Annotated in this window: 46 protein-coding genes and 1 pseudogene; 31 read left to right on the top strand and 16 right to left on the bottom strand. The window is 64.1% G+C overall.

From position 1 onward, the window contains the following. The first annotated feature begins 67 nt into the window (after nt 1-67). Complete coding sequence (locus PSEMO_RS05355; protein ID WP_075802101.1) at nt 68-1,150, top strand: M14 family metallopeptidase; 1,083 nt, start codon at nt 68-70, stop codon at nt 1,148-1,150. On the opposite strand, the gene PSEMO_RS05350 is transcribed toward PSEMO_RS05355, so the two are convergent. The 4 genes from PSEMO_RS05350 to PSEMO_RS05335 form a co-directional block, all read right to left on the bottom strand. Then, the gene (locus PSEMO_RS05350; protein WP_075802100.1) at nt 1,143-2,702 is read right to left on the bottom strand and encodes a sensor domain-containing diguanylate cyclase; all 1,560 of its coding nucleotides are present in this window, start codon (nt 2,700-2,702) and stop codon (nt 1,143-1,145) included. The two genes, PSEMO_RS05355 and PSEMO_RS05350, sit on opposite strands and share 8 nt — an antisense overlap. 169 nt (nt 2,703-2,871) lie before the next feature. Then, a complete protein-coding gene (choV, locus tag PSEMO_RS05345) occupies nt 2,872-4,047 on the bottom strand; it encodes a choline ABC transporter ATP-binding protein (protein WP_075802099.1) in 1,176 nt (391 codons plus the stop codon). Continuing rightward, nucleotides 4,044-4,892 (bottom strand): choline ABC transporter permease subunit, encoded by an 849-nt coding sequence (gene choW / locus PSEMO_RS05340; RefSeq protein WP_178391965.1) that lies wholly within the window; start codon nt 4,890-4,892, stop codon nt 4,044-4,046. Before choW ends, choV begins: the two co-directional genes overlap by 4 nt. A 66-nt stretch (nt 4,893-4,958) precedes the next feature. Continuing rightward, nucleotides 4,959-5,906 carry a choline ABC transporter substrate-binding protein gene (locus PSEMO_RS05335; RefSeq protein WP_075802097.1) on the bottom strand — a complete coding sequence of 316 codons (948 nt, stop codon included), beginning with the start codon at nt 5,904-5,906 and terminating at the stop codon, nt 4,959-4,961. 446 nt (nt 5,907-6,352) lie between these two features. Between PSEMO_RS05335 and PSEMO_RS05330 the strand changes: the two are divergent. Together PSEMO_RS05330 and PSEMO_RS05325 are read left to right on the top strand one after the other, a co-directional pair. Beyond that, nucleotides 6,353-7,728 (top strand): annotated as a pseudogene (locus tag PSEMO_RS05330) (L-serine ammonia-lyase). A 400-nt stretch (nt 7,729-8,128) separates the two neighbouring features. After that, the gene (locus tag PSEMO_RS05325; RefSeq protein WP_075802096.1) at nt 8,129-9,232 is read left to right on the top strand and encodes a choline metabolism transcriptional regulator GbdR; all 1,104 of its coding nucleotides are present in this window, start codon (nt 8,129-8,131) and stop codon (nt 9,230-9,232) included. Between the two features lie 105 nt (nt 9,233-9,337). Here the strand turns inward: PSEMO_RS05325 and PSEMO_RS05320 are convergent, their stop codons facing one another. The 5 genes from PSEMO_RS05320 to choX form a co-directional block, all read right to left on the bottom strand. Next, on the bottom strand, nt 9,338-9,598 hold the full coding sequence (locus tag PSEMO_RS05320; RefSeq protein ID WP_075802095.1) for a hypothetical protein: 261 nt from the start codon (nt 9,596-9,598) through the stop codon (nt 9,338-9,340). Between the two features lie 259 nt (nt 9,599-9,857). After that, on the bottom strand, nt 9,858-10,328 hold the full coding sequence (locus PSEMO_RS05315) for a thioesterase family protein (RefSeq protein ID WP_075802094.1): 471 nt from the start codon (nt 10,326-10,328) through the stop codon (nt 9,858-9,860). A gap of 13 nt (nt 10,329-10,341) precedes the next feature. Further along, complete coding sequence (locus tag PSEMO_RS05310; protein ID WP_075802093.1) at nt 10,342-11,307, bottom strand: L-carnitine dehydrogenase; 966 nt, start codon at nt 11,305-11,307, stop codon at nt 10,342-10,344. Between the two features lie 19 nt (nt 11,308-11,326). After that, a complete protein-coding gene (locus PSEMO_RS05305; RefSeq protein ID WP_075802092.1) occupies nt 11,327-12,211 on the bottom strand; it encodes a BKACE family enzyme in 885 nt (294 codons plus the stop codon). 169 nt (nt 12,212-12,380) lie between these two features. Beyond that, nucleotides 12,381-13,322, bottom strand: a complete 942-nt coding sequence (choX, locus tag PSEMO_RS05300) for a choline ABC transporter substrate-binding protein (RefSeq protein WP_075802091.1) — start codon at nt 13,320-13,322, stop codon at nt 12,381-12,383. Nucleotides 13,323-13,492: 170 nt separating this feature from the next. Here choX and PSEMO_RS05295 point away from each other — a divergent pair, with 170 nt between their 5' ends. Continuing rightward, complete coding sequence (locus tag PSEMO_RS05295; protein ID WP_075802090.1) at nt 13,493-14,440, top strand: GlxA family transcriptional regulator; 948 nt, start codon at nt 13,493-13,495, stop codon at nt 14,438-14,440. 6 nt (nt 14,441-14,446) lie between these two features. Here PSEMO_RS05295 and tssM read toward each other — a convergent pair whose 3' ends face one another. From tssM to tssH, 4 genes are read right to left on the bottom strand one after another with little or no spacing between them, the layout of a single operon-like run. Next, nucleotides 14,447-18,055 (bottom strand): type VI secretion system membrane subunit TssM, encoded by a 3,609-nt coding sequence (gene tssM / locus PSEMO_RS05290; RefSeq protein ID WP_075802089.1) that lies wholly within the window; start codon nt 18,053-18,055, stop codon nt 14,447-14,449. Nucleotides 18,056-18,068: 13 nt separating this feature from the next. Further along, the gene (gene tssA, locus PSEMO_RS05285; protein ID WP_081430204.1) at nt 18,069-19,493 is read right to left on the bottom strand and encodes a type VI secretion system protein TssA; all 1,425 of its coding nucleotides are present in this window, start codon (nt 19,491-19,493) and stop codon (nt 18,069-18,071) included. Beyond that, nucleotides 19,490-20,161, bottom strand: a complete 672-nt coding sequence (gene vasI, locus PSEMO_RS05280) for a type VI secretion system-associated protein VasI (RefSeq protein WP_081430203.1) — start codon at nt 20,159-20,161, stop codon at nt 19,490-19,492. The genes tssA and vasI overlap by 4 nt, the downstream gene beginning before the upstream one ends. Nucleotides 20,162-20,174: 13 nt before the next feature. Further along, nucleotides 20,175-22,739 carry a type VI secretion system ATPase TssH gene (gene tssH / locus PSEMO_RS05275; RefSeq protein WP_075802087.1) on the bottom strand — a complete coding sequence of 855 codons (2,565 nt, stop codon included), beginning with the start codon at nt 22,737-22,739 and terminating at the stop codon, nt 20,175-20,177. A gap of 494 nt (nt 22,740-23,233) precedes the next feature. Between tssH and tssB the strand changes: the two genes are divergently transcribed. The 17 genes from tssB to PSEMO_RS05190 all read left to right on the top strand — a co-directional run bounded on the left by tssB (nt 23,234) and on the right by PSEMO_RS05190 (nt 42,481). After that, nucleotides 23,234-23,737 carry a type VI secretion system contractile sheath small subunit gene (gene tssB / locus PSEMO_RS05270; protein WP_075802086.1) on the top strand — a complete coding sequence of 168 codons (504 nt, stop codon included), beginning with the start codon at nt 23,234-23,236 and terminating at the stop codon, nt 23,735-23,737. 57 nt (nt 23,738-23,794) lie between these two features. After that, nucleotides 23,795-25,276 (top strand): type VI secretion system contractile sheath large subunit, encoded by a 1,482-nt coding sequence (tssC, locus tag PSEMO_RS05265; RefSeq protein ID WP_086937204.1) that lies wholly within the window; start codon nt 23,795-23,797, stop codon nt 25,274-25,276. A gap of 2 nt (nt 25,277-25,278) precedes the next feature. Further along, complete coding sequence (gene tssE / locus PSEMO_RS05260) at nt 25,279-25,719, top strand: type VI secretion system baseplate subunit TssE (protein ID WP_081430202.1); 441 nt, start codon at nt 25,279-25,281, stop codon at nt 25,717-25,719. 25 nt (nt 25,720-25,744) lie between these two features. Continuing rightward, nucleotides 25,745-27,511, top strand: coding sequence for a type VI secretion system baseplate subunit TssF (gene tssF, locus PSEMO_RS05255; protein ID WP_075802083.1), 1,767 nt, complete (start codon nt 25,745-25,747; stop codon nt 27,509-27,511). Further along, the gene (gene tssG / locus PSEMO_RS05250) at nt 27,475-28,494 is read left to right on the top strand and encodes a type VI secretion system baseplate subunit TssG (RefSeq protein WP_075802082.1); all 1,020 of its coding nucleotides are present in this window, start codon (nt 27,475-27,477) and stop codon (nt 28,492-28,494) included. The genes tssF and tssG overlap by 37 nt, the downstream gene beginning before the upstream one ends. Next, nucleotides 28,491-29,822 (top strand): type VI secretion system-associated FHA domain protein TagH, encoded by a 1,332-nt coding sequence (gene tagH / locus PSEMO_RS05245; RefSeq protein WP_075802081.1) that lies wholly within the window; start codon nt 28,491-28,493, stop codon nt 29,820-29,822. Before tssG ends, tagH begins: the two co-directional genes overlap by 4 nt. After that, nucleotides 29,822-30,829, top strand: a complete 1,008-nt coding sequence (gene tssJ / locus PSEMO_RS05240; protein WP_075802080.1) for a type VI secretion system lipoprotein TssJ — start codon at nt 29,822-29,824, stop codon at nt 30,827-30,829. Before tagH ends, tssJ begins: the two co-directional genes overlap by 1 nt. Next, complete coding sequence (gene tssK, locus PSEMO_RS05235) at nt 30,826-32,163, top strand: type VI secretion system baseplate subunit TssK (protein ID WP_075802079.1); 1,338 nt, start codon at nt 30,826-30,828, stop codon at nt 32,161-32,163. The genes tssJ and tssK overlap by 4 nt, the downstream gene beginning before the upstream one ends. Before the next feature lies 1 nt (nt 32,164). Then, nucleotides 32,165-32,938, top strand: a complete 774-nt coding sequence (gene icmH, locus PSEMO_RS05230; protein ID WP_075802078.1) for a type IVB secretion system protein IcmH/DotU — start codon at nt 32,165-32,167, stop codon at nt 32,936-32,938. Nucleotides 32,939-33,041: 103 nt separating this feature from the next. Then, on the top strand, nt 33,042-33,560 hold the full coding sequence (locus tag PSEMO_RS05225) for an Hcp family type VI secretion system effector (protein WP_075802077.1): 519 nt from the start codon (nt 33,042-33,044) through the stop codon (nt 33,558-33,560). Nucleotides 33,561-33,654: 94 nt separating this feature from the next. Continuing rightward, on the top strand, nt 33,655-35,727 hold the full coding sequence (locus PSEMO_RS05220; RefSeq protein WP_075802076.1) for a type VI secretion system Vgr family protein: 2,073 nt from the start codon (nt 33,655-33,657) through the stop codon (nt 35,725-35,727). Then, entirely contained in the window at nt 35,706-36,665 is a 960-nt protein-coding gene (locus tag PSEMO_RS05215; RefSeq protein WP_256720992.1) for a hypothetical protein, read from the top strand. The genes PSEMO_RS05220 and PSEMO_RS05215 overlap by 22 nt, the downstream gene beginning before the upstream one ends. Beyond that, nucleotides 36,662-39,817 (top strand): T6SS effector BTH_I2691 family protein, encoded by a 3,156-nt coding sequence (locus tag PSEMO_RS05210; protein WP_075802074.1) that lies wholly within the window; start codon nt 36,662-36,664, stop codon nt 39,815-39,817. The genes PSEMO_RS05215 and PSEMO_RS05210 overlap by 4 nt, the downstream gene beginning before the upstream one ends. Before the next feature lie 5 nt (nt 39,818-39,822). Next, on the top strand, nt 39,823-40,593 hold the full coding sequence (locus tag PSEMO_RS33745) for a DUF6708 domain-containing protein (protein WP_256720990.1): 771 nt from the start codon (nt 39,823-39,825) through the stop codon (nt 40,591-40,593). Further along, complete coding sequence (locus PSEMO_RS34165; RefSeq protein WP_372239098.1) at nt 40,551-41,378, top strand: DUF6708 domain-containing protein; 828 nt, start codon at nt 40,551-40,553, stop codon at nt 41,376-41,378. The genes PSEMO_RS33745 and PSEMO_RS34165 overlap by 43 nt, the downstream gene beginning before the upstream one ends. A gap of 28 nt (nt 41,379-41,406) precedes the next feature. After that, the gene (locus PSEMO_RS33740) at nt 41,407-42,174 is read left to right on the top strand and encodes a DUF6708 domain-containing protein (RefSeq protein WP_256720989.1); all 768 of its coding nucleotides are present in this window, start codon (nt 41,407-41,409) and stop codon (nt 42,172-42,174) included. A 49-nt stretch (nt 42,175-42,223) separates the two neighbouring features. Next, entirely contained in the window at nt 42,224-42,481 is a 258-nt protein-coding gene (locus PSEMO_RS05190; protein ID WP_075802073.1) for a PAAR domain-containing protein, read from the top strand. Nucleotides 42,482-42,488: 7 nt separating this feature from the next. Here PSEMO_RS05190 and PSEMO_RS05185 read toward each other — a convergent pair whose 3' ends face one another. Both PSEMO_RS05185 and PSEMO_RS05180 read right to left on the bottom strand, forming a co-directional pair. After that, nucleotides 42,489-42,908, bottom strand: coding sequence for a DUF3010 family protein (locus tag PSEMO_RS05185; RefSeq protein ID WP_075802072.1), 420 nt, complete (start codon nt 42,906-42,908; stop codon nt 42,489-42,491). Between the two features lie 7 nt (nt 42,909-42,915). Further along, nucleotides 42,916-43,323 carry a lysozyme inhibitor LprI family protein gene (locus tag PSEMO_RS05180; RefSeq protein WP_075802071.1) on the bottom strand — a complete coding sequence of 136 codons (408 nt, stop codon included), beginning with the start codon at nt 43,321-43,323 and terminating at the stop codon, nt 42,916-42,918. Nucleotides 43,324-43,505: 182 nt separating this feature from the next. Between PSEMO_RS05180 and PSEMO_RS05175 the strand changes: the two genes are divergently transcribed. The 7 genes from PSEMO_RS05175 (at nt 43,506) to PSEMO_RS05155 (ending at nt 52,662) form a co-directional block, all read left to right on the top strand. Beyond that, a complete protein-coding gene (locus PSEMO_RS05175; protein ID WP_075802070.1) occupies nt 43,506-44,009 on the top strand; it encodes a sigma-70 family RNA polymerase sigma factor in 504 nt (167 codons plus the stop codon). A gap of 109 nt (nt 44,010-44,118) precedes the next feature. Then, complete coding sequence (locus PSEMO_RS05170; RefSeq protein ID WP_075802069.1) at nt 44,119-45,084, top strand: FecR family protein; 966 nt, start codon at nt 44,119-44,121, stop codon at nt 45,082-45,084. Nucleotides 45,085-45,340: 256 nt separating this feature from the next. Then, entirely contained in the window at nt 45,341-47,617 is a 2,277-nt protein-coding gene (locus tag PSEMO_RS05165; RefSeq protein WP_256720988.1) for a TonB-dependent receptor plug domain-containing protein, read from the top strand. 56 nt (nt 47,618-47,673) lie between these two features. Continuing rightward, nucleotides 47,674-48,168: a hypothetical protein gene (locus tag PSEMO_RS33735; RefSeq protein WP_372239097.1), complete on the top strand. Its 495-nt coding sequence runs from the start codon at nt 47,674-47,676 to the stop codon at nt 48,166-48,168. A 25-nt stretch (nt 48,169-48,193) separates the two neighbouring features. Beyond that, nucleotides 48,194-50,512, top strand: a complete 2,319-nt coding sequence (locus PSEMO_RS05160) for a M16 family metallopeptidase (protein WP_256720987.1) — start codon at nt 48,194-48,196, stop codon at nt 50,510-50,512. A 21-nt stretch (nt 50,513-50,533) separates the two neighbouring features. Further along, complete coding sequence (locus PSEMO_RS33730) at nt 50,534-50,998, top strand: hypothetical protein (RefSeq protein WP_256720986.1); 465 nt, start codon at nt 50,534-50,536, stop codon at nt 50,996-50,998. Beyond that, nucleotides 50,995-52,662, top strand: coding sequence for an ABC transporter ATP-binding protein/permease (locus tag PSEMO_RS05155; protein ID WP_075802068.1), 1,668 nt, complete (start codon nt 50,995-50,997; stop codon nt 52,660-52,662). Before PSEMO_RS33730 ends, PSEMO_RS05155 begins: the two co-directional genes overlap by 4 nt. Nucleotides 52,663-52,770: 108 nt before the next feature. Here the strand turns inward: PSEMO_RS05155 and PSEMO_RS33425 are convergent, their stop codons facing one another. Further along, entirely contained in the window at nt 52,771-53,526 is a 756-nt protein-coding gene (locus PSEMO_RS33425; RefSeq protein WP_075802067.1) for a hypothetical protein, read from the bottom strand. Nucleotides 53,527-53,754: 228 nt separating this feature from the next. On the opposite strand from PSEMO_RS33425, the gene PSEMO_RS05145 reads away from it, so the two are divergent. From PSEMO_RS05145 to dgcA, 3 genes are all read left to right on the top strand, one after another. Next, complete coding sequence (locus PSEMO_RS05145) at nt 53,755-54,732, top strand: dipeptidase (protein WP_016497618.1); 978 nt, start codon at nt 53,755-53,757, stop codon at nt 54,730-54,732. Nucleotides 54,733-54,807: 75 nt separating this feature from the next. Then, on the top strand, nt 54,808-55,338 hold the full coding sequence (locus PSEMO_RS05140) for a DUF5943 domain-containing protein (protein ID WP_075802066.1): 531 nt from the start codon (nt 54,808-54,810) through the stop codon (nt 55,336-55,338). 17 nt (nt 55,339-55,355) lie between these two features. Then, entirely contained in the window at nt 55,356-57,416 is a 2,061-nt protein-coding gene (gene dgcA / locus PSEMO_RS05135) for a dimethylglycine demethylation protein DgcA (protein ID WP_075802065.1), read from the top strand. Nucleotides 57,417-57,671: the final 255 nt, after the last annotated feature.

Raw genomic sequence — 57,671 nt, 5'->3', positions numbered from 1 at the left:
TGCGGGCCGGCCTTCCTGTGCCGGCCTGCGGGCCAGACTCATCCCGCGAAAAGTACCAGGAGCCGCGATGACCTCCGCTGACTGTTTCTCCCAAAGCTACGCCCAGGCCCGGCAGACCTTTCTCGAGGCCTGTGCCGCCCTCGACTTGCCGGTGGAATCCCACCTGCATCCGCTGCCGGGCAGTGCCGGCGAGCAACTGGCGATCGATGTGGCCCGCAGCGGCCCGGCCGATGCCGAACATGTGCTGTTGATCACCAGCGGTTGCCACGGGGTCGAGGGTTTCTGTGGTTCCGCCGTGCAGATCGACCTGCTGCGCGACCGTGACTTCCTGCGCCAGGCCCGCGAGGCGCGCTGCGCCGTGGTCTGTGTGCATGCGGCCAACCCCTGGGGCTTTTCCTGGTTGCGCCGCTGGACCCACGAGAATGTCGACCTGAACCGCAACTTCCGCGATTTCAGCCAGCCTCGCGAGGCCAACCCGGACTACGCAGCGCTGCACCCGGTGATGATTCCCAAGCGCTGGCCGCCGTCGCTGGGCAACCGCCTGCGCCTGGTGGCCGGGCTGGCGCGGCGCGGTCGCAAGCATCTGCAAAAGGCCATTTCCGGCGGGCAGTTCAGCCACCCGGACGGGCTGTTCTACACCGGCACCGCGCCGACCTGGAGCAACCTCATGGTGCGGGAGATCCTTCGCGGACATGGCCGTGAGTGCAAGCACCTGGTCTGGCTCGATATCCACACCGGGCTGGGGCCCAAGGGCCATGGCGAGCGGATCTACTCCGGCCCGGGGAATTCACCGATGCTGGCCCGGGCCCGGCGCTGGTGGGGGGAGGCGGTGCGCTCGTCGCAGGATGGCCAGTCGGTCTCGGTGCCGTTGACCGGGCTGATGGTCTACAGCGCTATCGAAGAGTGCGCGCCCGCCGAGTTCACCGGCCTGACCCTGGAATACGGCACGCTGCCCGGTGAACAGGTGCTCGATGCCCTGCGCGCCGAGCAGTGGCTGCACAACAATCCCCAGGCCGGTGCGGCGCAGCGGCGCAAGATCAAGCAGCAATTGCGCGATGCCTTCTACGTCGATGAGCCGCAGTGGAAGGAGGATGTACTGCGCCAGGGCCGTGAGGTGGCACGGCAGGCCCTGGCGGGGCTGGCTAGCTGACTACCCGGTTACGCCCGCTTTCCTTGGCTCGGTAGAGGTTGTCGTCGGCGTGCTTGAGCACATCGGAGGCATTGTCCCGTTGCGCGCTGCGACAGGCGACGCCAATCGACAGGGTGATAGACCCGACACCAGGCACGACGCTGGCTTCCAGTTGCGCCCGAATACGCTCGGCGATGATCCCCGCCTCGGCAAGGCTGGTATCCGGCAGCAACAGCACGAACTCCTCACCGCCCGCACGACAGGCCAAATCGCCGGAACGCGACTGTCCTGCAATGATCGCCGCCACCTGCTTCAGCGCTACATCGCCGGCATCATGGCCGTAGGTGTCGTTGACCCGCTTGAAGAAATCGATATCCAGGGCCAGTGCCGAATACGGTCGCTGGGTCTGGTCGAGCAGTTCCAGGGCCGCGGTCATCGCCCGGCGGTTGGCCAGGCCGGTCATCGGGTCGCTCTGGGCTTCCTCGCTGAGCCGGCCGATCTTGCGGTGCAGCAACTGCACGCTAGCGATCAGCGCCTGGCGAATGGCCGCCGGCTCCTTGTACCAGGCCTTGATCCGCCCCAGCTCATCGATGGTCTGTGGTTGCGACAGATGGGTGGCGTTGTCCGCCAGTTGCTGCAGCGGCCGGGTGATCCAGCGCGCGCCGATCCACAGGAGCAGCAAGCCGACGATGCTGGCGGGCAGCAGGTCGAGGAACATCGACTGCATCAGCTTGCCCAGGGTGGCCAGGGCGATGGCCCGGGGCTGCTGGGCGACAACGGCCCAATCGGCGTTTTCCACCGGGGCATAGCCGGCCAGCATCGGCACGCCCTTGTAGTTGTCCACCGCCATGCTGCCGGTTTCGCCGCGCAGGGCGGCGTCCACCGTGGCGCTGGTGTTGAGCACTTCACCGATACGCGTGTTGTCGGGGTGGTGGAGCAGGCGGCGATTCCTGTCGGCGACGAAGGCAAAGGTGCCGTCGTGGTGGAAGTGATTCGAGACCACCGTGCTCAAGGCGCTGTCCTTGCGGATATACACGGCGCCGCCGACCACCCCCAGAAAGCTGCCGTCGGCGGCGAATACCGGTTGCGAAACGAATACCATCAGGTTGCCGGTGGCGGAGGTGTAGGCGTGGCTGATCAGCGGGCGGCGCTGCTCCACGGCGCGCTGCATTTCTTCGGAGTCAAGGTTGCTGCCGAGGGTCAGCAGGTCGTCCGGATGGCTATGCAGGACCTTGCCGCCGGCATCGGTGATGACCACGGTGTTGAAGTCTTCGTCCTGGGCTTGCAGGCGCTTGGCTTCGGTGTGGAGCAGGCGCGGGTTGTCGAAGTCTTCGGCCAGTTGCAGGGCGCTGTAGCCGAGGTGGGCATGGGCCGACTTGATAAAGGCGCCGATGCTGGAGGCGACCTTGGCCGCGTAGGCGTGGTTGGCTTCCAGGGTGGCGTGGATCAGGGCGTCCCGTTGCACACCGTAGGCCACCGCCAGGCTGTTGGCCAGGGTGGCCAGGGCCGAGAAGATGGCGAAGGCCAGCATCAGGAAGCGCAGGTCGAGGCGCCGGGAGGTGGGTGTGTTCATCGCGTGCGGGTTGTCCTGGGTGGGGGCACGCGATTGAGGATAGGCTAAATCCTGTGTTGTTCTTCAGGGCCTCATCGCTGGCAAGCCAGCTCCCACAGGTACTGCATACACCGGACCTGTGGGAGCTGGCTTGTCGGACCGCCGCACCGCAGCGATGAGGCCAGAACGGTCAACCGTGGTTCTTGCCCAGCAGCGCGTGGTACAGCTCGCTGTCCCCAAGAATCCCGACCACCTTGTTGTCATCCTGCAGCACCAGCTTGTTGCCGGTCTGGTAACGGATCTGCAACGCCTCGCGCATGCCGATGTTGGCGTGCACCAGGGTCGGCTTGCGGCCCAGGGCATCCACCGAGTCACCCGGCGCCCAGTTCTGCAGGTCCAGGCCATTGGCGCCCTGGCGCGCGCCCTTGATCACGCCGTCGTTCAGGTCGAGCCAGGAGTCGCCGCCCGGGTCGATGCACACCGAGCCGTTGACCCGCTTGCACTGGTCCAGGGTGCGCATCAGGCTGCGACCACAGAGGACATTGAGCGGGTTGGTGTGGGCCACGAAGGTCCGCACATAGTCGTCCGCCGGGTTGAGCACGATCTCTTCCGGCTTGCTGTACTGGATGATCTTGCCGTCCTTCATGATGGCGATGCGGCTACCCAGCTTCAGCGCTTCATCGAGGTCGTGGCTGACGAAGACGATGGTCTTGCTCAGCTTGCGTTGCAGTTCCAGCAACTCGTCCTGCAGACCCTGGCGAATCAGCGGGTCGAGGGCCGAGAAAGGTTCGTCCATCAGCAGGATATCGGCGTCCATGGCCAGGGCGCGGGCCAGGCCGACGCGCTGCTGCATGCCGCCGGAGAGTTCGTCCGGCTTCTTGTTGCGCCACTGGGTCAGGCCCACCAGCTCCAGCTTCTCGTCCACCAGCTTGCGCCGTTCCTTTTCCGGACGGCCCTGCATTTCCAGGCCGAAGCTGATGTTCTCGCGCACCGTCAGCCAGGGCATCAGGGCGAATTTCTGGAACACCATGGCGATGCGCTGGGTGCGCATCATCTTCAGTTCCGCCGGGGTGCAGTGGGCGATATCGATATGCGCGCCGTCATGCTCGACGAACAGCTTGCCGCGGCTCACGGTGTTGAGGCCGTTGATGCAGCGCAGCAGGCTCGACTTGCCCGAGCCGGACAGGCCCATCAGCACGCAGATCTCGCCCTTGTTGATATCCAGGTTGGCCTTTTCCACGCCGACCACCAGCCCGGTTTTCTTCAGGATCTGCTCCCGCGAAAGGCCCTGGTCAAGCAGGCTGAGGGCCTCACGCGGTCGATTGGAGAAGATGACGTCTACGTCTTCGAAGCGAATGATGCTCATGCCTCACCCCTTACCTTTACATCGGGTTGTTTGCAGATACGGTCGAGCATGATTGCCAGGAGGACGATCGCCAGCCCGGCTTCGAAGCCCAGGGCGATATCGGCAGTGTTCAGTGCGTTGACCACGGGTTTGCCCAGGCCATCGGCACCCACCAGTGCGGCGATCACCACCATCGACAACGACAGCATGATGCACTGGGTGACACCGGCCGCGATGCTTGGCATCGCATGGGGCAGTTCGATACGGAACAGCAGTTGCCGGCGCGAGCAGCCAAAGGCCTTGCCGGCGTCGAGCAGTTCCTGGGGTACGTCGCAGATGCCCAGGTAGGTGAGGCGGATCGGCGCGGCGATGGCGAACACCACCGTGGAGATCAGCCCGGGGACCACGCCCAGCCCGAACAGGGTCAGGGTCGGGATCAGGTAGACGAAGGTGGGGACCGTCTGCATCAGGTCGAGGACCGGGCGCATGGCGGTGTAGAACATCGGCTTGTGCGCGGCGACGATGCCCAGCGGCACGCCGATGGCCACGCAGACCAGGGTGGCGAACAGCACCTGGGCCAGGGTTTCCATGGTTTCCTGCCAGTACCCCAGGTTGAGGATCAGCAGGAACGAGGCCACGCAGAAGGCGGTCAGCGCCCACTTGCGCTGGATCAGGTGCGCGCCTACCGCGATCAGCCCGATGAGGACGAAGGGGTTGAACCAGGTCAGGGCCCCGGTCACACCGTGGATCATCCATTCCAGCGCTGCGGCAAAGGCATCGAAGTAATTGGCCCCGTGTTGCGTCAGCCATTCAACGAAGGCCGCGATGTGCTGGCCCAAGGGTATTTTTTGATCGATCAGCATGATAGCGAGCGTCCACCTGCAAGGATTCGGAAACTCCCCGCGACGGTCATGGCCGTCGCGGGGACGTGCTTACTGCGTGAGTTTGGCCTTGGCGGCTTCCAGGCCGGGCTTGCCGTCCACGGTGGTGACACCGGCCAGCCAGGTGTCGAGCACCTGCGGGTTGTTCTTCAGCCAGGCTTTCGCCGCGGCGTCGGGTTTCATCTTGTCGTCGAGCACGTTGCCCATCAGGCTGCTTTCCATGTCCAGGGTGAAGGACAGGTTTTTCAGCAGTTGGCCAACGTTGGCGCATTCCTGCACATACCCCTTGCGTGTATTGGTCAGTACGGTGGCCTTGCCGTAATCGGGGCCGAAGAAGTCGTCGCCGCCGCTCAGGTACTTCATCTTGAAGCGCTTGTTCATCGGATGCGGTTCCCAGCCCAGGAACACCACATCGGTGCCGCGCCGCGCCGCGCGGTCGACCTGCGACAGCATGCCGGCCTCGCTCGACTCGACCACCTTGAAGCCGGCATCCTTCAGGCCGAAGGCGTTCTTGTCGATCATGCTCTGGATGGTGCGGTTGCCGTCGTTGCCGGGCTCGATACCGTAGATCTTGCCGTCAAGCTCCTTCTTGAATTTGGCGATATCGGCGAAGTCCTTCAGGCCCTTGTCATACAGGGCCTGGGGGACGGCGAGGGTGTACTTGGCGTTTTCCAGGTTGGCGCGCACGGTTTCCACGGTGCCGGCATCGCGGTACTGCTTGATGTCGTTCTCCATGGTCGGCATCCAGTTGCCGAGGAACACGTCCATGTTCTTGCCGTCGGCCAGCGACTTGTAGGTCACCGGGACGGAGATCATGGTGGTGCGGGTCTTGTAGCCGAGGGATTCGAGGACTGCGCTGGTCACCGCGGTGGTGACGGTGATGTCGGTCCAGCCGACATCGGAAAAGTTGACCGTGTGACATTGTTCAGGCTCTGCGGCCTGGGCCAGCGCCGGAATGCTCAGTAACGCGGCCAATAACAGCGAGGGTGAACCTTTCATTTACGGACTCCTGAGTGTTTTTGTCGGGTGTCCCACGGGACCGCCGTGCTTTATTAGTGCATCGGTCGGGCCGGCTGCCTGGCGACAGCGGGACGAGTGCCGTGCAATCGAGTCGATAACGATCATCTACCAGCAAAAAACAAACGCCTACAGGGTTGGTCGTAACCAGTACAGGCAGGGTCGCATCCAGTGCGAGTGAGGTCGTTTATGGATTATTCGGCCCGGTGAAACCTCCGTTCAGCCCCGCCGCGACGTGAAAAACGGCGCTTTTCGGCCGCCGCCCGGGGGCGGCGTTGCTGGACAAGAGTGGGTCGGTTGCAGACGTCAGGGGCGCAGCCAAAAGCCGGATGATGCGCGGAATCGGCGGATTGCCGCCCAGTCAGCGTAGCAGCTGTGGCTCCCGTAACCGGGGGGCGCGCACCTGCCCAACCAGGAGGTTCGTGGCCATGGCCATCAGTGTGTTCGACCTGTTCAAGATCGGCGTCGGCCCGTCCAGTTCCCATACCGTCGGGCCCATGCGCGCCGCGGCCTTGTTCGTCCAGGGCCTGCGTGATCGCGGCGAGCTGGAGCGGTGAAACGCGTCGAAGTGCGCCTGTATGGCTCGCTGTCCGCCACCGGCGTCGGCCACGGCAGCGACAACGCAGTGATCATGGGCCTGATGGGCGAATGGCCGGATTCGATCGACCCGTCCACCATCGGTCAGCGCATTGCTGAACTGCGCGAAACAGACACCTTGAAGCTGGATAACAAGCTGCCTGTCGAGTTCGTCTGGAGCCGCGACATGCGCCTGCTGGACGAGAACCTGCCCTACCATCCCAACGCCATGACCCTGGTCGCCGAGCATGCCGAAGGCGAGCTGCACAGCGACACCTATTACTCGGTCGGCGGCGGCTTTGTTGTCGATGCGGCCCAGGCCGCCAGCGGTGTCCTGGACAGCGACAAGACCGTGTTGCCCTACGATTTCAACAGCGCCGCCGAGCTGTTGCAGCTGTGCAAACAAAACGACATGCGCGTGTCGCAATTGATGCTGGCGAACGAGAAGGTCTGGCGCAGCGAAGCCGAGATTCGCGCCGGCCTGATGAAGCTCTGGCGGGCCATGCAGGATTGCGTGGAGAACGGCCTGAAATATGAAGGCACGCTGCCCGGCGGACTCAATGTCAAGCGCCGGGCGGCCAAGCTGCACCGCAGCCTGCAGGAGCTGGGCAAGCCCAATGTGATCGGCTCGACCCTGAGCGCCATGGAATGGGTCAACCTCTACGCCCTGGCGGTCAACGAGGAAAACGCCGCCGGCGGGCGCATGGTCACCGCGCCTACCAACGGTGCGGCGGGGATCATCCCGGCGGTGCTGCACTACTACATGCGCTTCAGCGACGAGGTCAGCGAAGCCTGCGTGGTCGACTTCTTCCTCGGCGCGGCGGCGGTGGGCATCCTGTGCAAGAAGAACGCATCCATCTCCGGCGCCGAGGTGGGCTGCCAGGGCGAGGTCGGTTCGGCCTGCGCCATGGCGGCGGCAGGGCTGGCGGAAGTGCTCGGGGCCACGCCGGAACAACTGGAGAACGCCGCGGAAATCGGCCTGGAGCACAACCTCGGGCTGACTTGCGACCCGGTTGGCGGCCTGGTCCAGGTGCCGTGCATCGAGCGCAACGCCATCGCTGCGGTCAAGGCGATCAACGCCGCGCAGATGGCCCTGCGCGGTGACGGCGAGCACTTCATCTCCCTGGACCGGGTGATCCGCACCATGCGCGATACCGGGGCCGACATGCACGACAAGTACAAGGAAACCTCCCGCGGCGGCCTGGCCGTCAGCGCCATCGAGTGCTGATTGCGCTGCGCCTTTTTCGCTCATCTTCTCGAGCCCACGCCGCCTTTTGGCGCGTGGGTTCAGACGCTTCTTACGACCCCTGTCACCATTTCCCACACAACTAGCGGTGACACTCTGGGGTGTCGTTTCTGGGCATCCCGTAACCGGGTGCTACCGAACTGCCCACGAAACATTCCGACACGCTTTGGCCCGCGCCTTTGCGCGCAGATTTCATGTCAATAAAAGCCGCTTTTTAGACATGTCGCGAGGTCGCTTTCAGGATTTATTGAATAGCCATTCAATTTCAGGCACGGCATTTGCGAGAGGAACAGCCATGCCCTGCAATCGAGTCGACAGGGACCATAACAACAACGAGCCCACCGCCTGGGGCGCAACCTGCTTTGTGTGAGGAGAGATCGCGATGACGTCGTACAACTCCGGGACCCCGTCCCAGACCCGCACACCTCAAACCATCGGCTTCCTGCTGCTGGACAACTTTACCCTTATCTCCCTCGCCTCTGCGGTAGAACCCCTGCGCATGGCCAACCAGCTGTCCGGCCGCGAGCTGTACCGCTGGCACACCCTCAGCGTGGATGGCGGGCAGGTCTGGGCCAGTGACGGGCTGCAGATCACCCCGGATGCGGCGATGCACAAGGCGCCACCGATGGACACCGTGATCGTCTGCGGTGGCGTCGGTATCCAGCGTACCGTGACCCGTGAACATGTGACCTGGCTGCAGAGCCAGGCCCGTCAATCGCGCCGCCTTGGCGCGGTGTGCACCGGCAGTTGGGCGCTGGCTTGCGCCGGGCTGCTCGACGGCTTCGATTGCAGCGTCCACTGGGAATGCCTGGCGGCGATGCAGGAAGCCTTCCCGCGGGTGAGCATGAGCACCCGCCTGTTCACCCTCGACCGTAACCGCTTCACCAGCTCCGGTGGCACTGCGCCGCTGGACATGATGCTGCACCTGATCAGCCGTGATCATGGCCGCGAGCTGTCGGCGGCGATCTCGGAAATGTTCGTCTACGAGCGTATCCGCAACGAGCAGGATCACCAGCGCGTGCCGCTCAAGCACATGCTCGGTACCAACCAGCCGAAGCTGCAGGAAATCGTCGCGCTGATGGAGGCCAACCTGGAAGAGCCGATCGACCTGGACGAGCTGGCGGTGTATGTCTCGGTGTCGCGTCGACAGCTGGAGCGGCTGTTCCAGAAGTACCTGCATTGTTCGCCGTCGCGCTACTACCTGAAGCTGCGCCTGATCCGGGCGCGGCAGTTGCTCAAGCAGACGCCGATGTCGATCATTGAAGTGGCGTCGGTGTGTGGTTTCGTCTCCACGCCGCACTTCTCCAAGTGCTACCGCGAGTACTTCGGCATTCCGCCGCGGGATGAGCGTGTGGGTTCGAATACCGCGCAGCAGGTGGCGATGATGCCGATTCCGCAGGCGCTGGTGCTGTCGCCGATGGCGGGGCCGATGACGGCGTTGAGCCAGGCGCGCAATGAGTCGACGTTTGCCAGTGTGAGGCTGTGATCACAGCTTTGTAGTGAATGTGAGGGCCTCATCGCTGGCAAGCCAGCTCCCACAGGGATCGCGTAACCTGTGGGAGCTGGCTTGCCAGCGATGAGGCCCTTGAGGTCACTGATGAGTGGCTTTGAACTCGGCCAGTGCCGGCAACAACTGCTTCTCGATCGCCTGCCGCACCGCCGGCAGGATGGTCGCTCGCCCGGTATACATCTGCTCCACCATGCCCTTCAGCGCCTTCGCCTGCGGCGCGCTCAAGCCGCGTACCGCATGCTCGCAGGCCTGCTCCGCGCTGACCCCCGAGGGCGTCTCGAAGCCCAGGGCGCGCAGGTGGCCTACCAGGTCTTCCTGATCAATCAAGTCCGCATGCATCATGGCTGTAGTCCTTGTGGCATTTAGAAGTGGTGGTCCGATTCTGGAAGCGCCCGGCAGAGCGGGCAAGGACAGATTGTCGCGATGGCCGCTTTACCTATGAACAGGTCGTTTTCGGCAAAATCGAGCGGGACGGGAGTGTGCACACTGGAGCCATGCACAGGTCGAGGGCGGTTTGGTCACCACCCTTCTGGCACAGGTAGGTTGCTCGCTCTTTGCTCCGGCTGCTTCACGGCTTGCCGGGGCAGTTTTTTGTCTGCGATCAGTTGGGCAGACGGATGACGCGCCCGACGAACTCCGGCACCGGCAGATCCCTTTGCTCCGCCACGATCCCCTGCAACCGTTCCAGCACCTGCCCCTCGAACGGCGCCGACTTCGGCCCTGCCAGGTCCACATGCAACAGCATTTGCTCACTTGCCGCCAGGGCCTCGCCGAATCCCTCTCGATACAGGCTGTGATACAGGTGCACGCGCTTGCGGTCATGCCCGATCACCTGGGTGTGTACCGTCACCTCGGTCCCCAGCTTCACCTCATGCAGGTAGTTCAGATGACACTCCAGGGTAAACAGCGAATGCCCGGTGGCCTCGCGGTTGTCGCCGTCCAGCCCGATGCATTCCATGAACGCGTCGGTGGCGTAGCTGAAGATCAGCAGGTAGAAGGCATCGCGCAGATGCCCGTTGTAGTCGACCCAGTCCGGCAGCACCGGGGTCCGGTAGGTGGTCAGCGCAGGCATCGCGGTTCTCCGTTCAGTCGCTGAAGTTCAGGCCATGGCGGGCCTTGGTGGTTTTCACCGCGTCCAGCACCGCCAGCAGGCAGTCATCACGATAGCGCTCCAGCGAGGCGATGCTGCGTTCGCCACGTTGCTCGCTGGTACCGTCGACCACCGCGTCGATCAGTTCCTCGGTCAGCTCCGGTGCCGGCAGGTAGGTCCAGGGCAGTTGCAGGGCCGGGCCGAACTGGGCCATGAAGTGGCGCATGCCGGCATCGCCACCGGCCAGGGTGTAGGTGAGGAAGGTGCCCATGAACGACCAGCGCAGACCAGCGCCAAAGCGGATCGCGTCGTCGATCTCGCCCGTGGTCGCCACGCCGTCGTTGACCAGGTGCAGGGCCTCGCGCCACAGCGCTTCGAGCAGGCGGTCGGCGATGAATCCGGGGACTTCCTTGCGCACATGCAGCGGCTGCATGCCCAGGGACGAGTAGACCTGTTTCGCCGCCTCGATGGCCTCCGGCGCGGTGTTGCGCCCGCCGACGATTTCCACCAGCGGCAGCAGGTACACCGGGTTGAACGGATGACCGACGATGCAGCGCTCCGGATGCTTCGACGACTCATAGAACTCGCTCGGCAACAGCCCCGAGGTGCTTGAGCCGATCAGCGCATTCGGCTTGGCCGCCGCACTGATCTTGCCGTGCAGATCAAGCTTCAGCTCCAGCCGCTCCGGTGCGCTTTCCTGGATAAAATCGGCATCCCGTACGCATTCCTCGATAGTGGCGACGAAGCGCAGGCGCGATTGCGACGCGCCGGGCTTGAGGCCCTGTTTCTCCAGGGCCGACCAGGCATTGGCGATGCGCTTGCGCAGGGCTTCCTCGGCGCCGGGCGCCGGGTCCCAGGCCACCACGTCGAGGCCGTTGGCCAGGGCGCGGGCGACCCAGCCGCTGCCGATCACACCGCTGCCCAGGGCGGCGAAGGTCTTGATATCGGTAATGAAGCTCATGAAGGACTCCTGGAAAAGATCAGCGACGGGTCAGGTTCATTTTTGCGCGGCCTTCGGCAGGGCTCAGGACCCGGGCGCCAAGGCGATGGAGGATTTCGGCGGCGCGTTCCACCAGTTGGCCATTGCTCGCCAGCACGCCTTTTTCCAGCCACAGGTTGTCTTCCAGGCCGACCCGCACGTTGCCGCCGAGCAACACCGCTTGCGCCGCCATCGGCATCTGCATGCGGCCGATGCCGAAGCCGGCCCAGGTCACGTTGGCCGGCAGGTTGTCGACCATGGCCTTCATGGTCGCGGTGTCCGCCGGGGCGCCCCACGGGATGCCCAGACAAAGCTGGAACAGCGGGTCGTCGAGCAGGCCTTCCTTGATCATCTGCTTGGCGAACCACAGGTGGCCGGTGTCGAAGATCTCCAGCTCGGCCTTCACCCCCAGCTCGGTGATGCGCTTGGCGCCGGCGCGCAACTGGGTCGGGGTGGAGACGTAAATGCTGTTGCCGTCGCCGAAGTTGAGGGTGCCGCAGTCCAGGGTGCAGATTTCCGGAAGCAGGGCCTCGACATGGGCCAGGCGTTCCAGCGGGCCGATCAGGTCGGTGCCGGCGCCGAACTCCATGGGCATCTCGCCGGGGCCGATCTCCAGGTCGCCGCCCATGCCGGCGGTGAGGTTGACGATCACGTCGGTGTCGGACTCGCGGATGCGCTCCATCACTTCGCGGTACAGGTTGACGTCGCGGCTGAAGCGGCCGGTTTCCGGGTCACGGACATGGCAGTGGACCACGGTGGCGCCGGCCTTGGCCGCTTCCACGGCGGCGGCGGCGATCTGCTTCGGGGTGACCGGGACGAAGTGGCTCTTGCTGGCGGTGTCGCCGGCGCCGGTGAGGGCGCAGGTGATGATGACGTCGTGGTTCATTGCGGTTTCCTTCAGGCGTGTCGGGGCTGCGCGGCACGGGGTGTCCGCGAGTTCTTTGGTTGTCTGGGAGGGCCTCATCGCTGGCAAGCCAGCTCCCACAGGTCCGGTGCACACAGTCCCCTGTGGGAGCTGGCTTGTCGGATCGCCGCACCGCAGCGATAGCGGTGGATCAGTTGGCGGTGAGCTTGAGGTTGTCCGCTGCCGGTTTGCCATCGAAGGTGGTCACGCCTTCGAGCCAGCGCGCCTTGTCCTCGGGATGGTCCTTGAGCCACTGGCGCGCCGATTCCGCCGCGTCCTTGTGATCCAGCAGCGGTTGCATCATGCGGCTCTCGTCCTCGGCGCTGAAGGTCAGGTTGGTCAGCAGCCGGCTGACGTTCGGGCAACGGCTGGCGTAGTCCGGCGCGGTCACCGTCCATACCGTGGCACGGCCTTCGTCCGGGCCGAGGGCGTCCTCGCTGCCGCTGAGGTATTCCATATCGACATTGACGTTCATCGGGTGCGGCGCCCAGCCGAAGAACACCACCGCTTCCTTGCGCCGTACGGCGCGATCGACGGCGGCAAGCATGCCGGCCTCGCTGGACTCCACCAGCTGGAACTTGCCCAGGCCGAACTGGTTCTTGGCGATCATCGCCTTGATCTGGGTATTGGCCCCGGAGCCCGGCTCGATGCCGTAGATCTTGCCGCCCAGTTCCTTCTCGAACTTGTGGATATCGGCGAAGGTCTTCAGGCCCTTGTCAGCCAGGTACTTGGGCACGGCGAGGGTCGCACGGGCGTCGTTCAGGCTCGGGGCGTCGAGGACCTTGACCTGGCCGGCATCGACGAAGGGGGTGATGGTCTGGGTCATGATCGGGTTCCAGTAGCCGAGGAACATGTCCAGGCGCTGGTCACGGATGCCGGCGAAGATGATCTGCTGCGAGGCGCTGGTCTGTTTGGTCTGGTAGCCGAGGCCGTCGAGCAGGACCTGGGTCATGGCGCTGGTGGCCATCACATCGGTCCAGTTGACGACGCCCAGGCGCACGTTCTTGCAGGCGGCCGGTTCCGCGGCCATCACGTTGGTGCTGAGGATTGCGGTACCGACAAGCATCAAGAGCGAACGACTGATCGATTGCATGGTGGCTCCTCCAACGGCAGTTCTAATTGTTATGGGGGGCGGCTTCTGCGAGCCGTGGTGCTCAAGTTACGCGGGGCTGGCCCGGTGAAATCGCACTCTGGCGACCAGCTCTTGCACAGTGGCGACCTGCGGAGTATTAACCCTGATTCCCCGTTCAGCGAGACGGCGCCATGCCCCAGGAATTCCACTTTCTGCTGTTGCCCGGTTTCTCCGCCCTCGGCTTCATCTCGGCGCTGGAACCCCTGCGGGTGGCCAACCGCTTTCGCCCCGGGCTGTACCGCTGGCGGGTGCTGAGCCTGGATGGCGGGGCGGTGCTGGCGAGCAATGGCATGTCGGTCAACGCCGATGGCCCGTTGGAGCCGCTGGGCAAGGGCGCGACGTTGCTGGTGGTGGCAGGGTTCGAGCCGCTGCACAGTTACAGCCAAGGGCTGGCGCACTGGCTGCGCAAGCTGGATCACGAAGGGGTGGTATTGGGCGGGATCGATACCGGCACGCTGCTGCTGGCTGAAGCGGGATTGCTCGAGGGGCACCGGGTGACTTTGCACTGGGAGGCGCTGGAGGCATTCAAGGAGCGCTATCCGCGGCTGGACGCAACCCAGGAACTGTTCGAAGTGGACCGTCGCCGCATCACCTCGGCGGGCGGTACCGCATCCATCGACCTGATGCTCGACCTTATCGGCCAGGCCCATGGTCCCGAGCTGGCGATCCAGGTTTCCGAGCAATTCGTGCTCGGCCGCATCCGCCCGCGCCAGGACCACCAGCGCATGCAGATCGCCTCGCGCTACGGCATCAGCAACGGCAAGCTGGTGCAGGTGATCGGCGCCATGGAGCGTAATACGGAAACGCCGCTGAACACCCTCGATCTGGCTGAGTCGGTGCAGGTCAGCCGGCGGCAGCTGGAGCGTCTGTTCCGGCTCTACCTCAACGACACTCCCAGCAGCTTCTACCTGCGCCTGCGCCTGGACAAGGCGCGGCAACTGCTGCGCCAGACCGAGATGAGTGTGCTGGAGGTGAGCATCGCCTGTGGCTTTGACTCACCTTCGTATTTCACCCGGAGTTATCGGGCGCGGTTTCAGCGGTGTCCGCGGGAGGATCGTAGGGCGGTCAGTGGTGGGTGAACACTTCTACAACCCCTCCTGCAACAGCGTCCGCGGCAAGACAAAGCCCTTGAACAGCGGCTGGGTGAACGGGTTGTCGGCCTTGTCGGTACTGATGCGATAGCGCATGCCGCCGTCCGGCGCGGCGAAGCTGAGGTCCACGCTGGTGCTGGTGGTGCCGTTGAGCTTGGCCTGGCTCAGCAGACGATAGAGCGACCAGGGCCCGCGATGGACCAGGCCACTGCTGCTGCCGGCCGCGTTGACCAGGCTCATGCGGCTTTCGTTGTTCGGCGCCAGGGTGTTGGGCCAGATCAGCGCCGTGCTGGTGGTCGGGCCGTGGTTGTAGGTAACCAGTTGTCCTTCGATGCTGATCGAGCTGCTGCGCTTGTTCGGCGCCAGGCCCAGGGGCTCGATGTAGAACTGCACCCCGAGCAGCCCGCGGCTGTTGAAGAAGGCGTCGCGGATACGCTCGGCAGACTGCAGGCGTTCCTGCACATCCGCCCGCACCAGGTAGCCACCCAGTCGCTCGGAGTAGAGCGCTTCGAGGTTGTCTTCGAGGAACAGGTCGAGGTACTGCTCGCGGAAGCGCTGCAACCGGCCCTGCGGACCGAAGAACGCGGTGAAATCCTCCAGCGAGGTTTCTTCCCGGCTGGCCGGATTGAAGGGGTAGCGCCCGGCCAGGCGCTCGCGGTAGAAGCGATGGACATCGTGGTCCCAGCGCCGCTCCAGTTCGCGCAGTGCTTCCACCAGGATCACCCGGGACGACTCGTCGGCCAGCTTGGCGACCTGGCGGTTGACCGGCTCGGGCAGCCCGGCGGCGATCCTCTGCAGGTTGGCGATCGGGTCGGGGCCCTTCAGGGAGAAGCGCTCCACCATCATGGCCAGCGCGGCCTTGCTGCGGTCTGGGCTGTCGTGCACGACGCGGACCTTATCCTGCACACTGCCGATCGCCAGCATGGTTTCCTCCAGGTAGGACGCCCGCTCGCCGCGGTCTTCCAGCAGTTGGTTCAGCGGTGCGAAGGCACGGGCGATCTCCAGGGTCAGCGGGGTCTGGGGAGTGTCCTGGCCCGGCTCGGCGGCCTTGTCCAGCAGATCGACCCCGGCGGCTTCCAGATTGACGGGCGTGGCCCGGACGGCAAGCTCACTGTTGTCGCGCACCGTTTCCAGGAGTCGACGCAGTGGTGCGGCTGGCCCGGTGACGCTGCCCAGCAGGCCGACGGCATCGCTGATGTCGTTGAAGTCCCGCACTTCGAGCTGGCTGAGGCTGCGTTGCCAGGTGTCCACGTAGGCGCGGCTGTAGATCGCCTGGATCCGGGTGGCGAGGATGGCCTTGTCGGCGGGCGAATAGTCGATGCCGTTGCGCTCGCCCAGCGCCCATTGGTCGATCATGGCCAGCTCGGTGAGGTCGTCGCCATGGCGGGCGAAGTAGCTGCGGTAGCCGTTGGCGGTCAGCAAGGTGTCGATACGCCCGCTGGCGGCCTGGGGCTCTTCGCGCTGGTAGACGATGTCGAACGCCGGGCCGATTTCATTGCGCAGGTCCAGCGGCGCCCGCTGCGCCGTGCCCGCCTCCTGGCGCAGGGTCATGTACACCCGTTCCGGCAGGGGAATCTGCTGCAGTTGGCGCTGGACCACGGCGACCCGCTCCTGGTACTGCGGCAACTGCGTGTCGACGTATTTCATGGCGTAGTCCAGATGGCGCATCAAGGCGCGCTGGGTGCTGTCCTCGCCCGGGAACGCCCTTTGCCAATACGCCGCCATCCATTCCTCGACCACCGGTGCACGGCGGTTGGGGCGGTCTTCGATCATCCGGTAGACCCGTAGCGCCGCCAACTGGGCATCGCCGTCCAGGTCGGAACCGTCCAGCGACTCCATCACCCCGCTGGCCAGGGCCGGCAGGAAGCGTTGCGACAGCAGGGACAGATAGGCTTCGTCGACCTTGGGACCGATCGCCCGGCCTTGATACAGGCCCATGTTGGCCAGCACCGGCCAGGCGTTGCGGTAGTTGCCATAGACGGCGACGGCATTGCTGATCTGGTCCAGCGGTTGCAGCAGGTTGCCGGCGCTGGGGTCGAGCGTGCCGTCGATGGCGCTGGCGCTGAAGTCGCGGCTGCGCTCCATGACGCTCAAGGCCTTGTCGCGATTGACGGTGTAGTAGTGATACCAACCGCCGATGATCAGCGCGCTGCCGAGGGAGGCAACGCCGAAATGCAGGGCCAGGGCGTGTTTCTTCTGTTTCAGGACCCGCGGGTTGTCGCCGGCCAGGCCGGCCTCGGGGTAGATGACGCGCTGGAACAGTTGCTGGGCAAAATAGACGACGGACCGCCCGCTGGGGTGCATCTTGTTGGTCGGCTCGCGCAGGCCGTAGCCCTGCGCCGCCGAGGCCACGAAGGCGTTGTTGAGCACGCCTTGCTGGTACACCGAGGAGAAGAACACGCCGCGTGGCAGGGAAGGGGTGACGAAGCGGTCGCTGCCCATCACATCGGTGAGGAAGTCCAGCAGCACCGGACGCAGGCCGGAGAGTTGCCGTGCCAGCGAGTACAGGGCTTCCCGCTGCGCGGTGTCGCCGACCTCGGCCATGGCGTCGAAGACGTGCTCGTTCAGGCGGGCGAGGAATGCGTCGTAGCGTGCGCCCAGCTCATCGAGCCAGGCGTCGTAGTCGCGCAGCGAGTCCAGGGTGAAGTTGAAGCCGAGGATGTCCTCCCGCGCCGACCTGGGCAGCCGGGCGAACAGGGGTTCGAAGCCTTCGAGCAGATCGAACTTGCTGAGCACCACATAGAGCGGTGGCCGCGTGCCCAGTTCGCGGCTGAGTTCGATCAGCCGTGCCCGCAGCAGCACGGCCAGGGTCTTGCGGTCACTGGGCTTCTGGTTCAGCAGGGTGACCAGGCTGACCATCAGGACCACGCCGTTCAGCGGTCGGCGGCTGCGATTGCGACCCAGCCAGCTGACGAAGCTGGCCCACAGGCGCGGGTGCAGGTCGTGCGGCAAGCCGGCCGTGACCGGGCCTTGGCCGTCAGACTGCGGTGCCCTGCGCGATGCACTCGGCTGACTGATGATTTCACCAGGAGGGTCGATAAGTACCGCCTGGTCGCCGATGCACCAGTCGATCGGGTAGAGCCGGTGCGGATCGTCGTTGTGGCGCGCGTTGCCGGCCTTCATCTCGCCGGTCAGGGAAAAGCTCTGGTTGGAGCGGTTGACGAAGCTGGTCTTGCCGGAGTTTTCCTGTCCCAGCACCAGGTACCAGGGGATCTGGTACAGGGCATTGCGGCCCTTGAGGTTGGCCTGGAGCAGGGCCAGGTTGCGGTCAAGGTCGCGCTCCTGGGCTTCGATGTAGCGCAGGCAGCGATCTTCCCGCACTTCCTCGGCGTGCGCGCGCTCCGCCTCCAGCTGCCGGGTGCGTCGCCGCAGTCGAAGCGCCCAGCCCAGCAGCGGAATGACCAGCACTACCAGCGTCGCCAGGACCCGTGCAGCCAGGCTTGCAAGCGGTCGATAGTCGGCCAGGGTCCATTTGGGACCGAGCCACCAGATGGCGATCATGGCTAGCGTCAGCGCCGCCAGAAACATGAGGGGGGCGCCGGGTTTGAGCCAGCGCAGGACGGGCTGGCCATATCGTTGCAGGTGGGACCAGAGGTTCTCCATGCGATGCTCCTGTTCAATGCTTGTGTGGTTCGCCAGCTGCGGTGTGTCGCATCAGCAACTCGTAGAGCTCTGGCTCCCAGGCGGGAAGGGTCGTGCTGTCCATGACGCTGCGGGCCCGCGCGTACAGGCCCTCGGCCAGCCAGCTCAGCCCGCGGGAGGCGAGCAGTTCGGCGGCGATGGCCATGACATGGCAGGCGTGTCGCGGGTCGTTGTTGTGCTGCTGGCTTGATTCGAGGTTGCGCAGCATCGATTCCACGCCTGCGCTGTCGAGCAGCAGGCTCAGCTCGTCGCGCAAGGCCGGGTATTCCAGTGCGCTACCGGTCCCGGTGCTTTGTGTCGCCCCGCTCAGCCAGGCCTGGGTATCGTCATCGACGAAGGGACGGCCATCGGCGAAGGCCAGTGTGGTCAGGGCCGGCAGCCGGGTCACGAAGCGTTCGCTGGCCTGGCGTATGGCTTCGGCAACCCGTGGCATGTCCAGCCTGCGAGCGACGTCCGCCGACAGGAAGCTGCCGCGCAGCCAGTACGGGGAGGCGCCCACGCTGCGCTCGATCCGCTGCAGCAGCGTCGGGCTGATGTTGTTGCTGGCCAGGGCCTTGTCATAGCCGTCGACGAGGTCCACGGGGGCGGCCATCAGTTCCGTGCGGTTGTCGCTTCGCGCCGAGGGGGCCTGGAGCAGGTGGGTCCACAGGGCGAAGCGGCGCAGCAGGTAGCCGGTCGGGTCGTACAGGTCTTGCTGGTTGATGAGTTCTGCGGCCGTGAGCAGCGAGCGACGGTTTTCCCGTTCATTGCCTGGCTGGGGTTGCGGGGGCGCGAAGAAGGTCTCGGCCAGCGCGTCGTTGCCCGTGGGCAGGCTGGCGCTGTGCCCGGCCACCTCCGGTCCGTTACCGGCTTCGCTGTACTGGCGCAGCTTGCCTTCCAGCCGGCTCAGGTCCGCCACGTTCAGCCCGGCCAGCGCGGCACTGGCCTGGAGGCTATCGAGTGCCTGTTGGGCCGCCTTGTAGAAGTCCTCGGCGTACCCCTTGCGTTCCAGTCCGGGCAGCGCGTCGCCCAGTCGCTCCAGGTAATTCCCGACCAGGCGGCGTTTGCCCATGTAGCCGGTGGGCCCCGGCTTGGGGTGACCGGTTTCCCAGTACTTTTCCACCATGCCGGCGAGGATGCCCGCGACATCGGCCCAGCCGCGCCAGCTGTGGGTGCGCAGGTGGGCCGTCATCAGATGGCCGGCGATGCGGAAGTGCTTGCAGTGTTCGTTCAGGTAGCGTCGTGCGCTGAGATCGACGAACTCCCAGTCGATGGTGCGCTCCTGCAGGCCACCCAGTTTGACCATCTCGTGGTCGATGTCCTGGAACAGCGGGTTTTCAGCATCGAAGGCGCCTGCGGGCTGGCTTTCGTGCAGCGGCGTCAGCAGCGCCTTGAGGTCCAGTGGGGGAAGTTGCTTCACCAGTGACAGGCCTCCCGTTGCCTGAACATCTGCCCGGCCAGGGCCCGGGCATCGAAGGTGACGCCATCGAACCCGGGGTGATCGCTTTCGATCTGCAGTCGTTCGCCTGGACGGGTCAGCTGGCGCAACTGCTCGATGGCCACCAGGCCACGGCCCGCATCGCTGACCGTGCCGTCTTCCAGTACCTGCCAGGTGCGGTTGGGTGTTACCGGGCGGCCGTCCAGCAGCAGCCGGATGTCGACGTGGTTCACCGGCAAGGGCTCGGCGCTCAGTAGTTGCAGCCGGGAAATGTTCGACAGGCAGCTGATTGCCAGGTAGGTGTCAGGCGCGGTACCGGCCAGCGCCGGGACGGTAATCACGACCTTGTCCTGCCCCGGCAGGACGTCCGCGCTGCGGGTAATCCTCGAGCCGGTTTCCTCGGGCTGGCGTCCTGCTTCGTTGGCTTCGACCAGAAGCCTGATGGCAGGCACCCTGACCTCGGGCTCGGTTGCTGGCGCAGGGGTGGAGGGCGCGCTGGGTGGGGTTCCGGCCGCAGCATCGAAGCAGGCAAGACGCTCGAGTGCGGAGGTGATCCGGGTGCAGTCGTAGGTCGCCGCGGTGGCGGATTCCTTGCTGTCGCAGCCAGCCAGCAAGACGGCCGTCAGCAGTGTCAGTCGCAGTAGTGTCATGCGTCCTCCGGGCTCAGGCCAATGTCGCCGTGAAGGCGCCATCGTCGTTCCAGTCCAGTTCGGCACGCTGGAACCGTTCACCGCGAGACTGGCTTTGCAACACGGCCAGCGACAGCGGCGGGAGGAAGTCGCCGTCGATGATTGCATCGAGCATGCGTGCGCCATTGCGATGCCGTGCGCAACGCGCCTGCAGCTCGTTGCGGGCACTGTCGGTGATGGTCAGGGTGGCCTGGTGGCGCTGTTCGAGCTGCTCCTGCAAGCGCTGCAGGCGGGTGTCGATGATTTCGTCGAGCACCTCCTCGTTCAGGTAGCGATACGGCACGATCTGCATGCGTGCCAGCAGCGCCGGCTTGAAAAACGCCGCGAGGCGCTGGCGCAGCGCATCGCCATCCAGGTCCCGTAGCGCCTCGTCATCCTGGTCGAAGCCCAGGTTGGAGGTGAGGAAGAACAGTACGTTGCGGCAGTCGATGCGGCGGCCCTCGCCATCGTTCAGCTCGCCTTTGTCGAACGCCTGGTAGAACAGGTCGAGCACATCCGGGTGGGCTTTCTCCACCTCGTCGAGCAGTACCACCGAATACGGCTGCTTGCGGATGGCTTCGGTGAGCACGCCGCCCTCGCCGTAGCCCACATAGCCGGGTGGCGCGCCCAGCAGGCGGGAGACGGTGAACTTCTCCTGGTACTCGGACATGTTGATGGTGGTGAGGAAGCGTTCGCCGCCGAACAGCGAGTCGGCCACCGCCAGGGCCGTCTCGGTCTTGCCGACCCCGCTGGGGCCTGCCAGCAGGAAGGCGCCCATGGGCGTACCTGGACGGCGCAGGTCCGCCAGTGCGGTGAGCAGGCGCCGGTAGAGGATGTCCAGGGCGGCGTCCTGGCCTTTGATCCGCTGCTTCAGGTCAGTCGGCAAGCGCTCTACGCGGGCCATCTGGTCGCTGTTGATGGTGGTGGCGGGAATCCCCGTCCAGTCGGCGATGACCTGGGCGATCTGCTGCGCGCCGACATCGGCGTGGATCAGGGCGCCTTCGCGCTGGAGCGCGGCCAGCTGTCCGACCTTGTCTGCCAGCAGCCAGGGTGAGTCCTCGCTGCTGGCACGCAGTGCGACGATGTCGTCCACCAGGGCTTTCTGTTGTGACCATTTCTGACCGAGTTGCTCGATCTCGAATTCGAGGGTCTTGCGCTTCGCGGCCAGTGCGTCCAGTTGCCCCGGTACGACCTGCCGACCTGCGCGTTCGTCGCGTATCAATTGCGCGGACTCGGCGTCGATCTGGCGCAACTGGTTCTCCAGCGCGCCAAGCCGGCGCGGCGGTTCGTCCAGGGCCGAGGCGACCCGGGCGCAGGCGGTATCGAGTACGTCGATGGCCTTGTCCGGCAGTTGGCGTCCGCACAGGTAGCGGTCCGACAGGGTGGCGGCAGCCTGCAGCGCATCGTCGCCGATGAACACCTGGTGCGTCGCCTCGTAGACCGGACACAGGCCGCGCAGGATGTGCACGGCCTGCTCGGGAGATGGCTCCTCCAGCCTGACCAGCTGGAAGCGGCGGGCCAGGGCGGGATCCTTTTCGAAGTATTTCTTGTACTCCGACCAGGTGGTGGCCGCGATGGTGCGCAGTTCGCCCCGGGCCAGCGCCGGTTTCAGCAGGTTGGCCGCATCGCTGCCGCCGGCGCTGTTGCCGGCACCGATCAGGGTATGGGCTTCGTCGATGAACAGGATGATCGGACGGGTAGCGCCCTTGATCTCGTCGATGACCGCCTTCAGGCGCTTCTCGAACTCGCCCTTCACCGAGGCGCCGGCCTGCAGGGCGCCGAGGTCCAGGCCCCAGAGTTCGACCTTAAGCAGCGCCTTGGGCACGCGGCCCTGCACGATACGCAGGGCCAGGCCCTCGACCACCGCGCTTTTGCCGACCCCGGCATCGCCCACCACGATAGGGTTGTTCTTACGCCGACGGGCGAGGATATCGACCATCAGGTCCATCTCGGCATCGCGACACAGCACAGGGTCCAGGCGGCCTGCCCGGGCCTGGGCGGTGAAGTCGTGGCCGAACCGGGCCAGCGCGCTGTCTTCGCTGGACAGGCCTGGCAGGGGGGCCGCTTCAGGTGCCGCTTGCAGGGCTTCCGACGACGCCGCCAGCAGCGCCGCGAAGCGTTTGCGCAAGGCCTCGCGGTTGACCTCATCGAGCAGGCGGATCGCTGCCAGCGGCAGGTAGCGTGCCGGATTGAGCAAGGTGGCAAGGAAAACCGCGCCGCTGCGGATCTGCGCCTGTTCCAGTTCGACCGAACTGAGCAGCCAGGCGTCCTGCAAGGCCTCGATGAGCAGCGGTGAGAAAGCGGGGTACTGGCTGTGACCGGCATAGCGGTCTTCGAACCCGCTGGACAGGGCCTGCCGCACGGCCTCGACGGCAATGCCAGCATTGCCGAGCGTGACGCGGACGTCGCAAGCGGGCTGTTCGAGGAACGCCGTCAGCAGATGCACGACGGTCACCTCTGCGCCACCCTGGCTGATACACAGGTTGCCTGCCTCCTCCAGTGCCTGTCGGCAACAGGGACTCAGACGTTCTACTAACGCAGCCGGATCGACCGTGATCATTGTTGGAATTCACCTTTTATAAGCAGGAATTACTTCCCTGTTGCGCGCAAGTCCATTATCGAGGGACTGTCTGGTGCCTCTTGCGGCGCCCGGTTTAGTTGAGGTTGTGCTGCCGAAAACTCGGTGCACAACAGGCTCTGAAGAAAGCATAAAAAGCGGCTGCTCGTATATAGGAAACTTCTGATGGTTTTCTGGAAAATTCCCTCAATTCAAACTTCGAGAGATTAAGGAATCTTCCTTCAAGCTCTTAGGAAAATTCCTATTTTTCTGCATTCGGTCCGCGTTTTAGTCTTGGCGGCGCCAGTGGGCTGGTGCGCCAGCCCCGGCAAATTTCTTGCGGTGTCAGTTCGAAAGTGGACGGCCGAGTCAGTTGTTTTTGAAACTTTATGTAACTGGATGAGTTCGCTGATCCTGTGGATTTAATTGCGCCTTTAATAGGGCTGCTGCTGCGAACCAGGAACAAGTAAAGCGGACTTCCAAAGGAGAAGTGCCTGATGGCGAATAAAAGAGGTTCTGTTGCTCCGAAGGAACGCATCAATATCACTTACGTTCCTGCCACCAACGGCGAGCAGGAGGAGGTCGAACTGCCCCTGCGGTTGCTGGTAGCGGGGGACTTCATCGGGCGTGAGGAAGACATTGCGCTCGAAGACCGCATCCCCGTCCGCATCGACAAGGACAATTTCAACGATGTCATGGCCGAGCGCGGTATCGGCTTCAAGGAAAGCCTCCCCAACACCCTGTCAGGGGGCGCGGACGACACCCTGGATGTCGATCTGAGGTTCCGCTCCATCGATGACTTCGGTCCCGATGCCATCGCTCGCCAGATCCCCGAACTCAACAAGCTGCTCGAACTGCGCGAGGCGCTGGTCGCCCTCAAGGGTCCCTTGGGCAATGTCCCGGAATTCCGCAAGCAACTGCAGGCGATGCTCGGTGACGAGGCGGCGCGCGGCCAGCTCGCCAGGGAGCTGGAGGCCGTGCTGGGCGAAAGCGTCGGCTGACCGGCTGCGCCTGCCAAGGCGAGACATTCATCCATTCAGGTTTCAAAGGACATGAGCATGACAAACGCGCACTCCGCGGCCGTAGAACAACAAGACGCCCTTCCGGAAGGTGGCCTGCTGGCCCAGATCCTTGCCCGCACGCGAATCGAGCCCAGCCAGGAGGGCTATGCCATTGCCGAGCGCGGCGTGGCGGCCTTCATCGCCGAGATGCTCAAGTCTTCCGACCGGCAGCAGCCCATCAACAAGCAACTGGTCGACCAGATGCTGGCGCAGATCGATGCGCGGATCGGCAAGCAGATGGACGTCGTCCTGCACAACCCGGGATTCCAGGCGCTGGAATCGAGCTGGCGGGGGCTCAAGTTCCTCGTCGATCGCACCGACTTCCGTGAAAACACCCAGATCGACCTGCTGCATGTAACCAAGACCGAGCTGCTGGACGACTTCGAAAGCGCCAGCGACATCACCCGCAGCGGCCTCTACCGTCACGTCTACACCGCAGGCTACGGCCAGTTCGGTGGTTCGCCGGTGGGCTGCATGGTCAGCAACTACACCTTCGGCCCGTCGGCTCCCGACATCAAGCTGCTCGGCTACGTGGCCTCCGTCGGCGCCATGGCGCACGCGCCATTCCTCGGTGCTGCGGGTCCGGAAATGCTCAACCTGGAATCGTTCCAGGAGCTGGCCAACCTCAAGGAAGTGAAGGACATCTTCGACGGTCCGCGCTTCACCAAATGGCGCGCCCTGCGCGATTCCGAGGATTCTCGCTACCTCGGCCTGAGCATGCCGCGCTTCCTGTTGCGCGAGCCCTTCGATCCGCTGGAAAACCCGGTGCGCAGCTTCGACTACCGCGAGACCATCGACGGCGATCACGACAACTATCTCTGGGGCAACACCTCGTTCGCCCTGGCGAGCCGCATCGTCGACAGCTTCGCCCGCTACCGCTGGTGCCCGAACATCATCGGCCCGCAGTCGGGTGGCACCGTCGATGACCTGCCCGTGCACCTGTACGAGTCCCTTGGCCAGCTCCAGGCCAAGATCCCCACCGAAGTCCTGGTCTCTGACCGGCGTGAGTTCGAACTGTCGAGCGAAGGCTTCATCCCGCTGACCATGCGCAAGGGCAGCGACAACGCGGCGTTCTTCTCGGCCAACTCGGTGCAGCGCCCCAAGGTCTTCGCCAAGACCCCTGAAGGCCAGGCCGCGCAGACCAACTACATGCTGGGCACGCAACTGCCCTACATGATGATCATCAACCGCCTGGCCCATTACCTGAAGGTTCTCCAGCGCGAGCAGATCGGCAGTTGGAAGGAGCGTCCGGACCTGGAGCGCGAGCTCAACAACTGGATCCGCCAGTACGTTGCCGACCAGGAAAGCCCTTCCTCCGATGTCCGCAGCCGCCGGCCCCTGCGTGCGGCGCAGATCGTGGTCAGCGATGTCGAGGGCAATCCCGGTTGGTACCAGGTGTCGCTGTCGGTCCGCCCGCACTTCAAGTACATGGGCGCCAACTTCGAGCTGTCGCTGGTCGGCCGGCTCGACAAGGAATGACGGTGAACCCCAAGGGATCGTCCGCCTCGGCTCCGGCCAGCCTGTTCCAGCGGCTGGAACCGGACCGGCCTCCGCGGCGCCTGTACAACCGCCAGGCGCAGGCCGCCGAACGGATCCTGGCGATCAAGCACAACCTCGAGCACTTGCTCAATGCCCGTCGGGGTGGCTCGCAGAGCTGCCCCGAGCTGGGTTTGCCCGACATGAACGATGCGGGCAACGGCCAGTTGGAGCTGAGGAACCGGATCTGCCAGGACATCAGCGAAATGATCGCCCGCTACGAGCCGCGGGTCCGGGTCCTGGAGGTGCGCCCGCTGGCCGCTGCCGAACAGCCGCAGGGCCTGTGCTTTCGCCTGCATTGCCAGATCCCGCTGGTGGAGGCGGCCGAGCAGGTAGAGATCGACCTGCTGGTTCATCAGCGGCAACAACGAATCCAGGTGTTGTGAAGACCACGGTCAGGGAGGCTGCTGGATGTCATTGAAGAGCAAGTTTCGCGACGAGCTGGATTATCTGCGCCGGCTCGGGCGCGTGTTTTCGCGCAACAACCCGCAACTGGCCAGGTTCCTCGGGGAGGAGGCCAGCGATCCGGATGTCGAGCGGCTGCTGGAGGGCTTCGCCTTCCTGACGGCCAGGCTGCGGCTGAAGATCGAGGATGACTTTCCCGAGCTGACTCATTCGTTGCTGCAGCTGTTGTGGCCGAATTATCTGCGGCCGTTGCCGAGTGCCACCATCCTGCAGTTTGCGCCGGTGGACCGGTCGGTCACCGTGCGCCAGCGTATCGCCAGGGGCACCCGCGTTGGCGCTCTTGAGGTCGACGGCGTAGCGTGCCAGTTCCGCACCTGTTCCCACGTCGATGTCTATCCGCTGCAGATCAGCGAGATCAGCGACGTACATTCCCTGGAAAAATCGACGGTGCGGGTGGACCTCGCCACCCTGAGCGAGAACCCGCCCACTACCTATGATTGCGACCGCCTGGATTTCTACCTGAGCGGCAGCGACTACTGCGCCAGGACCTTGTACCTGTGGCTGTCCTGCTACCTGGACCAGGTGCGCATGGAGTGCGATGGCCTGGTCAGGCACATTCCTGCCAGCCAGATCGTGTTTCCCGGATTCAGCCCGGACGAGGCCTTGCTGCCTTACCCGCAGAACGCCCTGGATGGCTACCGCATCCTGCAGGAATACTTTCTCTTTCCCCGGCGCTACTTCTTCTTCGGGCTCACCGGGCTGCGTGCCTTGTGGCCTGCCAGCAGCACGCAGCGCATTCGCCTGGAGTTTCGCTTCACCCGGCCCATGCCCGCCGACATCCGCATACAAACCGGGGACATGGCCTTGTACTGCGCGCCCGCGGTCAATCTCTTCGAGCATGATGCCGAACCGGTCAGGCTGACCGGCAAGACCCTTGCTCATCGTGTGCGCCCGGCGGGCCAGCGTCCCGATGCCTACGAGATCTTCAGCATCGATCACGTCGACGGCTGGAAAAGCGAGGCTTCCGATCAACCGGGTGCCTGGCTGCGGACTTACCAGCCGTTCGAGTCGCTGCGCCACCAGATCGACTTCGAGCGGGGGCGAACCGTTCTCTACTACCGCACCCGCATCGCCCAATCGCTGCTGAACCCCGGTATCGAGCACCGGGTTTCATTTGTGCGCAGCGATGAGAAGCACTACATCGGGCGGGAGGAAACCGTCTCCTTCTCGCTGACCTGCAGCAACCGCGACCTGCCGCAGGCATTGGCAGCAGGCGACATCTGCGTACGCACCGGGGATATCCCGACCTTCGTCGAGTGCCGCAACCTGACCGTGCCGACCCCCTCGTATCGGCCCGTGCTGGAGGGCGACCTGCTGTGGACGCTGATCTCCAACCTGTCACCCACCTACCTGTCGCTGCTCTCGGCCGAGCCCTTGAAGGCCGTTATCCGCGCGTACGACTTCGCTGCCCACCATGACCTGCAGCGCTCCCGCGCCACGCAGATGCGCCTGGGCGCCCTGCAGGACGTGCAGACCGCGCCCATCGACCGGATGTTCAAGGCGCTGCCCATCCGTGGCTTGCGCACCCTGATCAAGCTCGACCAGGACGGATTCTCCTGCGAGGGCGACCTGTACCTCTTCGGCACGGTGTTGAGCCACTTCCTTTCCGTCTACGCCAGCATTTCCTCCTTCCATGTACTGGAAGCCATCAACCTCAAGAATCAGGAGCATTACGCATGGCCGATACGCAGCGGCACGCAGCCCCTGATCTGAGCGGGCGCCTGCTCGATGCCGCCAGGGAGTACGACTTCTTCTGCCTGGTCGAGCGCCTGCATGGACTGCATGACGACGACCTGGAATCTGCCGATGCCTATGCGGCGGAGCGCCAGCGCATTTGCCTGAGCAACTTCGCCGGTGTCGGGTTTCCCGCTTCGGACGTTGCCCTGGCCCGGCGTCTCGAAGGTGCCCTGCCGCACCAGTACCTCGTGCAGGCGACCTTCCTCGGCATGCACGGTCCCGACTCACCACTGCCGTCGTACTACCTCGAACGCCTGGCCTACGAGGCGGGGCAGGGCGAAGGCATCCGTCCGGCGTTCTTCGACTTCTTCAACCACCGCTTGCTCACCCTGTTGCACCAGGCCTGGCGCAAGTACCGGCATTACATCCGCTTCCGTCCGGGGGCGAGCGATCGGCTTTCGCAACGCCTGTTCGCCCTGGTCGGGCTCAAGGACCAGGCCATTCGCGGCGCCACCCCGATTGCCTGGAGCCGCCTGCTCAGTTTCGCCGGTGCCGTGGTGCACCGCAGCCGGTCGCCGGACATGGTCGCCGGGCTTGTCGCCCACTGCTTCGATCTGCAGGCGGTCAGCCTCCGCGATTTCGAACTGCGCAACACCGATATCGAAGCGCCCGCCCGAACCCGGCTTGGGCGGCGCAATGGCTGCCTGGGCGACAGCTTTCGCGTCGGCGCCAGCGTCCGCACGCGGCACTGCAAGTTCACTCTGGTCATTTCCGACCTGTCGCAGGCGCGCTTTCGCGAGTTCCTGCCCAGGGGCGAGAACTTCGAACGGCTGCGCATGCTGATCGCCTACCTGCTGCGCGACCAGACCCCTTGCGACCTCGAGTTGCGGCTGCGGGCCAACGAAGTTCCCGCCTTCAATCTCGGGCGCGACAGCGGTTGCCAGCTGGGCTGGACCAGCTTCCTCGAACAGCCGCAACGGCGCACGCCTCCTCCCGTTCGACTCACGGTACGCACATGACTCTGGATAACGCCAATCGACACCTGTTGCTGGTAGTGGACAACCCCCAGGAGCTCCAGCAGGGCAGCACGCCCCGGCATTTGTTCGACGCCAAGGGCGGCAGCATCGGATCGCAGCATGCCAAATGGACGCTCTCCGACCGCCTCGGCAGGGTCGAACCCCGGCACTGCGAGGTCCGCTATCAGGACGGTGGGTTTCTGATCATCGACTGCTGTGGCGAGACCCGTGTCAACGACCAGACCCAAGCGCTTGGCACTGGCGCCTACGGCCAATTGAGCGACGGCGACAAGCTGCATATCGGCTTGTACCGGATCTCCGTGCACCTGGGGCAGGACCTGGGCGAGACGGACGATCCCGACAGCCAGGGTGCCGGCCTTGGCCAGGTGTCCGGCGACTTCATGACCGCGCTTCCGGAGGCCGCGCCGCAGGCGTCCGATGGCGAACCGCATCAGCCACCGGGCCAGGCCGGGTTCCAGGCACTCGGCGCGCGCCCTGGACCTGGCGGCCTGCTCGATCCCCTCGAAGCGCTCGACGCTGCCAGCGGCGGCGCGGCGGACAGCCTCGATTCCCATCACTACGGGCATACGCCGATGGCCGCCCAGGCCGACGTCGCTACGACCCGGTCCGAAGCCGTCTACGGCATCCCCAAGCACGCCCCAGGAGAGACTTTCATGTCGGAGCAGGACAGCCACCACCCCGCCGCCCAGGACTGGATTCAACGTCAGTTCTCCGGCCAGACACAGCCCGCAGGCCTGGTCGAACCCTTGGTGGACGGTATCGGCGCAAGCGTCGGAACGGTCGACGAGCTCGACGCCTATGCCCTGCTCAACGAGGCGGGGCGTACCCTCGGTGCGCTGATTCGCGGCCTTGCTGCGCTGAATGCCCCGGCAACCGATGACCGGCAGCGCATTTCCCTGGCCGGGCGCACGCTGCAGCCCATCGAGGACAACCCGCTGCGCCTCGGGCAGAGCTACCCGGACACCGTGCGGGCACTGTTCGCTGCCGAGCGCAGCGTTGTCCACCTGTCACCCTCGGCAGCGGTGGAAGAGTCGCTGGAGCAGCTCCGCCGTCAGCAAATTGCCATGCACCAGGCCATCAGCGCAGGGCTGGCCGCGTTGCTCCAGGCGTTCTCCCCCGAACAGCTGGAGCAGCGCTTCCAGCGCTATCGCCCGGCGCGGGGCGGGCAGGCGGCGACGGCTGACTGGGCCTGGCACATGTACGGCCACTATTACGAGGAATTGAAGTCCGGCCGGCAGCAAGGTTTCGACAAGCTGTTCTGGGAAGTCTTCGAGCAAGCCTTCGACCAGGCTTTGCGCGCGGAGGCATGATGAGACCGGCCATTGCGCTCCTGCTGGTCGCTGGCACGCTTGGCGGTTGCAGCACCGTGGGCAACGTGCTGACCAAGAGCGGCCAGGTGCTGATGAATCCTTCCATCCAGGTCGGGGCCGCCCATGAGCAGCTTTCGCAGGTTGCCTTGAGCCTGTACGCCAGCCCGGACGTCAATCCCAACCCGCTCAGCCTGGCGTCGCCTGCCGCTGACGAAGACATGCTTGCAGCGCCACTGGACATGCAGGAGCGAGGGCCGTTCGCGGTCAATCTGCGCAGCGCCAGCAAGGACGAACTGATCGGGCACCTGCGGGCCTTGACGGAGCATTTCGAGAACCAACGAAACAACGTCGCCGGGGCACTTGCCGTCCGCCAGCGCCTGGCCATTCCGGGCCTGGTCGTCGATGAGCACGCCCCTGCGATGACCCTCGGCAAGTCACAGCCCGAGACGCTGCTCACCGACAGCAGCGCATCACGCTGGCCACAGCCCTCGAACTGGTTGTTGCGCCAGGGACTAGCGGCGCCTTCCAGTGAAGAGCAAGCCCGGGGCGACCTGGATCTTGGCCAGTACGGCCAGGGCCCGGCCCTGGCACAGGCCGTCGAGGCGCGGGGCATGCCGGTCAACGCGACACCCGTCGGCTTTCGCGTCCTGCAGTTGAAGGACGACTCCATGCTCGAGAACGCCGACCCCGAGCAGCTTCGCACCGCGCCTGAAAAGGCCCTGGGCAGCACGCTGCTGGCCTCCGACGACTACATCCTCGTGCCCGGCCAGTTCAAGTTCATCGAGTTCGCCGAGGTCGACGAGGACACCCGCTACGTCGCCGTGGTTGCCGACTTCCACGACCCCAATGCCGAACGCTGGCATGACGTGTTCCGCATCGAATCGCGGGGCCGCAAGTACCCGCTCATGGTGATGCTGCAGGGCAGCCGCGTCGCGATCACCGATGAAAGCTACCGACCCGCGCCTGCCCCTGCCGGCGTCCGCAACCCTGCGAGATCCTACCGATGACCACCCGTAATCCCGTCGTCTGGGGCGAAGGCCTCTTCGTCAAGCCCCAGCACTTCCAGCAGGCCAACCGCTACCTGGAGCACTGCATCAACGCCCGCAGCGGCAGCCGCTACGGGTTTGGCTTCAGCGAGCTGGAGCTGAACCAGGAGTTCCTCGCCTTCGGCAAGATCGCCATCGTTCGTGCCCGCGGCATCATGCCGGACGGCACGCCGTTCGATATTCCCCATGACCAGCCGCCACCGGCTCCGCTGGCCATTCCCGATGCCAGCGCGGCCAACCAGACCGTCTACCTCACCCTGCCGCTACGCTCGGACGGCAGCGGGCAGGTGCGCTGGCCGGACAGCCAGGATGATGCCCGCTATCTGCTGCGTTCGGAGGAGGTCCGCGATACCCACAGCTACCAGGGTGACCACACGCCGTTGGACCTGGCCGTGCCGAACCTGCAACTGGCCCTGGAGCGCGCCGACCGCAGCGCCTTCACCAGCCTGGCACTGGGATGCATCCTCGACCTGCAGCCGGATGGCAGGCTGCTCATGGATACCGGCTTCTACATCACCGGCCTGTACCTCCACGCCATTCGCCCGCTGGCGCACTTCATGGAGGAAATTTCCTCGCTGATGCATGAGCGGGCCAAGAGCATCGCCCAGCGCATCGGTTCGCCAGGGCAGTCGGGGGTCGCCGACTTCACCGACTTCAGTCTGCTGCAGGCGCTCAACCGCTGGCAGCACCAGTTCCGCCACCTGGCCCGGGATCCGGATGTGCGGCCGCTGGATGCCTACCTGGCCTGTGGCCAGGCGAGTGGCGAGCTGGCCACCTGCATCGATGAATCGCGCCTCGCGCCGGAGTTCCCCGCGTACCAGCACGACAGCCCGAAAAACACCTTCCTCATGCTGGAGCAGACCCTGCGCCGGCTGCTTGGCACCGTGCTGCAACTGCGCGCCGTGTCTCTCCCGCTGGTGCGGCAGCCGCACGGCATGCTCACCGCGCAGGTCACCGACGACAGCCTGATGGGCGATGCCGACTTCATCCTCGCCGTGAATGCCCGCATGCCGCTGGAAAGGATGCGTCACCTGTTCCTGCAGCAGGCCAAGGTGGCCTCCCAGGAAAAACTGCCCGAGCTGATCCGCCTGCAACTGCCGGGCATCCCCCTCAGCCCGCTACCCGTGGCACCGCGGCACCTGCCGTTCCATGCCGGCTTCACCTACTTCCAGCTCGATCGCACCGCGGCCAACTGGCCAACCTTGATGCCCAAGGGCGCGAAGAGCTTCGGCTTCCATATCAGCGGCGACTTCCCGGAGTTGCAGTTGCAGTTCTGGGCTATCAGGAGTCAGTGAGATGAGTACCTCTATCAGCGAGCAGCAGCAACAGGATCACCTGTCGACGGGCAAGATCGACGACGACCCCGACCTGCAATTCCAGCTGCGCGGCCACAGCCTCAACCCCTTGATAGATGTAGCCCAGCCGCTGCTCGGCTTGGTCATGCACGTGCGCCAGCTTGATGGCGTTGCCGATGTAAATCAGTTCTATATCAGGGTTCGCGACCACATCACCACGCTCTGCGAAGAAGTGCGTCAGCAGGGCTATGACCCCGTCACGCAGCTGGCTTACCGCTATGCCTTGTGCACCTTTGTCGACGAGGCGGTGCTGGCCAGGCCGTGGTCGAGCGCCACGAACTGGTCTCAACGTTCCCTGCTCAGCTACCACCACAACGAAACCTGGGGTGGCGAGAAGTTCTTCACCGTCCTTGCGCGCATGCAGATGGACCCGGAGCGCTACCGCGACGTGCTGGAGTTCAAGTACCTGTGCCTGTGCCTGGGCTTCCAGGGCAAGTACGGCGCGCAGCACAACAACCGGGAAACCCTCAACGGAATCATCGGCAAGTTGCATCGGGTGCTGCGCGCGCAGCGCGGCGACACGCCCGAGCGCCTGGCCGGAGGGCCGGAGCACGTGGCATCGCGGCGCTATCGACTGGCCCGGCAATGGCCGCTGTGGACGCCCTGGGCCATTGCCGGTGTGGTCCTGCTCGGCGCCTATCTGGGCTTCTCCATCAGCCTCGGCAACACCACGCAAGAGCTGCTCGAGTCCCTGGAGCTCATCCTCAAACCCTGAGCGGCTCACGAACCTGAAGCAGCGCTAGCTTCGAATCCATTGCCATCGGTGATGGCACCACGGGCCCACAAGGCCTCAACCCAATGAAACAAGGAAGCCAAGCATGTCAACGCCTGCATTTATCTGCATCAAGGCCAAAACCCAAGGCCATATCACCAAGGATGCATTCACGCCCGACTCGGTAGGCAACATCTACCAGGAGGGGCACGAGGACCAGATTCTGGTTCAGGAAATCGAGCATGAGATCAACACGCCGACAGATCCGCAGAGTGGCCAGCCTGTGGGCAAGCGCGTACACGGGCCGTTTACCTTCACCTCGACGCTGAACAAGGCCACGCCTCTGCTGTATCAGGCCCTGTCCGATGGGGAGACGCTCACGGAGGTGGAGGTGAAGTGGTATCGCCCTTCCGTCGACGGTCTTCAGGAGCACTTTTTCACGACCCGGCTCGAAGACGCGACCATCGTCAATATCAATACCGTGTTGCCACATGCCCAGGACGAGGACAGCGCCAAGCACAGCCAGTTGATCAAGGTCGCCATGGCCTACCGCAAGATCTCCTGGATCCATGACATCGCCCGTACCGAAGGGTCGGACGATTGGCGTGCTCCCAAGGAGTCCTGATCTCCAGCTACCTCGACGACCGGCGCCGCAGTGCGCCGGTCTCTCCCTCGTCCATGGATCATTGGCCCGCTCACCGGGCTGACAAGGATTTCCCATGCCTGTCCAATCCGATCTGAGCTTCACCTTCACTGCCTCAGCCGGTAAATTCGAGGTCGTCGAATTCCACCTCAGCGAAGGCCTCTCCGAAACCTTTCGCCTCGAAGTCGACCTGAGCAGCCGCGATCCCTCCCTCGACTTTGGCAAGATTCTCGACCGTCCTGCGCTGTTCACCATCTGGCAGGGTGGCCAGCCGGTGCGCTACGTCCACGGTTCGGTCAGCGGCTTCCAGCAGGGTGAAACCGGCTTTCGCCACACCCGCTACCGTGCCGTCGTAGAACCGCGCCTGGCCCGCCTGCAACTGTGTTCGGACTGGCGCATCTTCCAGACCCTCAGCGTGCCCGACATCGCCAACGTGATGCTGAAAAAGCACGCCCTCACCCTCGACTACGAACTGCGCGCCGCCAAGCCCCACACTGTCCGCGAATACTGTGTGCAGGCCGGCGACACCGACTACCACTTCGTCGAGCGCATCATGCGCGAAGAGGGGTTTTTCTACGGCTTCCTGCACAGCGAGGAAGGCCACCGCCTGATCCACTGCGACTACCTGTGGATCTTCGGCAAGCAGCCCGGAGGGCCGGTGGAATACAACCCCAAGCCCGGCGCCGACCGCCCGGGCCCGGCGCTGCACCGCTTCACCTATACCGAAAACGTGCGCAGCGCCCGCCAGGTCCAGCGCGACTACAGCTTCAAGAACCCGAAGTACCCCGAGGAGAGCAAGTACAAGGCCACCGACCTCGAGCACCAGGCGGACAGTTACGAGCGCTACGACTACCCCGGTCGCTACCGCGGAGAAAAGAACGGCGAGGCCTTCAGCCGCAGCCGCCTGCTCGGCCTGCGCGGTGACGCCTGCCAGGTCATTGCCGAGGGCGACGATGCCCGGCTGGTCCCCGGCCTGTTCTTCGACATGGTGGGTCACCCCCGCGAGGACATGAACCGCGGCTGGCGCCCGGTACACCTGGAGCACCACGGCAAGCAGTACGTCAGCCAGGAAGAAGACAGCGCCGATGCTGACCGCGGCACCCACTACAACTGCATCGCCACCCTGGTCCCGCACGACGCCGAATGGCGCCCCGAGCCACTGCCCAAACCGCGCATCGACGGCCCGCAGATGGCCACGGTGGTGGGGCCGCCGGGCGAGGAAATCTACTGCGATGAATACGGTCGGGTGAAGGTGCATTTCCCTTGGGACCGTAACTCCAAAGAAGACGAACACAGCTCCTGCTGGATCCAGGTTTCACAGGGCATCGCCGGGGCGCTGTGGGGGCATATGGCGATCCCGCGCATCGGCCAGGGCGTAATCGTCAGCCACCAAAACGGCGATTGTGACCAACCAGTGATTACTGGCCGCTGCGTCACGGCGCTTCAGCGCCCGCCCTACGAACTGCCGGCAAACAAGACCCGTATGGTCTTCAAGAGCCAGACCCACAAAGGCAACGGCTTCAACGAGCTGAGCTTCGAGGACGAGGCGGGGCAGGAAGAAGTCTTCATCCACGCCCAGAGGAACCAGAGGAACGAGGTCAGGAACGACGAAACCACCCACGTCGGGAATGACCGCAGCGAGCAGGTGGACAACGACGAGAGCCTCACCGTCGGCCACGACCGCAAGAACACCGTGGGCAACGACGAGCAGGTGCTGATCGGGCAGCACCGACGCCATGAGATAGGCAAGAACGATGACCTGATCATTGGTGGCAACCACAGCATCACCACGACCGGGGATCGGACCGAAGACGTTCGCAACAACCGCCAGGACAAGACTGCCGCCAACCACGAGGTGGAGATAGGCGGACACCTGCAGCAACGGGTGCAGGGCGCAGTCAGTCTGGAGGCGGGCCAGCGCATTACGCAGTACACCAAGGTGTTCGAAATCCATTCCTCCGAAGCCCTGGTCCTCAAGGGCCCCGGCGGCACGCTGCGCATCGATGCGGCGGGCATCACCCTGGATGGCACTGCGATCACGCTGATTGGCCCGATGACCAAGTCAAGCGGAGGCTCCGGCAATAGCCTGGTGCTGGTGAGCGAAATCGCGCAGGGAGAAAAGCTGAAATGCAAGGAACCCCGGCCATGAACAAAGATCCCGTCATCAACTTTCCACGGAAATACCGTACCGAAAACGACTACTTCTATCTGCTGGTGGACGGCCAGGCCGAATGTGCGCTGGACCATCCTCTCAGCGTGCCGTCCCTGATCCGGTCATTTGGCGAGGCTGCCGTCACTCGCGTGCTGCGGCCGGATCTTTCCCATGAGCACGATCAGTGCCCCGCGTTGATCCAGCTGGCGAAGCCGGGTGAGGACGTGCCGAAGGAATATCTCGACCTCAGCGCCGACTACGCCGCCTGGGACCTGCGATACGACGAACGCTACATTTGCGGTTGGCTGACCAGTCAGGAGCCGCTGGAGGTCGTCGCGGCCCATATTGCTGCCCGCTGCTACACCACCGCCGACGAGGCCGGTGATCCCTCGCCCTGGTTCGAACCGCTGAGGCTGGAATTGCTGTTGTGCGCGATGCAGCAGGAGGCGGGCTGTTTGTTGCGCCCGATCCAGCACTGGCTTTTGCCGGTCAGCTGGGGTGGCTACACCATGGCGCGCAGCCCCGACTATGTCTGTGACCCGGACCTATCCGAGCTGGCAAGACAAACCCAGCAACTGGCACCTGAGGTGAATGCGTTCCTGGGCGTCTGGCGGCATGCCCTGACATTCCAGGACGGCTTTGCCCCCTGGCGCTGGCAAGGTCCCGGCATCCTGCCGGGGACCGCCGCCGTGCATGGCTTCCGCCTGATTCGCGATGCCCGCCGACTCGGCCTGCACAACAGCAGCGACCGCCTCTCCCTGAGCCTGCACCGGGTCTTCATGCATCCCCATCTGCCACAGCACCCGGATATCCAGCAAGCCATCACCCAGGCCCGGGCGGGCAGCCTCGATCTGCACAGCCATTTCGCCACATACAGCGATGCGACCTGGAAACGGATCGTCTACGCCCTGCCTCTTGCAAAGGACTATTCATGAGCACAAACCTTCATTCGGCTATCTGCGAGGCCAGACCCGTTCCCCTGCGCACCTGCCGCGCCTGCGAGCGCGTTGGCCTGCCGATCCTGCCCCTGCGCGCCGCCTACGCCCCGGAGCCTTGGCACACCCAGGCGCTGCCCCTGACCCAAGGCTCCGACGCCAAGGCCGTTCCCTTGCGGGCCAACCAGCCGCGCATCCTGCGTCGTGGTTTCCTCTACGTCCTGCTCGACAAGAAGGAATGGCAGGCCTACCAGATCACGCCCGAGGGGGCACTGCGCCAGGTGCCCCCGTATCAGACTTCTCGTGAGGAACCGTTGCCGCTGGCCATGGCCTGCGTCAAGCAGAACCACGACATCCCTGCGTCCTTCATCAACTTCGACACGAAGAAGTACACCACCGCCTGGCTGGCTATCGCCAACGATCCTTGGCCGAAGCAGGTGCTCGATCGCTACCGGCACGGCGGTATGGTCGACGGCATCAGTCTGGAGGAGCGCTTCTACAAGCTCGACCTCAAGACCGCCCGCGAAGACCCCGCCAGCATCGGTTTCGCGATGACGGAACATGAACTGCAGATGGAGAAGGTCCTGGAGTACGCCCAGCCCATGGCCGGCGACTTCTACAGCGTGCATGGCTTCTACGGGCGCAATCACCGCCTGAACGCCCTGAGGAACCATGTGCGCACGGTGATCCAGCGCGAGAAGCTGGCCAATGGGGTGCTGGCCCTGGTGCTGCCTGACCCGATCGGGATGGTGCAGGAGTGTAATGCCCAGCGCATGGTGCGCTACCAGCAGATGCTGGAATGGCGTGCGGAGCCGCAGCGGAGTTTCGAGCATTTGACGTCGCAGGCGTTGTTGGGGATTCGCGGGTTCCAGGCGGAGAGGGCGAAAAAGCTCGCCGCCGCAGAGGCCAGTGCGCGGGATGAGCACGCCCGCTACCGCAACGAAGTCAATATCGCCGGCAAGTCAGTCCTGCCGAGAGTCGATGTCGAAGCGGAAACCGAACGCTTGATCCCGGGCATGCAAGAAGATGCTGCCGAACGCCTTGGCGACCGCTACGACGAAAAGGCCCGTGCGGACTTCCAGCGCAACTTCGACAAAAACCTCGCCGCCTGGCAACGGCTCATCGATGAAGCAGGTGAGCTGTACGTCAGTCACTTCGAGAGCCCGGCGTTCCAGCTGGCCACCCGCCTCGACTACCACGAAAAAAATGACGAATCCGTCATGGCGTTCATCTGCCTGATCGGGCACTGCCTTGCCGGTGGGCCGACCGGGTTGATCGACGAGGAAAAGCTGGAGGCCACCCAGCAACTCTGGAAGCGACAACTGGAGGACCAGGGCAGCCTTCTTCATCAGGCGCTGCATGCCAAGGACCCGGACATCATTGAGCAGTTGCACACGGCATTGAGCGACGACGAGCGGACGCGGATCTATCACGGCATCAAGACCCTGATCACGACCGAGCGTGGCACCAAGTTCATGAAGGACTCCGTGAAAATGGCCGGCGGCCAGTTGCTCGGTGGCGCTGGCACGGCCAGCAACGTGCTCGGCAAGCATATTTCCGAACATACCCGGGCGTTGGTGGGCCATCTGCACCGGGAGGCCTGGCTGCGTTTTTCCGGCGTGGAGGTCACCCAGGTCACAGTTGCGCTCAAGGTGGGCGAATACCTCACGCTGCTCAACGAAACGCTCTACGAAGGGACCGAGCGTCACCTCGCCAAGCTCAACGAAAAATTCCGCAACCCGGCCGCAGGCAAGGTGCGGGCGATGCTGTTGAGCGGCCACTTCACTCCGGCGCTGGCAGATCTCGATGACAAGCTGATCTACGTGAAGCTCTGGACGATGGAGAGCGCCGAGGCACTGAGTGCACGCCTGGAGAAACTGCGGGACGGGGTTGGCGATGGCATCGATGACGCTCTGCGTCCGGTCAGCATCGATACCGGCGCACTCAAGGGCGGGATGCAGGATTTCGCCCGACAACTAAGTCTCAATGCGGACGTTGCCCGCCTATACGTGCGGGACACCATGAGCAGCATGCGCAATGCTGCCCTGAGGGGGGCCGAAGGCGCCTTCAACCTGGGGCTGGCCTTGGGGAGTTTGTGGTTCCTGCAGGATGCGTTGCGCAATACCTACAAGAACATGGTCGAGGCGTTTGGGGACGAACGGCCCGAAGCGGTGGCAGCGTTCATGTCGGCGTCGGTCGGGAATCTTGGGGTGGCGGTTGAGCTGGTGGGTGGGTCGATTCAGCTGTTTCGGCCTGAGTGGAAGATCAATGTTCACACGCGTACCGGGCTGGAGCCGGTCAAGTTGGGTGGGAGGATTCTGCAGTTTGGTAGTGCGATTGCGGCGGTGGCGACTGCGGTGGAGGGGTTGCAGTATTCGATGGCTGCTAGGCGCACACATGATGTTGGTGATCATGCCGCAAGGAACGAGTACATATGGGCCTCCACCGCTGCAGCAGTTTCAGCTGGGCTTGGAGTTGCGGGCTCTATCGGGACGACTAGTGTTTTGCTTGGTCCGCTCGCGGTTGCCGTATTTTTTGGATTTGTTGCATTTGGGCTGGCGGTAAGGGCTAAGGAGAAAGAGTCGCAACCTCTCGAGTTGTGGGCGAGACATTCACTCTGGGGATTACCGAGAAAGCACCGTCGCTGGACAAACTGGCAAGAAATGGACACGGCAATTGGAGCGTTGAATGCTGCGTTACTGGGTTTGGACGCAGACCTTGAAGTAACTTACGTCGTACACCGACCGACTCCCGAAGTACTGGCGCATGGTGGAACCATCGATTACAGGATTACTCTCCCCGGGTACTCCGCTGACAAGTCACGTTACGAGTGGGCTCTGAGGGCCTATCAGCCAGGCGACTCCTCGGGGGACATCATTGTTGGGGGACGTGATGATGGAGTGGATGAGCCTCTGCCCGCTCCGGCTTCAGGGCCAGTACCGGGCTCCGAACCTCGAACTTCAGCTCCGGTCATTCTTCACGATACTGAGTCAAAAACAGTCAAAATCAGGGGCTCGTTTGCTTACTGGGGAGCCCTTGATTTTCATGCCATGGAGCTTGAAGTTTCGTATTGGCCAGACAAAAGCGATGAGTCCGGCGTAGCTCGCCTGATCGTGATTGAAGACAAGATTCCTAAGCGAGCGAAGGGCTGATCCGTATGAAAAGACCTGAACTTGTTCCCCCTTGTTCTGGCTGGAAGGAGGACCTGCCGCACCCAGACGAGCCGCCGACTTTAGCTCCGACCCTCGGGTTCGAAACACCCAATCATCAAGACCATATTTTTCTGGAACTACCACGTACGTCGGCGCTGATCAGGGGGATGCTGATCTGGTTCGTGCCAGCTACAGCAGTTCTGCTTGTTATCTCCCTCTGGTTTCCGTTGTCAGACGAGCGAACTATGAAAATCGATGAGTGGTTCATCCTGTTCTTCATACTCCTCTCTGGCATTTGGTCAGTTCCAATTTTTTGGAAGTTCGATGTAGCTCCGCCGAGAGATCAGCCTTTGCGCTTCAACCGTGTGCGCAGCCGAATATACGCCTATAACTTCAACTACCGCTGGTGGAACCCCTTCGAACGCTGGCGGATAGAACCGGTAGCCTACGATTGGTCACAAGTACGCGCCGAGCGCTGGCTGAAACGCGGCGCAACCGCACAAGGTGGGCTTGTGATCAAGGGCGGCGTAGTGCTTTCCATCGTCAAGCCCGGTACCAACGAGGTCATTGACCGCTTTCCCCTTACCAGCATGGGCGCCGACGAGCATGCCTGGGCTTACATCTGCACCTACATGCAGCAAGGCCCCGATGCCTTGCCACCACCCGGCCCGCCGAAGGATCACAACGATGTGTCGTGGCTCAACCTCGCCCTGTTGCTGGCGCCAAAGGTGAAATGGCCCGCCGATATGGATCTGGAATCGAGGACTGCGCCATGAGTTGGGGGCCTATGAGCAGGCCAAAACTTGTTCCCCCCTGCCTAGGTTGGCAGGAAGACCTACCTCACTTTGACGAACAGCCGAGTTTATTCCCGGCCCTCGGTCTCGACACGCCTAACCATCAGGATGAAATTTTCCTGGAGTTACCTCGTGCGTCAGCGCGTGCAAGGGGCTTGTTGATCTTGTTAGTCGCGGTCGTAACATGCTACCTGATGGGGTTTGTAGCATCCGTCGCTTCAGATTGGCGGGTTTTGAAACTAGAAGAGTGGATGATAGTTATTTCAACTTTGCTTGTTTCGGGTTGGTCAATTCCGCTTTTCTGGAAGTTAGAGGTATTCCCCCCGCGGGATTTACCACTCCGCTTTAACCGTGTCCGGCAACGACTCTACGCCTACAACTTCACCTACCGCTGGTGGAACCCCTTCGAGCGCTGGCAAGTGACACCGGTAGCCTACGACTGGTCGCAAGTACGGGCCGAGCGCTGGCTACAGCGTGGTGCGACTACCCATGGAGTCATCATCAAGGGCGGCGTGGTGCTCTCCATCGTCAAGCCGGGCACCAACGAAGTCATCGACCGTTTCCCCCTCACCACCATGGGCGCCGACGGGCACGCCTGGGCCTACATCTGCACCTACATGCAGAAGGGCCCTGACGCGCTGCCTCCCCCCGGCCCGCCGAAGGACCACAACGATGTGCTGTGGTGCAACGTCGCCATGCTCCTTGCCCCAAAGGTTGAATGGCCTGCCGAAATGGATCTCGAATCGAGGACGGCGCCATGGGCATGAGTGCCAAGGACGCTGAAGGGAGTTGGAAATGAATAGGCCGAAGCTTGCTCCACCTTGTTCGGGTTGGCGGGAGGATTTACCCGGTCCTGACGAGTTGCCCACTCTTGCTCCGACTCTCGGGTTCGATACACCAAACCAGCAAAATGATGTCTTTTTAGAAATGCCCAGAGCTGCGGCGCTTGTCAGAGGAGTAGTTGTAATTTTTGTGCCGATATTAAGCATATTGCTAGCTGTTATTTCTTGGCTTTACTTAACGGCCGAAAGAACGTTGAAGGCAGAGGAGTGGTTTATATTTATATCAGCACTGCTTGTTGGTTTTTGGGGGGTACCAGTGCTCTGGAAGTTTGATGTATCCCCTCCCCGGGATTTACCACTCCGCTTTAACCGAGCCAGGCAACGACTCTACGCGTACAACTTCAACCACCGCTGGTGGAACCCCTTCGAGCGCTGGCAAGTGACACCGGTAGCCTACGACTGGTCGCAAGTACGGGCCGAGCGCTGGCTACAGCGTGGCGCGACTACTCACGGGGTCATCATCAAGGGCGGCGTGATGCTCTCCATCGTAAAGCCGGGCACCGACGAAGTCATAGACCGTTTCCCTCTTACCACCATGGGCGCTGACGGGCACGCCTGGGCCTACATCTGCACCTACATGCAGAAGGGCCCCGATGCTCTGCCGCCGCCTGGCCTCCCGAAGGATCACAACGATGTGCCGTGGTTCAACATCGCCCTGCTATTGGCGCCGAAGGTGAAGTGGCCTGCGGATATGGATCTGGAATCGAGGACGGCGCCATGAGCCACTTGGCAATCGAAGCCAAATCCCACCAACCAAAAGGAAGTCACTTATGAAACCAGTTGTCCTCGTAGGTCACCGCCACGATTGTCCGGTCCATGGTCCAGGCACCGTAACCAGTGGCTCTACCGAAGATGTCGTCAATGGCCGAGGCATTGCTCGGGTTGGTGACTCGATCAGTTGCGGTGCGGTTATCCGCACGGGATCCAGCGATACCTTCATCGACAGCCAGGCCGTCGCCCGTGTGGGCGACACCACCAGCCATGGCGGCACGCTGGTCGAAGGAGACCCTGACTGGCTGGTGGACTGAGCAGTTCTCAGCGCCTCACCACCATCCCCGCACAAGCACTCTTCCAAGCCTCATGCTGATACTTGTTCAACCCAGCCGGAGGCGTGAAGTCATGCTTCTTCCCCTGCGCCGTAATCGTCTGCGGCGACACCAGCTGCACCTCGCACCCCTGCAGCAACTGCAGCAGCCCTTCCAGCTTGAACGTCACCGGCCCACCGGCGAAGTCGCCTTTCTTGCTGCGCTTCTTGATCGCCACATGGGTGACGCCGTGTTCGCTGACAAACGCCTGAACCTTCGCCGCAAACTCGCGGACCTGCCCGGCATCCTCATCATCCTCGATGCCGATCTTCTTGATCGCCGTCGCCACATGCACCGGTTGCCCGGCGTCCAGGCTGGCCAGGGCCAGCAGGGCTTCGCTGCCCTTGAGTTCGATACCGCACGTAATCATCAAAGTCTCAGTCGGAAGTCGGCAGGCCGAGGGATTGCAGGTATTCGGAGCGGTCGTCGTTGCGCTGCGCGATGCAGGTGTTCTGCGCGGCATCGAAGGCCTTGCCCGCCGGGATGTCGTAGGTCTCGACCTTGCAGTCGGCGTCACGCAGCTGTTTCCACACCGCTTCGGCTTCGTTGAGGCGCTTGCTCAGTTCGGCGATTTTCGCAGCCTTGCCGGCGTATTGCTCCTTGATGCGGTCCTGCAGGTCGGCGAAGGCGGCGTCCAGCTCGCGCTCGGACGCGGTGCGGCTGTAACGGGCGCATTCGTAGTTCTGCTGGTCGGTTTCCACGTTGTCGCACGGGGTGCTTTCTTCTTCGGCGGCATGGGCACCAACCGCCAGGGTCGCCAGCATCAGCAAGACCATCGATTTCATCAAAGTCGTCTCCCAAGGAAACAGTGGACGGGGATATGGGCTGGGATTCTCGCTCTTTGCCAAGGCAAAGAACAGGGAGCATAGATGAAGGTTTTGACGGTTGTTATTGATAATGATTATCGACTGCCGGTAACATCGCCCGCCCATGCCTCCGGGCGACTTCATCGACAGGCAGCCGAATCGTGGCGGACGACAAGCTGGAGCTCTACCTCGCTCATCGCGCGGCGCTGCTGGATTATGCAGCGCCCATCGTCGGCTGCCGGGCGCGGGCCGAGGATGTGGTGCAGGAGGCCTGGCTGCGCTTCAGCCGCCAGGACGAGGGCGCGGCGATCCGCCATCCGGCCAGCTACCTGTACCGCATCGTGCGCAACCTGGCCCTCGACCTGACCCGCCGCCACGCCACGGAAAAGGCCCAGCCCGGGGGCGACGAGATGCTCGCCGAGCTGCCCTCCAGCAGCGCTTCGCCGGAGCGCGAGGTCAGTGGCCAGAACGAGTTGGCGGCGATCAGCCGGGCGCTTGAAGAACTGCCCGAACGCACGCGCCTGGCCTTCGAGATGCACCGGCTTGGCGGCTTTACCCTGCAGCAGGTGGCGAGCCACCTGGATATCTCCACCAGCCTGGTCCACCAACTGGTGCACGACGCCCTGCGTCATTGCCTGGAACGCCTGGAGCCGGACGATGACTGAGCGCCGTGACGATGAGCTGGAAAAATCGCTGTCTGCCGCGTCTTTTGCGGTAGACGGGACGCTTGTGCGACCCTTGCCGACCTTTTCTGCCTTTGGAGATATGCCGGACATGACGTCAGCGGACAGCGCCACCCGGCGCCGCGACCAGGCCCTGGACTGGTTCCTGCGCCTGCAGGCGGCCCCCGGCGATGCGCAACTGCGCGCCGGGATGGAGCAGTGGTGCGCCGCCGACGAGGCCAATGCCAAGGCCTATCGCAAGGCCGAGCGGGTCTGGCAACTGAGTGCGCAACTGGCGCCGAGCACCCAGGCGCAATGGCCGGTGGAGCCGGTGCTGGCGCCTGTGGTGAGCCTGCCGGTACGGCCGAAGCGGCGGCGGTATTGGGTCGGCGGGGCAATTGCTGCCTGCCTGATGATCGCCCTGGCGCCGTCTCTCAGCCTGCGCATGCAGGCGGACTACCGCACCGGCAGCGGCGAAACCCGCGACGTCACCCTGGCCGATGGCAGCCTGGTGCAGATGGACAGCGATACGGCGATCGCCGTGGAGTACGCCGGGGATCGCCGCGATGTGAAGCTGCTGCGCGGGCAGGCGTTCTTCAAGGTCACGCCGGACAAGAGCAAACCCTTCCACGTGCGGGCCGAGGCGCTGGAGGTCACGGTGACCGGGACGGCGTTCAACGTCGATGTCGGCGCCGGGCAGATGCGCGTGGCGGTGCAGGAAGGTTCGGTGAAGGTCGATGACTGGCGCGCGGCGAAGGCGCTGGCGGCGCGGTTGAAGCCTGGGGACCGGCTGGACTATCACGAGGGGCAGGCCCGGGTGGATACCTTCTCTCCGGAGCAGACCGCGGCCTGGCGCAAGGGCCAGGTGATCGCCGATGACATGCCGGTCAGCGAGGTGGTAGCCCAGTTGAGTCGCTACACGCCCGGGCTGGTGGTGCTGCGCAACGACGAACTGGGGCGCAAGCGGGTGACCGGCGTGTATGACCTGCGCAAGCCGCAGGCGGCGTTGCGGGCGGTGCTGCAGCCCCATGGCGGCAAGGTCGAGGCCTATGGGCCTTGGGTGATTGTGCTGCGCTGAAACTTCTTCATTCCCTCTTTCGGGCCTCATCGCTGGCAAGCCAGCTCCCACAGGTTTAGCGGTGCACGCGATCCCTGTGGGAGCTGGCTTGCCAGCGATGAGGCCATCAGCAACACCACAACAACTCCCTCCCAAAAAACTTTTTCAACTTTTTTCTGAAAATCCCCCGCGCTACCCCGTCTTTTGCTCCGCGCGCAGCAATGAGATCGATTCGTATTAATTTTTTCCGGGGATTTCCCGGGTCGGGGAGCGGTGTATGTCTCAGGTGTTTTGCCCGGTGCCGCAAGGCCGGGGCGCTTGGTTGTCGTTGAAACGCGCTGCGTGCGGTGGCCTGTTGGGCCTGGCTTGCCTGGGGGCGCAGGTGCCCTTGGCGCAGGCCGATGAGGTGGCGACCCAGTTGCCGAACCAGGTCCACCGTTTCGATATCCCGGCCCAGCGCCTGTCCAGCGCACTGGTCGCCTTCGGCCAGCAGAGCGGCCTGCAGGTGACGGTGGATGCGCAGTGGCTGCGCGATCATCAGTCCAACCCGGTGCAGGGCCAGATGGACAGCCTCGGCGCGCTGTCGATGCTGCTGGCCGGCAGCGGCATCACCTGGGACTACAACGACGGCGTGCTGAGCTTCCGCCTGCTGGCCGAAGCTGCCAATGGCCAGTTGGAACTGCATGAAACCCTGGTCCTCGGCAATACCGACGAGAACAGCTACCAGGGCGCCGCGGTGATCAACCACAAGGCGGTGCAGAACTTCCCCGGCGCCAACGGCGATATCACCAAGCTGTTGCAGATGCACCCCGCCGTGCAGTTCAGCGGTTCGCAGCAAAGCTCGAACAACCCGGGTGAAATCGACCCGGCGGATATCAGCATCAACGGCGCCAAGTTCTGGCAGAACAACTTCATGATCGACGGGATCTCGATCAACAACGACCTTGATCCCGGTGCTCACGGCTACGGCGAGGCGCGCCAGTTCGACGCGGCGCCGAGCCGCTCCTACGGCATCGCCCTGGACGCCGACCTGCTGGAAGAAGTGAAGGTCTACGACAGCAACGTGCCGGCCGAATATGGCGGCTTCAACGGTGGCGTGATCGACTCCATCACCCGCCGGCCGACCCAGGACTTCCACGGCAAGATTTCCTACGGCATCAGCCGCTCGGAGTGGACCAGATACCACATCACCAGCGGCGACCAGGACAGCTTCGACAACGCCAGCAACGAGCAGTACACCCCCGAGTTCGAGAAAACCACGCTGCGCGGCACCCTCGAAGGGCACCTGAACGAGGACTTCGGCGCGATCTTCAGTTTCTCCCAACGCCGCTCGACCATGCCCATGAACCTGTACAAGGACGGCTACGTCAGCCCGAACAACGACAGCCAGGAAGACCAGACCCGGCAGCTCGACAACTACATGCTCAAGACCTACTGGACGGTCAACGACCGTCTCAGCCTGGACTTCACCCTGCTCAGTGCCCCGCAGGAAAACCGCCTGTTCCGCGAGAACTACCTGAATTCCGGCTTCACCAATATCAACGGCGGCAAGCAGGGTGCGATCAAGGCGACCTGGGAGGGCGACAGCGCGCGCTGGACCCACACCCTGGCCTACAACGACCTGTACAGCTCGCGCACCGGCAATGCCAGCGACACCATCGCCTGGTATTACTCGGAGGCGAAGAACTGGGGCAAGCTGGAAAACGCCAACTCGCGCAGCGGCGAGGGCTCCTTCGGCAACCTCGACCAGACCCAGAAAACCATGGACTACGACCTCAAGGTCGACTGGCTGGCATTCCCCTTCGCCGGGGCCATGCACTCTGTAACCACCGGCCTCGAGCTGCGTCGTACCGATGCCACGTGGGAGCGTGAGAGCACCGGCCAGGGCGTGAGCGGCTTCAAGAGGGACACGGTCGCGACCTGCGCCAACAACGACCCCTGGTGCTCCGTCAGCCCGCTCTTCGACGGCAACACCCGGCAATGGGCGTACCAGCGCACCGAGTACGGTGCCGGCAAGCTCGAGGTCAACGAAACCGCCTGGGCCGTGTTCGCCCAGGACGCCATGCAGATCGACAAGCTCGGCCTGCGCCCCGGCGTGCGCTTCGAAGGCGACGACTACATGGACAAGAAAACCGTGTCGCCACGCTTCGCCGGCGACTACGACTTCTTCGGCGACCGCAGCACCGTGCTGGTCTTCGGCGCCAACCGCTACTACGGGCGCAACCTGTTCAAGTACCGCCTCAACGATGGCCGCCAGGCCTTCAACACCTTCTACAGCCGCACCACCCAGACCGGCGAATGGAAGGGCTCGACCAACAAGATCTCTACCCGCTTCGCCGGCCTCGATATTCCCTACGACGATGAATGGACAGTGGGGCTCGACCAACGCTGGCTGAACACCGATTTCAGCCTCAAGTACGTGCACCGTGACGGTCACGACAAGATCGTCAAGGCAACCGCCGGGTCCTGGCGCAGGATCCGCTGGACGGCTACGAGTCGCTGTACACCCAATACACCAACGAGGGGTCGAGCAAGAGCGACAACGTCAGCCTGACCGTCACGCCGCTTGAGCCGATCCGCTTCCTCAACAGCTACACCAGCCTGCAACTGGTGCTGGACTGGTCCCACTCCGAGGACGCCTACGGCACCTACGAAAGTTCGATCAGCCTCGAAGAGCTGAACGACGCCGACGTGATCTACGACGGCAAGCGGGTGAACTTCACCGAGCTGCCACCCAACGATTACAACCGGCCCTGGACCGTGCGCCTGAGCACCATCACCGAGATTCCCGAGTGGAACCTCACGGTCAGCAACTTCTTCCGCCTGCGTGGTGCCTACGAACAGATCATCGATACCGGCAGGACCGAGGAGGTCGATGGCGAGTCGCTGGACGTCTACGACACGGCCAGGGTCGATGGCGCGCCGACCTGGGACATGCGGGTGAAATGGGAGATTCCTACCGCGAAAGACCAGGCCCTGTTCGTCGCCGTGGACGTGACCAACGTCACCGACGAGGTCAACGAAATCGTCTCCAGCGGTTCCACCGCCAAGACCACCTACGAGATCGGCCGCCAGTACTGGCTTGAGGTCGGCTACCGCTTCTGACTTTCCTCACCGTGGAATGAACCTGATGAACAAGATCCTTGCGGGCCTGCTCGGTCCGTTGCTGCTCGGCGCCTGCGCCACCACCCAGGCGCCCGACACGGCGCTGCCCTGGGATGCCGCTGTGGTGCGTGGCACCTTGCCCAACGGCCTGGAATACCGCCTGGTGCGCGACGCCAGCCAGGCCAACCGCCTCGACCTGCGCCTGACGGTACAGGCCGGCTCGGTGGACGAGGACGCCGATCAGGTCGGCGTCGCCCACCTGGTGGAGCACCTGACCTTCTACAGCCACGGCGGCGATAGCGCCGACCTGCGCCAGCGCATGACCGGGCTGGGCTGGGTCCAGGGCCGGCATTTCAACGCGGTGACCAGCTACGACCGCACCCAGTACCTGCTCAGCCCGCCCTCCGGGGTGAAGCAGGCGCCGCAAGCGCTGGAGGCCTTGTCTGACCTGGTGTTCGCCATGGACTACGACGCTGCCGACCTGGAGCGCGAGCGCCCGGTGGTGATCGAGGAGTGGCGCGGCGGCCTCGGCGTGGCCCAGCGCATGAACGAGCAGCGCATCGCCTCCCAGCGTGCCGGTTCGAACTACCCGGCGCACCGCACCATCGGCAACGAAGGCGCGATCCGCAAGGCCAGTGTCGAGGCACTCAAGCGCTACCAGCAGCGCTGGTATGTGCCGAACAACATGGTCCTGTCGGTGGTGGGCGATTTCGAACCGGCCGCCCTGGCGAAGCAGATCGACCAGGCATTCTCGAAAGTGCCGGCAGCCACCGTGCCGAGCCGTGAACAGCGCGAGCTGTCGCTGGATGACAGGCTGAAAGTCTTCCGTCTGCAGGACGCCCAGTCCGGCAGCAACCAGGTGGCGCTGTTGTTCCGCCTGCACGAGCCGGACAGCCGCGGCACCACGCGCGCCGCCATGCGCGAGCGGCTGATCGACCGCATGGCCCTGTCCGCCATGACCAGCAGCCTGCGTCGGCAATTGCCGGTGGATGGCGTGCGCAGCCTGACCGCGCAGAAAACCCTGATCGGCGAGCATTCCACGGTGCTTGGCATCGCGGCCGGGGTCGAGGGGCAGCAACATCGCAAGGCGCTGCAGCAGTTGCTCAGCGAAATCGAGCGCCTGCGTCAGCATGGCTTCACCGAGGCCGAACTGCTGCACGAGCGCGGGGTGATCCAGGACCTGGGCGAGAAGACCCTGGCCAAGGACGGTTCGCGGGACTTCCAGCAATGGGTCGAGCAACTGAACAACGCCGCCGTGCAGGACAAGCCGGTGGTGGCCAAGCATGCGGCGGCGCAGCGCTATCTGGAGGTGCTCGGCAGCATCGGGCGGGATGACCTGAACCAGCGGCTGTGGCGCTGGCTGGGCTGTGGCGACCGGGTGTTGCAGGTCAGCGCACCCGGAGTGACGCCGCTGGAGCTGCCGACGGTGACCGAGGTGGAGCAGTTGCAGGACTCCATCGCTCACTCGTCGCTGGCTGCACCGAAGCAGAAAGCCGAGGCAACCACGAGCAAGCCGGTGGCCGAGCTGGTCATGCCGGCACTGCCTGCTCCGGGCAGCATCGCCAGGCGCCAGGCGTTCGCCAAGGAAAAGGTCGAGCACTGGACGCTGGGCAATGGTGACCGCCTGGTCTGGCTGCGCGCCAATGCCGAGGGCGGCCGCTGGTCGCTGCAGGCTGATTCGACGGCCGGTTATAACCTGGCCGATCGTCCGGTGTGGCGAACCCAGATGGCGACGCAACTGGCCACCCAGAGTGCGCCGGCGGGTGTTTCCGCCGAGGCGCTCGACGCCTGGCGCAAGGCGCAGAAAGTCACGTTGGGCGTCGACCAGAAACCCCAGCGTCTGCAACTGAACCTGAGCGTCACGCCGGGGGAGGGTGCTTTGGCGGACCTGCTGCAAAGCTACCGCCTGAGCCAGACCGATATCCGTATCGACCCGGCCGCCTTCAGCGAAACGCAGGACGATCTGCTCAAGCGCCTGCAAAGCCGTCCGGATGATGTACGCGAGCGGGAAACCTCGACGATGCGCCGGCTGATGTACGGCAGCGACAGTTGGCAGACGCCGGATGCCAAGGCCTTGCAGGCGCTCGATGCGACGGCGCTGGATGCCGACTGGCAGCGTTTGTCTGCTGCGCCCGTGACCTATTACCTGATGGCCGACATCGAGCCGAAGGTCCTTGAGGAAGCGGTGCTCGCCCGGCTGGCGAACATCCCTCGGGGCGAGGCCCTGAAGAACAACGCTGCTTTGCAGCAACCGGGTCAACGCAGCGAATCCCTGGCCATCGCCCTGGAGCCCCGCGCGGTGTTCCAGGCCACCAGTTTCAGCGAGCAACCCTGGAGCCCGTAGGCGGCGGCGCGGGTCGCGGCCTTGCGTGATCTCGCCAGCCTGCAGCTCAAGCAGCGCCTGCGTGGCGAAGCGGCGGGGGTGTACCGGCTCAAGTTCGACAGCGAGCTGAACCCCGACACCGGTCGTATCGAAAGCCGGTTGAGCTTCACCTGCGATCCGGCCCGGGTCGATGAGCTCTGGGCCCTTGCCCAGGACGCCCTGGACAAACTGCCGGGTGCGGTCAGTGCCGAGTGGGTCAAGGGCGAGCGGGCGGAGCTGGCGCGCCAGGAAAGTAAACGCCGCGACGACCCCACGACTCAGCAGCGCCGCCTGGTCCTGAGCGAGCGTCACTGGGGCGATCCGCGCTACCTGAGCAGCCAGGCGCAACTGCCTGAAGGCCTGAATGCCGGTGCCTTGAAAGCCATGGCCGGGCAATTGTTCCCCCGCGCCAACCAGGTCCAGCTGCGCCTGCTGCCGACCCCGGCCGCCCGGGACCAGGCCCTGTGAACGCCCTGCGTGCCTTCTGGCGCCTGTCCCGGCCGTTCTGGGCCAGCCGCCGGCAGTGGCTGGCCTGGGTCATGCTCGGCGGGGTGATCGGCATGGGCTTGCTGGTGGTGCAGATCAACGTGTGGATCAACGCCTGGAGCAAGACCTTCTACGACACCCTCGGCGCCTTCGACACCGATGCGCTGTATGCGCTGATGGGCCAGTACTCGCTGTATATCGGCGCCTACGTGCTGATCTACGTCTACCTCGACTGGCTGCGCAAGGGCCTGGTGATGCGCTGGCGCCAGTCGATGACCGAGCGCCTGACTGCCGACTGGCTCGGCGACCAGGCCTTCTATCGCCTGGGCCTGGGCGACGAGCCGGACAACCCGGACCAGCGCATCGCCCAGGACGTGGACATGATGGTCGACCTGAGCATCGAACTGGTGGCGTCGTTCGTGATCAACCTGGCCCAGGTCGGCGCCTTCGTGGTGATCCTCTGGGAGCTGTCCGGGACCCAGACCTTCACTCTGTTCGGCACCACGTTCAGCATCGACGGTTACCTGGTCTGGCTGGTGCTGGTCTACACCTTGCTGGGTAGCCTGATTACCCATTGGGTCGGCAAGCCGCTGCACGACCTCAACTACGAGCGCGAGCACCGCGAGGCGGACTTCCGCGCCAGCCTGCTGCGCAAGCGCGACCATGCCGAGCAGATCGCCCTGTACCGCGGCGAGGCGGTGGAGCGGCGGCAGTTGTCCGCGCGTTTCCAGGCGATTGCCGACAACTGGCGGCAACTGATGGGCCGCGAGCGCAACCTGAGCCTGTTTACCGTGGCGTTCGAGCGGGTCAGCCTGATCATCCCGGTGTTCGCCGCCTTGCCGCTGTTCCTGGCGAAGACCATCACCCTCGGCGGGCTGATGCAGATCCGCAGTGCGTTCACGGCGGTGCAGGGCTCGCTGAGCTGGTTTATCAAGCTGTATCCCAAGCTGGTGCGCTGGAGCGCGGCGTTGCAGCGCCTGGAGCAGTTCGAGCGGGCGATTGCCGCCAGCCGCCAGCAGGTTCGCGAGGTGCCGGCAGGGGGCTGCCTGTGCACCGAAGGGCTGGTGGTGTGCCGGCCGGATGGCAGCGTGCTGCTGGACGGGCTGGATGTGCGGGTGTTACCGGGGCAGTGGGTGCGCCTCGACGGGCGCAGCGGGCTGGGCAAGTCGACCTTGCTGCGGACCTTGCAGGGCTTGTGGCCATACTGCAGCGGGCAGTGGCAGTTGCCGCCGGGGCGCAGCCTGTTGTTGCCGCAGCAGCCGTACCTGGCGCGGATGTCGTTGCGGGAATTGCTGGCGTATCCGGACACCGGGCTGCCGAACGATGCGCGGCTGGTAGGCGCGCTGGACAAGGTCGGGCTGGCCGCGCTGGCCGGGCGGCTGGACGAAAGCTGCGAATGGCAGCGGGCCCTGAGTGGCGGTGAGCAGCAGCGCATCAGCCTGGCCCGGGCCTTGTTGTACCGGCCGCAGACGCTGTACCTGGACGAGGCGACCAATCAGCTGGATGACGAGAGTGCGCGGGGTGTGTTGAAGATGCTGAAGCGGGAACTGCCGGGGTGCACGGTGGTGGCGGTGACGCACCAGGGGGTGTTGGCGGGGTTGTTCGAGCGGACGGTGATGCTGGAAGGGGAGGCAGTACCCGCATAGTGGTTGCTGCTCATGGCCTCATCGCTGGCAAGCCAGCTCCCACAGGGACCGCGTGCACCGCAGAACCTGTGGGAGCTGGCTTGCCAGCGATAGGGCCCTGGAGGGCAGTCAGAGATTCAGGTTGGCCACGAACTGGCTGGCATTCCTCCCCAGCTTCTCGATCACCGCATTCCTCACCTGTCCATACGCCTGCACATTCAGCACTGCCGTCTGCGACGAGCGGAAGATGCGCACATCGTTGTTCTGGAAGTTGATGAACAGGAAGCTGTTGCTGCTGACATTGCGGATCAGTTGCACGCAATTCATCAGCATGGTCACGTCACCCGCGCAATTCTGCGAGCAGGGCAGGATCTGGAACGTGCCGACATTCCCGCTGTTGCTGTGGTTCATGAACAGCTCCAGGGCATGCGGCTGCTTGCGCAGCGATTCCAGGGTGCGCCGGGCGATCGGGCTGAACGTGCTGCCACCGGCCACCCCTTCGATGATGTCGATGATCACGTCGTTCATGCTGAAGGACTGCTGGCTGGGGTGAAAACGCAGCAGTTCGTTATGCGACAGGGTCCAGCCCAGCTTGCCCAGGCCGTCCACGTAGAAGTTGAACCACTCCTCGCGCTGGATCGCCTTGTCGAAGCGCTTGTTCGCCGCTAGTTGCATCAGCAGCGTGCTGTTGAGCACATCCTCGCGGGCCTGGCAGGTCAGGCCGGCGACGAAGGACAGCAGGCTGTCGCCGGCGACCACCGCGCTGTCGGCCGACGGGCCGGGATTATCAGGCTGGTCGGGCGGGTTTTGCCGCAGCAGGCGGGGCGCAGTGCCGGGGATTTCCAGGGCGGCAATGAATTCCAGCCGATCGGTCAGGTTGTGCATCGGATGACTCCTTTCGTTGAGGAACCGCCGAAGCTAGCGAAATGCCCGATCCATGGCAGGCGGAGGGCCTTCCCCGACGGTTCCCGTCACCCTTTGTCGCCCTTTGACGCTTTCGGCAATTCCCCTGTCGTTTTTGCATCGGGACGACAATCACCCGAGGCATATGCTGACCCCCAATAGCGCCGGCAGACGATTCGGCGCGGGATTGCCAATAAAGGGGACAGCCTGATGAGCCCAGCCGAACTTCACGCCGACAGCATCGTTATCGACGGTCTGATCATCGCCAAGTGGAACCGCGAACTGTTCGAGGACATGCGCAAGGGCGGCCTGACCGCGGCCAACTGCACGGTGTCGGTCTGGGAGGGCTTCAAGGCCACGGTGGACCAGATCGCCGCCAGCCAGAAGCTGATCCGCGACAACAGCGACCTGGTCATGCCGGTGCGCACCACCGCCGATATCCGCAAGGCCAAGGAACTGGGCAAGACCGGCATCCTCTTCGGCTTCCAGAACGCCCATGCCTTCGAAGACCAGATCGCCTATGTCGACGTGTTCAAGCAGCTCGGCGTGGGCATCGTGCAGATGTGCTACAACACCCAGAACCTGGTGGGTACCGGCTGCTACGAGCGCGATGGCGGGCTGTCGGGCTTCGGTCGCGAGATCGTCGCCGAGATGAACCGCGTCGGCATCATGTGCGACCTGTCCCACGTCGGCTCCAAGACCAGCGAGGAAGTCATCCTCGAATCGAAGAAGCCGGTCTGCTACTCCCACTGCCTGCCGTCCGGCCTCAAGGAACACCCGCGCAACAAGTCCGACGAGGAACTGAAGTTCATCGCCGATCACGGCGGTTTCGTCGGCGTGACCATGTTCGCGCCGTTCCTGGCCAAGGGCATCGACTCGACCATCGACGACTACGCCGAGGCCATCGAGTACACCATGAACATCGTCGGTGAAGACGCCATCGGCATCGGCACCGACTTCACCCAGGGCCACGGCCAGGACTTCTTCGAGTACCTGACCCACGACAAGGGTTACGCCCGTCGCCTGACCAACTTCGGCAAGATCATCAACCCGCTGGGCATCCGCACCGTGGGCGAGTTCCCCAACCTCACCGAAACCCTGCTCAAGCGCGGCCATTCCGAGCGCGTGGTCAGGAAGATCATGGGTGAGAACTGGGTCAACGTTCTCAAGGATGTCTGGGGCGAATAAGCCTCCGAAGCCTCTCTATCCAACCCCTGCATCAGGCGGGGGCAGCCAAACAAAAATTTCTGGAGTTGAGTTTCCATGGCCAAGATCGCCCCGCAATTGCCAATCGAAGTCGACAGCGAGACCGGTGTCTGGACCAGCGACGCCCTGCCGATGCTCTACGTACCGCGGCATTTCTTCGTCAACAACCACATGGGTATCGAGGAAGTGCTGGGCGCCGACGCCTACGCCGAGATCCTCTACAAGGCCGGCTACAAATCCGCCTGGCACTGGTGCGAGAAGGAAGCCGAATGCCACGGCCTGGAAGGCGTGGCGGTGTTCGAGCACTACATGAAGCGCCTGTCCCAGCGCGGCTGGGGCCTGTTCAAGATCCAGGACATCGACCTCGATAAAGGCACCTGCAGCGTCAAGCTCGAGCACTCCGCCTTCGTCTACGTCTACGGCAAGGTCGGGCGCAAGGTCGACTACATGTTCACCGGCTGGTTCGCCGGGGCCATGGACCAGATCCTCGCCGCCCGCGGCAGCAAGATCCGTACGGTCGCCGAGCAGGTCTACGGCGGTTCCGAAGAAGGCCACGACGACGGCCTGTTCATCGTCAAGCCGCTGTAAGTCGAGGAGCCCGCGCCATGGCGTTCGAAGCTATGTTCCAGCCGATCCAGATCGGCAAACTGACCATCCGCAACCGCGTGCTGAGTACCGCGCACGCCGAGGTCTATGCCACCGACGGCGGCATGACCACCGAGCGCTATGTGAAGTACTACGAAGAGAAGGCCAAGGGCGGCATCGGCCTGGCCATCTGCGGTGGTTCTTCCGTGGTCGCCATCGACAGCCCGCAGGAGTGGTGGTCGTCGGTCAACCTGTCCACCGACCGCATCATTCCGCACTTCCAGAATCTGGCCGACGCCATGCACAAGCACGGCGCCAAGATCATGATCCAGATTACCCACATGGGCCGGCGTTCGCGCTGGGACGGCTTCAACTGGCCGACCCTGATGTCGCCGTCCGGCATCCGCGAGCCGGTGCACCGCGCTACCTGCAAGACCATCGAGCCGGAAGAGATCTGGCGGGTGATCGGCAACTACGCGCAAGCGGCACGCCGGGCGAAGGAAGGCGGCCTGGACGGCGTCGAACTGTCGGCCGTGCACCAGCACATGATCGACCAGTTCTGGAGCCCGCGGGTCAACAAGCGTACCGACGAATGGGGCGGCAGCTTCGAAGGCCGCATGAAGTTCGGCCTGGAAGTGCTCAAGGCGGTGCGTGCCGAGGTCGGCCCGGACTTCTGCGTCGGCATGCGCATCTGCGGTGACGAATTCCACCCCGATGGCCTCAGCCACGAAGACATGAAGGAAATCGCCAAGTACTACGATGCCACCGGCATGGTCGACTTCTTCGGCGTGATCGGCTCGGGTTGCGACACCCACAACACCCTGGCCAACGTGATCCCCAACATGAGCTACCCGCCGGAGCCGTTCCTGCACCTGGCGGCGGGCATCAAGGAAGTGGTCAAGGCCCCGGTCCTGCATGCGCAGAACATCAAGGACCCGAACCAGGCCACGCGCATCCTCGAAGGCGGCTATGTCGACATGGTCGGCATGACCCGCGCGCACATCGCCGACCCGCACCTGATCGCCAAGATCAAGATGGGCCAGATCGACCAGATCAAGCAGTGCGTCGGTGCCAACTACTGCATCGACCGCCAGTACCAGGGCCTGGATGTGCTGTGCATCCAGAACGCCGCGACCTCCCGTGAATACATGGGCGTGCCGCACATCATCGAGAAGTCCACCGGGGCGAAACGCAAGGTGGTGATCGTCGGCGCCGGCCCGGCCGGCATGGAAGCGGCACGTGTCGCCGCCGAACGTGGCCATGACGTCACCCTGTTCGAGAAGAAGGAGCAGATCGGCGGGCAGATCACCATCGCCGCCAAGGCCCCGCAACGCGACCAGATCGCCGGTATCACCCGCTGGTACCAACTGGAGCTGGCGCGCCTGAAGGTCGACCTGCGCCTGGGCACCGCGGCCGATGCCGACACCATCATGGACCTGCGTCCGGACATCGTCGTGCTGGCGGTGGGCGGTCACCCGTTCATGGAGCAGAACGAACACTGGGGCGCTGCCGAAGGGCTGGTGGTCAGCAGTTGGGACGTGCTCGACGGCAAGGTCGCGCCGGGCAAGAACGTGCTGGTCTACGACACCATCTGCGAATTCACCGGAATGTCGGTGGCCGACTTCATCGCCGACAAGGGCAGCCAGGTGGAGATCGTCACCGACGACATCAAGCCGGGCGTCGCGATCGGCGGGACTTCGTTCCCCACCTACTACCGCAGCATGTACCCCAAGGAAGTGATCATGACCGGCGACCTGATGCTGGAAAAGGTCTACCGCGAGGGCGACAAGCTGGTGGCGGTGCTGGAGAACGAATACACCGGGGCCAAGGAAGAGCGGGTGGTCGACCAGGTGGTGATCGAGAACGGCGTGCGGCCTGACGAGGCGCTGTACTACGCGCTCAAGGACGGCTCGCGCAACAAGGGCCAGATCGATGTGGAGGCGCTGTTCGCCATCCAGCCGCAGCCGATCCTTGGGCAGGCCGGCGACGGTTACCTGCTGTACCGCATCGGCGACTGCGTGGCGCAGCGCAATACCCATGCGGCGATCTACGACGCCTTGCGCCTGTGCAAGGACTTCTGATCGGACCTTGATCGAGAGAGCGGCACGGACCCTGTGGGAGCTGGCTTGCCAGCGATAGCGGTAGTGAATTCACCATTGCAATCGCTGGCAAGCCAGCTCCCACAGGGTCCGTGCCAACTCCAACCCGAGTGGGAGCTTCCCATGCTGAACGTTATCCTCCCCATCCTGCTGTTCGCCGCCCTCGGCCTGGCCGTGCTCGGCGCCGTGCGGCGCGTGCGGATGTGGCGCCAGGGCCGGCCTTCGCCGGTCAACCTG

It is taken from the genome of Pseudomonas putida (genome assembly GCF_001941965.1).
Classification (GTDB): domain Bacteria; phylum Pseudomonadota; class Gammaproteobacteria; order Pseudomonadales; family Pseudomonadaceae; genus Aquipseudomonas; species Aquipseudomonas putida_L.
The sequence above is the reverse complement of the archived record's forward strand: the minus strand, read 5'-3'. Positions and strand labels throughout refer to the sequence as shown.

Excerpts from the sequence above, each read along its gene's own strand:
- PSEMO_RS05355 (WP_075802101.1), top strand. The coding sequence starts at position 68 with ATGACCTCCGCTGACTGTTTCTCCCAAAGCTACGCCCAGGCCCGGCAG.
- PSEMO_RS05350 (WP_075802100.1), bottom strand. The coding sequence starts at position 2,702 with ATGAACACACCCACCTCCCGGCGCCTCGACCTGCGCTTCCTGATGCTG.
- choV (WP_075802099.1), bottom strand. The coding sequence starts at position 4,047 with ATGAGCATCATTCGCTTCGAAGACGTAGACGTCATCTTCTCCAATCGA.
- PSEMO_RS05335 (WP_075802097.1), bottom strand. The coding sequence starts at position 5,906 with ATGAAAGGTTCACCCTCGCTGTTATTGGCCGCGTTACTGAGCATTCCG.
- PSEMO_RS05325 (WP_075802096.1), top strand. The coding sequence starts at position 8,129 with ATGACGTCGTACAACTCCGGGACCCCGTCCCAGACCCGCACACCTCAA.
- PSEMO_RS05320 (WP_075802095.1), bottom strand. The coding sequence starts at position 9,598 with ATGATGCATGCGGACTTGATTGATCAGGAAGACCTGGTAGGCCACCTG.
- PSEMO_RS05315 (WP_075802094.1), bottom strand. The coding sequence starts at position 10,328 with ATGCCTGCGCTGACCACCTACCGGACCCCGGTGCTGCCGGACTGGGTC.
- PSEMO_RS05310 (WP_075802093.1), bottom strand. The coding sequence starts at position 11,307 with ATGAGCTTCATTACCGATATCAAGACCTTCGCCGCCCTGGGCAGCGGT.
- PSEMO_RS05305 (WP_075802092.1), bottom strand. The coding sequence starts at position 12,211 with ATGAACCACGACGTCATCATCACCTGCGCCCTCACCGGCGCCGGCGAC.
- choX (WP_075802091.1), bottom strand. The coding sequence starts at position 13,322 with ATGCAATCGATCAGTCGTTCGCTCTTGATGCTTGTCGGTACCGCAATC.
- PSEMO_RS05295 (WP_075802090.1), top strand. The coding sequence starts at position 13,493 with ATGCCCCAGGAATTCCACTTTCTGCTGTTGCCCGGTTTCTCCGCCCTC.
- tssM (WP_075802089.1), bottom strand. The coding sequence starts at position 18,055 with ATGGAGAACCTCTGGTCCCACCTGCAACGATATGGCCAGCCCGTCCTG.
- vasI (WP_081430203.1), bottom strand. The coding sequence starts at position 20,161 with ATGACACTACTGCGACTGACACTGCTGACGGCCGTCTTGCTGGCTGGC.
- tssH (WP_075802087.1), bottom strand. The coding sequence starts at position 22,739 with ATGATCACGGTCGATCCGGCTGCGTTAGTAGAACGTCTGAGTCCCTGT.
- tssB (WP_075802086.1), top strand. The coding sequence starts at position 23,234 with ATGGCGAATAAAAGAGGTTCTGTTGCTCCGAAGGAACGCATCAATATC.
- tssC (WP_086937204.1), top strand. The coding sequence starts at position 23,795 with ATGACAAACGCGCACTCCGCGGCCGTAGAACAACAAGACGCCCTTCCG.
- tssF (WP_075802083.1), top strand. The coding sequence starts at position 25,745 with ATGTCATTGAAGAGCAAGTTTCGCGACGAGCTGGATTATCTGCGCCGG.
- tssG (WP_075802082.1), top strand. The coding sequence starts at position 27,475 with ATGGCCGATACGCAGCGGCACGCAGCCCCTGATCTGAGCGGGCGCCTG.
- tagH (WP_075802081.1), top strand. The coding sequence starts at position 28,491 with ATGACTCTGGATAACGCCAATCGACACCTGTTGCTGGTAGTGGACAAC.
- tssJ (WP_075802080.1), top strand. The coding sequence starts at position 29,822 with ATGAGACCGGCCATTGCGCTCCTGCTGGTCGCTGGCACGCTTGGCGGT.
- tssK (WP_075802079.1), top strand. The coding sequence starts at position 30,826 with ATGACCACCCGTAATCCCGTCGTCTGGGGCGAAGGCCTCTTCGTCAAG.
- icmH (WP_075802078.1), top strand. The coding sequence starts at position 32,165 with ATGAGTACCTCTATCAGCGAGCAGCAGCAACAGGATCACCTGTCGACG.
- PSEMO_RS05225 (WP_075802077.1), top strand. The coding sequence starts at position 33,042 with ATGTCAACGCCTGCATTTATCTGCATCAAGGCCAAAACCCAAGGCCAT.
- PSEMO_RS05220 (WP_075802076.1), top strand. The coding sequence starts at position 33,655 with ATGCCTGTCCAATCCGATCTGAGCTTCACCTTCACTGCCTCAGCCGGT.
- PSEMO_RS05215 (WP_256720992.1), top strand. The coding sequence starts at position 35,706 with ATGCAAGGAACCCCGGCCATGAACAAAGATCCCGTCATCAACTTTCCA.
- PSEMO_RS05210 (WP_075802074.1), top strand. The coding sequence starts at position 36,662 with ATGAGCACAAACCTTCATTCGGCTATCTGCGAGGCCAGACCCGTTCCC.
- PSEMO_RS33745 (WP_256720990.1), top strand. The coding sequence starts at position 39,823 with ATGAAAAGACCTGAACTTGTTCCCCCTTGTTCTGGCTGGAAGGAGGAC.
- PSEMO_RS34165 (WP_372239098.1), top strand. The coding sequence starts at position 40,551 with ATGGCCCGCCGATATGGATCTGGAATCGAGGACTGCGCCATGAGTTGG.
- PSEMO_RS33740 (WP_256720989.1), top strand. The coding sequence starts at position 41,407 with ATGAATAGGCCGAAGCTTGCTCCACCTTGTTCGGGTTGGCGGGAGGAT.
- PSEMO_RS05190 (WP_075802073.1), top strand. The coding sequence starts at position 42,224 with ATGAAACCAGTTGTCCTCGTAGGTCACCGCCACGATTGTCCGGTCCAT.
- PSEMO_RS05185 (WP_075802072.1), bottom strand. The coding sequence starts at position 42,908 with ATGATTACGTGCGGTATCGAACTCAAGGGCAGCGAAGCCCTGCTGGCC.
- PSEMO_RS05180 (WP_075802071.1), bottom strand. The coding sequence starts at position 43,323 with ATGAAATCGATGGTCTTGCTGATGCTGGCGACCCTGGCGGTTGGTGCC.
- PSEMO_RS05170 (WP_075802069.1), top strand. The coding sequence starts at position 44,119 with ATGACGTCAGCGGACAGCGCCACCCGGCGCCGCGACCAGGCCCTGGAC.
- PSEMO_RS05165 (WP_256720988.1), top strand. The coding sequence starts at position 45,341 with ATGTCTCAGGTGTTTTGCCCGGTGCCGCAAGGCCGGGGCGCTTGGTTG.
- PSEMO_RS05160 (WP_256720987.1), top strand. The coding sequence starts at position 48,194 with ATGAACAAGATCCTTGCGGGCCTGCTCGGTCCGTTGCTGCTCGGCGCC.
- PSEMO_RS33425 (WP_075802067.1), bottom strand. The coding sequence starts at position 53,526 with ATGCACAACCTGACCGATCGGCTGGAATTCATTGCCGCCCTGGAAATC.
- PSEMO_RS05145 (WP_016497618.1), top strand. The coding sequence starts at position 53,755 with ATGAGCCCAGCCGAACTTCACGCCGACAGCATCGTTATCGACGGTCTG.
- PSEMO_RS05140 (WP_075802066.1), top strand. The coding sequence starts at position 54,808 with ATGGCCAAGATCGCCCCGCAATTGCCAATCGAAGTCGACAGCGAGACC.
- dgcA (WP_075802065.1), top strand. The coding sequence starts at position 55,356 with ATGGCGTTCGAAGCTATGTTCCAGCCGATCCAGATCGGCAAACTGACC.